Genomic DNA, 57,671 nt, shown 5'->3' with positions numbered 1-57,671 from the left:
CGATAGTCTCGGCCCAGGCGAGGTGATCGGCCTCCACAGGCTCGTCCGCGTCATCCGAGACACCCGCCGAGGCCGTCTCCAGGCCGAGCCATCGCGAGAAAATCTGCTCCGCGGTCGGGCTGCGGGCGCGCGCCCGACCGCAGACGAACAGGACCCTCACGCGCTCTCCGCCAGCGCCGATTGCCGCTCGAACAGGGCGCGGTAGGCCCCGTTCGGGCGCCGCATCAGCGCGGCGTGCGGACCGTCCTCGACGACGCGGCCCCGGTCGAACACGAGGATGCGGTCGAGGGCGCGCACCGTCGAGAGACGGTGGGCGATGACGATCGCCGTTCGCCCGCGCATCAGCCGCTCCATCGCCTCCTGCACCAGCGCCTCCGATTCGGAATCGAGGCTGGACGTCGCCTCGTCCAAGATCAGAATCGGCGCATCCGCGAGGAAGGCGCGGGCCAGCGCCACCCGCTGCCGCTCGCCCCCGGAGAGCTTGACGCCGCGCTCGCCCACCAGCGTGGCGTAGCCTTTCGGCAGCCGCGCGATGAAGTCGTGGGCGTTGGCAAGCCGCGCTGCCCGCTCGATCTCTTCGGGCGAGGCGCCGGGCCGGGCGTAGGCGATGTTCTCGGCGAGCGAGCGGTGGAACAGCACCGGCTCCTGCGGGACGATGGCGACCTGCGCCCGCAGGCTCGCCTGCGTCGCGCCCGCCACGTCCTGCCCGTCGATGAGCACCTGCCCGCCGCTCACGTCGTAGAGCCGCTGGACCAGCTTGACGAAGGTCGTCTTGCCCGACCCCGAGCGCCCGACGAGACCGACGCGCTGCCCGGCCGGAATCGTCACCGACAGCCCGTCATAGAGCGGCGTGCCGTGGGTGCCGTAGTGGAAGCGCACCGCGTCGAAGCGGATCGCGCCGCCGTTCACGGTGAGCGGCACCGCGCCGGGGCGGTCGGCGACGCCCACCGGCTCGGCTTCGAGGGCGACCAGTTCCTCCATCTCGTTGACCGAGCGTTGCAGGTGGTTGATGTGCCCGCCGATGTCGCGGAGATAGCCGTGCACCACGAAGTAGGTGGTGAGCACGTAGGCGACCTCGCCGGGGCTGGCTTGGCCCTGCCACCACAGCCACAGCGCCGTTGCGACAATGGCGCTGCGGAAGGCCAGAAGCAGCCCGAGCTGAATCGTGCCGCTCCAAGTCACGATCATCCAGGTGCGCCGGGTGCGCCGCCGCCACTTCGACAGGACGCGGGCGAGCCGCGCGTCCTCCCGCGCCTCGGCGCCGAACGCCTTCACCACCGCGTTGTTGCCGATCGTATCGCTGAGGGCGCCGCCGAGCCGCGTGTCGAGGGCGTTCGAGAGCGTCGCCGCAGGTGCGATCACCCGCGTCGCCAGGAACACGGCGGTACCGACATAGGCGAGCGCGCCGATCCCGATCACCGCGCCCATCGCCGGCCAGTGCAGGCCGAGCACCACCGTCGTCCCCGCGAGCACGACGACGGAGGGCAGGATCGAGAGCAGCAGAACGTCGTTGAGCCCATCGAGCGCCCACATCCCGCGCGAGATCTTGCGAACGGTGGAGCCCGAGAAGGTGTTGGCGTGCCACTCGGTCGAGAAGCGCTGGACGCGGGCGAAGCTCTGGCTCGCGATGTCGGACATCGTGCCGAGCGTCAGCGGCACCACGAGGCTCCAGGCGACATGGCGCAACAGCACCGTCGCGAGGCTCAGAGCCGTCATGACGGCAAAGGCCGGCAGCGCGGCTTGGAGAGCAACGTGGCGCTCGGCACCGGCGAGCGCATCGACGAGGCGCCCGGCATAGAGCGGCAGCATCACGTCGGCCAGCGTGGCGAGCGTGATCGCGGCCACAAGGGCGGAAACGAGGCCGAGCCGTTGGCGCCAGCCGCGGACGACGAAGGCGAGGACGCGGCGGACAACGTCCGCGCGGCGGGGAGAAGACAGGGACATGGCAGTGCCCGACGACGAAGCGTCGGCTCCGAAAGACGCGGACGCCGCGAAATGAAGAGCGCGGGCCGGCGAGGTCAGATCGGGGAGGGTGCGTGAGCCGCGAGAGCCGTCAGGCCGGGCGGCGTGGGAATACGCCTAGGCGATTCCAGCAGGCGCTACAGCGATTCCTGCACGACGGAAGACGATGCGGATAACCATGCTGCGCCTCCCTGTTCGAACGCGACCAAATCGACGGGTAACGGACGAAGCTCTGATTCGCAACGTCCAGTACGGGTCGGCGCAACCCTTCGACTTTCTGGAGAGCGGCAGAGACGAAATCTGAAACCACGGGCACCCGTGGGCTGTTGCACCGACATCTTCTCGTTTGGCGGCGTGATCCGTCTCCCATCATTGCCTCTGTCCGGCATAGCGGAGAAAATATTGTCTCCGACCGAGGCGAAGACAGCGCGCGGCAAGCAGGCTACCAGCAGCGCCAAAGGCGATTCGTCATCGTCGAGGAAATCGCTCGACATGACGATTGGGAGTTATGATGACGCGAACCGCAGGTCCCCCGTCGAACCTGACCTGGCAGCCGCTGCAACCGCGCGAGAGACGTTGCGCGCAGATGGGGCAGCGGCCGGCCATCGCCTGGCTGACGGGTTTGTCCGGTGCCGGCAAATCGACCATTGCCGATGCGGTCGATCGCGCGCTGACGGAGGCCGGCCGTTGCACCATGGTACTCGATGGCGACAACCTGCGTCAGGGCCTCAATCGCGATCTCGGCTTCACTGCGGCCGACCGCATCGAGAACATTCGCCGTGCCGCCGAGGCCGCACGCCTCATGGCGGAGGCCGGGCTTGTGGTGATCGTCTCCCTGATCTCGCCGTTTCGAGCCGAGCGTGCCGAGGCCCGAGCGATCGCGGGCGACATCCCCTTCCTCGAAGTGTTCATCGACACGCCACTCTCGGTCTGTGAGGCCCGCGATCCGAAGGGCCTCTACGATCGGGCACGAGCGGGCCAGATTCCCAATTTCACCGGAATTTCAGCCCCCTACGAGGCACCGACCGAACCGGACCTCGCGCTCCAAACCCGCGACCACGCCGTCGCGGAATCCGCCGAGCCGCTCATCACCGCGCTGCTGTGTTTGAGCGCCCACGCACCGGGCGGGGCGGCGTAGCGCGGCTTACCGTTCAGAAGATGAGCGCGACCATCGGTTCCATCCCCTGGTCGCGCGCGACAGCCGGGCTAATTGAAACGCTTCCAGAGAGGATGCGGGCCTGGGAGCCGTCTTTCGCATGACGTTTCGTCTGACGCTGACCGTCAACGGTGAGCCGCGCGCAATCGAACTCGACGATCCGCGCGTCACCCTCCTCGACCTCTTGCGCGAGCGACTCGCCCTCACGGGCTCGAAGAAGGGCTGCGACCGGGGCCAGTGCGGCGCCTGCACCGTTCTGGTGAACGGGCGGCGGGTCAACTCTTGCCTCGCGCTCGCCGTGAGCCTCGACGGGGCGGAGGTTCTGACCATCGAAGGCTTGGCGGTGGGCGATCAGCTCCACCCGGTCCAGGCCGCCTTCATCGATCATGACGGCTTCCAGTGCGGCTTCTGCACGCCGGGGCAGATCATGAGCGCCGTCGGCCTGATCCGCGAGGGCCATGCGGGCGACGATCCCGAGCGGGTGCGCGAGGGGATGAGCGGCAATCTCTGCCGTTGCGGGGCCTATATCGGCATCACCGAGGCGGTCCTCGACGCCCAGGCCCGCAGCGCCGGTATCGGGCAGGGAGACGCCGCGTGAATCGTTTCGATTACATCCGCGCCGGCAGCATCGCCGAGGCCGTTGCCGCGGCTGCCGAGCCGGGCGCGGCCTATCTCGCCGCCGGCACTAACCTGCTCGACCTGATGAAGGGCGGCATCACCCGACCCGGCCGCCTCGTGGATGTCACGCATCTGCCCGGCCTCGACCGGATCGAGCAGGGGCCGAATGGCGGCGTCCGCATCGGCGCGCTCGTGCGCAACAGCGACCTCGCCTACGATCCGCACGTGTCGAAAGCGCACCCCGCCGTGGCGGAAGCCCTACTGTCGGGGGCCTCGGCGCAATTGCGCAACGCGGCGACGGTGGCCGGCAACCTGCTGCAGCGGACCCGCTGCCCCTACTTCTACGACCCGGCCAGCGCCTGCAACAAGCGCGAACCCGGTGTCGGCTGCGAGGCGCGCGGCGGCGAGACGCGGCTCCATGCCGTGCTCGGTTGGAGCGAGCACTGCATCGCCACCCACCCCTCCGATTTCTGCGTGCCGCTGGTCTCGCTCGACGCGACCGTCGAGATCGAGGGCAAGGCCGGCACCCGCGAAGTACCGCTCGAAGCACTCTACCGTCTGCCGGAAAACCGGCCGGACCGGGAGACCGTTCTGGAACCCGGCGACCTCATCGTCGCCCTGCGCCTGCCGGCGGATGCCGCGGGCTTTGCCGGGCATTCCCGCTACCTCAAGGTCCGCGACCGCACCTCCTACGCCTTCGCCGTGGTCTCGGCCTCGGCCTCGCTGCGGCTCGACGGCGGCCGGATCGACGAGGCGCGGATCGCGCTGGGCGGCGTCGCCCTCAAGCCCTGGCGCGCCCGCGCGGCCGAGGCGGTGTTGGCCGGCGCGGAACTGAGCGAGCGGAGCTTCCGGGAGGCGGCCGACGCGGCTCTGGCTGAGGCTCGGCCCTCCGGCGACAACGCCTACAAGATCGAGTTGGCCCGCCGCCTGATCGTGCGGGCCCTGACGCTGGCCGCCGCCGGCACCCCGGAGCGCATGCCGGCGCTTCCGGCCTCCGCCTTCTCGGGAGACGCGCTCCATGCCTGACATCGCCTACGAGCAGGCCCGGCACGGGTCGAGCATCGGCCAGCCGCTGACCCGCCGCGACGGCCTTCTGAAGGTCACCGGGCAGGCGACCTACGCCGCCGACAACCGGCCGGAAGGCTTGCTCCACGCGGTGGTGGCGGTGAGCCGCATCGCCCGCGGCCGGGTGGCCGGTCTCGACGTCGCGGCGGCCAAGGCCCATCCCGGCGTGGTCGAGGTGATGACGGGCGCCAACGCGCCGCGGCTCGCCCAGGACCCGGACGCGAAGGACAACCCCTTCATGTTCCGGCTCGATCTGCTGCAGAACGACCGCGTCCGCTACGCACACCAGCCGATCGCGGTGGTGATCGCGCAGACGCTGGAAGCCGCGACCGAGGGCGCCGAACTGCTGGCGCCACGCTACGAGGTAGATCCGCCGCGCATCGGGCTCGATGCGGAAGAGCCACAGGAGCCCGAGGGCGTCGGTGCGGGCGACAAGACGATCGTGTCGCGCGGCGATGTCGAGGCCGGGCTGGGACAGGCCGAGCGCCGGGTCGAGGCGACCTACGAGACGCCGGCGCAGTATCACAACGCCCTCGAACCCCACGCCGTCGTGGCGCAATGGGACGGAGACCGGCTCATCGTCGATACGCCGAGCCAGGGCCTCGCCATGGCCAAGATGCGGCTCGCTGGCCTGTTCGGGCTCAACCCGAAGAACATCCTGGTCCGCTCGCCCTTCCTCGGCGGCGGCTTCGGCTCGAAGGGGTTTCTCTCCGGGCCGCAGGTTCTCGGTGTGATGGCGGCCAAGCTCGTCGGCCGGCCGGTGAAGCTCGTGCTGCGTCGGGAGCAGATGTTCGGCCCCGTCGGCCACCGCGCCGAGACGCGCCAGACGCTGCGGCTCGGCACCGACGCGTCGGGCGCGCTCACCGCCCTCGACCACCACACGCTGACGGCCACGAGCCGCTTCGACGACTTCTACGAGCCGGCCAGCGCCATCTCCCGCTACCTCTACGCCGCCCCCGCACTCTCGACGCGCCATTCCGGCGTCCGGGTCGATACCGGCACGCCGCTCTTCATGCGCGCGCCCGGCGAGGCTTCGGGCAGCGTCGCTCTGGAGGGCGCCATCGACGAGATGGCGGAAGCCTGCGGCCTCGACCCGCTCGAATTCCGCCTGAAGAACTACGCCGAGGACGAGCCGATCTCAGGACGGCCATTCTCCTCGAAGGCCCTGCGCGAATGTTACGCGCAGGGTGCCGCCCGCTTCGGCTGGGACAAGCGCCCCCCGGCGCCCCGCTCGATGCGTGATTCCGCCGGGCGCCTCGTCGGCTACGGCATGGGCACCGCCCTGTTCCCGGCCCTGATGATGCAGGCGGAGGCGCGGGCCGAGATTCGCGCCGACGGCACCGGCACGGTGGCGCTCGGCGCCCACGACATGGGGCAGGGCGCCTGGACCGCGCTGGCCCAGATCGCCGCCGACGGCCTCGGGATCGACCTTGCGCAGCTCGATTTCCAGAGCGGCACGTCGGACCTGCCGAATGCCGGCATCGCCGGCGGCTCGGCCCACACCGCCACCGCCGGTACGGCGATCCATTCCGCCGCCGCCGCGGTGCTGGCCCAACTCGCGGATCTCGCCACCAACGACGAGCGCTCGGCCCTCTATGGCGCCGGCAATGCGGGCGTCTACGCCCGCGGCGGCCGGCTCGTGCGCCGGGACGACGAGGGCCGCAGCGAGTCGTTCTCGGAGATCCTGAACCGGGCCGGCCGCGCGTCGGTCTCGGCGCAGGGACAGGGCGCCGCCGATCCGGCCGCGCGCGAGGCCTACGCCATGCACGCCCACGGCGCGGTCTTTGCCGAGGTCAGCGTCGATCCCGATCTCGGCCAGATCCGCGTCACCCGCCTCGTCGGCGCGTTCGCAGCTGGACGAATCGTCAACCCGCGCCTCGTCACGAGCCAGTATTACGGCGGCATGATCTGGGGGGTGTCTTTCGCGCTCCACGAGAACGCCGTGGTCGATCCCCGCTCGGGACGCGTGATGAACGCCAATCTCGGCGAGTACCATGTGCCCGTGAACGCAGACGTGCCGTCGATCGAGGCGATCCTCGTGGACGAGCACGACCCGCACGTGAACCCGCTCGGCATCAAGGGGGTCGGCGAGATCGGCATCACCGGCACGGCGGGTGCCATCGCCAACGCAGTGTATCACGCGACGGGGATCCGGGTGCGCAAGACGCCGATCACGCTGGATCGGTTATTGGGGTGACGATGCTGAGGGTGGGTCGCCCACTCGCGCCCCCATCCTGAGGTGCCGCGAGGCGGCCACGAAGGATCTTCCAGTCCCCACGCGATCCCTGAAGGATCCTTCGTGGCCGCCTCGCTGCGCACCTCAGGATGAAAATCGGGGTTGGGGAGGCGCGCTCAGATATCTCTATCGGATGGCGTGTCAGGGCGGAGACCGAGGGCATCCTCCAGAAGCCTCAGCGCCTCCGCCACCGAAAGCCGCCGGATCTCGGCCCGTCCCGGATCGCCGAAACGCTGCTCGGCGTGGCGGGTGGCTCCGCCCTTCACGGCGAGCCCGAAATGCACCAGCCCGACCGGCTTGGCGTCGCTGCCGCCGCCCGGCCCGGCAATGCCGGTGACGGAGACTGCCACGTCCGCCCGTGACGCCTTCAGCGCGCCGTCTGCCATGGCGCGGGCCACCGGCTCGCTCACCGCGCCGTGCGTCGTGATGAGGTCCATCGGCACGCCGATCGCCTCGGCCTTCGCCTCGTTGGAATAGGTGACGAAGCCGCGCTCCATCACCGCCGAGGAACCGGGCACCGCCGTGAGCAGCCCGGCCACGAGACCGCCGGTGCAGGACTCGGCGGTCGCGATCTTTTTGCCCGCCGCCGCATAGGCCCGCACCAGCGCCTCGGCGCGGGCGAGCAAGGCGGCGTCTTCGATCACGAGCGGCGCTCGCTGGTCTCCGCCTCGGTCTCCAGCTCCGCGCAGGCCTCCGGTAGCCGCACCGTCGCGGCGGCCTGGGCGGCGAGGCCCTCGGCGCGGCCGACGAAGCCGAGCTTTTCCGTGGTCGTCGCCTTGATCGAGACGGAGGAGAGCGGCACGCCCGCGATCTCGGCGATGCGCGCGCGGATCGCCTCGCGGTGCGCCCCGATACGCGGGGCTTCCGCCAGCACCGTGATGTCGAGATGATCGATCTTGCCGCCGCGGGCGCGCACCAGCTCGCAGGCATGGGCCAGGAACTGGTCGGAGGCCGCGCCGCGCCACTTCTCGTCGGAGGGTGGGAAGTGGGTGCCGATGTCGCCGTCGGCGATGGCGCCGAGCAGCGCGTCGGTGAGTGCGTGCAGCGCCACGTCACCGTCGGAATGGGCGAGAACGCCCCGGTCGGCGGGGATCTTCACGCCGCCGAGCCAGACATGGTCGCCCTCCGTGAAAGCGTGGACGTCGAAGCCGGTGCCGAGGCGGGTCACGTAAGTGGTCATGGAGTCATCCGATATCGCGGGCGTGAGCTCAGAGAAAGCCCGTCCGGAGAAGGCCCGATCGGCCTCAATCAGGTCCGCCGCCTGGGTGATCTTGCGGTTGCGGGCATCGCCCTCGAACACCACGACCGGCAACCCGGCCCATTCGGCGAGCGCCCCGTCATCGGTGAAGCCGTCGCGGCCCTCGGCGACGGCGCGGCGATGCGCGTCGAGGAGCAGGCTGAAACGGAAGCTCTGCGGGGTTTGCACCGCGCGAAGATTTTCGCGAGCCGGGGTCTCGTGGACGCGGCCGATGCCGGGCGCGATCTCTTCCACAAGCTTGATCGTGTCGGAGACCGCGATGCCCGGCACCGATGCGCCGTGCTCGGAGCCGGCCGCGACCGCGCGGGCGATCAGCGCCTCGTCCACGAAGGGACGCGCTGCGTCGTGCACGAGCACGAGGTCGGGCGCACCGGAGCGGGCGAGCCCTTCGAGCCCGGCCGCCACCGATTGCTGTCGCGTCGCTCCGCCCGGCACCGGTTCGGCGAGTTTTTCGCGATGCGCTGGTTCGAGGTCAGCGAGGCATTCGCGGTAGAAGTCCCTCGCGTCCGGCGCGATCACCGGCTGGATGCGGGTGATGCGGGGCGATTGCGCCAGCGCCGCCAGCGTCCGCGTCAGGACGGCCCGGCCGCCGACGCGGCGATATTGCTTGGGCAGGTCTCCGCCGACACGCAGGCCCTTGCCGGCCGCCACCACGACCGCCGCCACCGATTTAGTCCCCGGCTCCTGCCCATACGGCCGTGCGGCGTGGTCGGACATGCTGGGCCTCGAATGGAAATCATCTGGGGATGGATGGGGATCGCCGCGTCCTTATGCGTCAAGATGCGCGAAGGCAAACGCAGCAGGCGCTTGCGTCCGCCCGCCATTTGGCTACTTATTGGGCACAATGACACGTGACCATTATTTGAGCGCGCTGCGCGGAGCCGACGATCGGGGGGTGATGAGCCCGCCGGTCCTGCTGGCGCCGCTCTCAGGCGTCACCGATCTGCATATGCGGCGCCTCGCTCAGCGACTCGGCGCCAGCGCCGTCGTCTCCGAGATGGTCGCGGCGGCCGAGCTGGCGAAGGGTGACGCCGAATCGCAGGTCCGGGCCGAGGGCGCCGGGGTGAACCCGCACGTGGTGCAGCTCGCCGGCTGTGCCCCCGAACCGATGGCCGAGGCTGCCCGCATCGCCGTGGCGAACGGCGCGGATGCCATCGACATCAATATGGGCTGCCCGGCCAAGACCGTCACCGGCGGCGAATCGGGTTCGGCGCTGATGCGCGACCTCGACCACGCCGTGCGCCTTCTCGCGGCGGTGCGCGGCGCGGTCGATGTACCGGTGACCGTGAAGATGCGGCTCGGCTGGGACCACGCGAGCCTCAACGCCGCCGAACTGGCACGGCGCGCCGAAGCAATCGGGCTCGACGGCGTGACGGTTCACGGCCGCACCCGGCAGCAATTCTACAAGGGCCGGGCCGATTGGTCGGCGATCCGTCCCGTGGTCGAGGCGGTGCGCATCCCCGTCATCGCCAACGGCGACATCACCGGCGTCGAGGAGGCCCGCGCCTGCCTCAGCCAATCCGGTGCGGCGGGGGTGATGGTCGGGCGCGCGGCGGTCGGGCGTCCCTGGCTCGTCGGCGAGATCGCCGCCGGGCTTGCCGGACGCGTGGCTCCGCTGCTCTCGGCCGAGCAGCGGGCGGCGGTCGCGGCCGAGCATTATCAGGGGCTGATCGCGCTCTACGGTGCGGCGATGGGCGTGCGCCACGCCCGCAAGCATCTGGCCGCCTATGCCGACATCGCAGGTGGTTTGCCCCCGGACGACCGGCGCCGTCTCGTCACCACCCACGATCCGGCGGAGGCGCTCCGCCTCCTGCGGCGCGCGTTCCTCGAACCGGCCGGGGCGGCGACCACGCCCCTCGGCGAGGCGGCCTGATGCCCTTTTCCGACGAGCCCGCTCCCGAATCCCTGCCGCCGGCCGAGGCGGTGCTCAATTCATTGCCGCTGCCGGTCCTCACCATCGGGCCGGACGAGCGCATCCTGCGCGTCAACCACGCCGCCGAACTGTTCTTCGACGCCTCTGCCCGGCTGATGCTGCGCGGGCGGCTTCGCGACATCATCCCGTTCTCTTCGCCGATCATCGCATTGGTGACCGAGGTGCGCCGCCGCCGCTCCTCGGTCTCGGAATACCGGGTGGAGTTGGTCCAGCCCCGCTCGGGGACCGAGCGCAGCGTCGATGTCTTCGCCACGCCCCTGCGCGACGAGGACGACTCGGTGGTGCTGATGCTGCAAGAGCGCACCATCGCCGACAAGATGAACCGGCAGCTCACCCATCGCGGTGCCGCCCGCTCGATGGTGGCGCTCGGCGCGATGCTCGCGCACGAGATCAAGAACCCGCTCGCCGGCATCCGCGGCGCGGCACAGCTCCTCGAACAGGAGAGCGACGAAGAGGACCGGCTGCTGACCCGCCTGATCTGCGACGAGTCGGACCGGATCGTGCGCATCGTCGAGCGGATGGAGCTGTTCGGCGACGAGCGGCCGGTGGAGCGAGGCCCCGTCAACGTCCACGGCGTGCTCGATCAGGTGAAGCGCTCGGCGCAGTCCGGCTTTGCCCGTCACATCCGCTTCATCGAGAACTACGACCCCTCGCTGCCGCCCGTCCTCGGCAATCGGGACCAGTTGATCCAAGTGATCCTGAACCTCGTAAAGAACGCGGCTGAGGCGATCGGCACGGACACGGTCGAGGGCGAGATCACACTCTCCACCGCCTTCCGCACCGGCCTGCGCCTCCAGATCCCCGGCTCGCGCGAGCGCGTCAGCCTGCCGATCGAGGTCGCGGTGCGCGACAACGGGCCAGGCATTCCGCCCGATATGCTGTCGGACCTGTTCGACCCCTTCGTCACCACCAAAGTGCAAGGCTCCGGCCTCGGACTTGCATTGGTGGCCAAGATCGTCGGCGACCATGGGGGCATCGTTGAATGCGATCCCGTCCCCCGCCGCACCGCCTTCCGGATCCTCCTTCCCATGTCGAGCGCCCGCGACGGGCGTGAATCGGCCGCGGAGCGCTGAGTCGAGAGCCATGCCCAACGGCCACATCATCGTCGCGGACGACGACGCCGCGATCCGCACCGTGCTCAACCAGGCCCTGTCTCGGGCCGGCTACGAGGTTCGCACCACCTCGAATTGCTCGACGCTCTGGCGCTGGGTCGCCCAGGGCGAGGGCGACCTCGTCATCACCGACGTGATGATGCCGGACGAGAACGTGTTCGACCTGCTGCCGCGCATCAAGCGCGTTCGGCCGGAACTGCCGATCATCGTGATGAGCGCGCAGAACACCTTCATGACCGCGATCCGCGCCTCCGAGCGCGGTGCCTACGAGTACCTGCCCAAGCCCTTCGACCTGAAGGAGCTGATCGCGATCGTCGGCCGCGCGCTCTCACGCCCCCGCGGGACGCCCGCCCCCGGCGCCGGGCCGGAGAACGAGGACATCCCGCTGGTGGGCCGCTCGCCGGCCATGCAGGAAATCTACCGGGCGCTGGCCCGCCTGATGCCGACCGACCTCACCGTGATGATCACGGGCGAGTCCGGCACCGGCAAGGAGCTGGTCGCCCGCGCCCTGCACGATTACGGCCGCCGCCGCACCGGGCCGTTCGTGCCCGTCAACATGGCGGCGATTCCCCGCGACCTGATCGAATCGGAGCTGTTCGGCCACGAGAAGGGCGCCTTCACCGGCGCGCTCTCGCGCTCGGCAGGCCGGTTCGAGCAGGCGGAGGGCGGCACGCTGTTCCTCGACGAGATCGGCGACATGCCGATGGAGGCGCAGACCCGGCTGCTGCGCGTGCTTCAGCAGGGCGAGTACACCACCGTCGGTGGGCGCGTACCGATCAAGACCAACGTCCGCATCATCGCCGCGACCAACAAGGATCTGCGCGTCTCGATCCAGCAGGGGATCTTCCGCGAGGACCTGTTCTTCCGCCTCAACGTCGTGCCCCTGCGCCTGCCGGCGCTGCGCGAGCGCTCGGAGGACGTGCCGGACCTGATCCGCCACTTCTTCGTGCTGGTGGAGCGCGAGGGCCTGACCCGCAAGACGCTCGACGCCGACGCGATGGAGCGGCTGAAGCGCTACCGCTGGCCCGGCAACGTGCGCGAGCTGGAGAACCTCGTTCGCCGTCTTGCCGCGCTCTACCCGCAGGAGACCATCACCGGTCCGGTCATCGAGGCGGAACTCGATACTCTCCCGCTCGCCCAGCCCGCCGCCAACGGCAACGGCGCGGCCCGCAAGAATGCGAACGGGGCCTCCGACAGCGAGACCTTGTCCGGCGCGGTCGAGCGGCACCTCGCCGACTACTTCTCGGGGTATCGCGACACGCTTCCCCCGCCCGGCCTCTATCACCGCATCCTGCGCGAGATCGAAGGCCCGCTGATCGGCGCGGCTTTGGCCGCCACCCGCGGCAACCAGATCCGCGCGGCCGAGCTCTTGGGCGTCAACCGCAACACCCTGCGCAAGAAGGTGCGGGACCTCGATCTGCAAGTGTTTCGCACGTCGCGGTGACCCGTTCCGCAATTCGCGACGACCTGTTTCGCACCGGGCGGTGATCCCCCTCTGTTCTCCACGGCCGCGCTTCGCTAAAGGCGCGCCATGCTGCGCCTTCGCGAGTACCAGCGCGCCGCCCTCGACGCGCTCGATCATCACTGGGACGGGGGCGGTGGGCCCGGCCTCGTCGTGCTGCCGACCGGCGCCGGCAAGGCGCTCGTCATTGCGGCCCTGATCCGCGAATGGCTGGATCGGGCGCCAGACGCGCGGATCTGCGTCGTCACCCATGTCCGCGAACTCGTGGTGCAGAACCACGGCGAATTGCTCGCCTACTGGCCCGGGGCGCCCGCCGGCATCTTCTCCGCCGGTGTCGGCCGGCGGGAGGCGCACGCGCAGGTCGTCTTCTGCTCGATCCAATCGGTCCGTGACCGGGCCGAACTGTTCGGCGCCATCGACCTCATCGTCATCGACGAGGCCCATCTCGTGCCGCGTGCGAGCGAGACGGGCTACGGCCGCTTCCTCGCCGCGGCGCGGGCGGGCAACCCGGATCTGAAGGTCGCCGGCTTCACCGCCACGCCCTACCGGCTCGATTCCGGCCGGCTCGACGAGGGCGAGGGGCGGGTGTTCGAGCGGATCGTCTACGAATCATTGGTCGGCGACCTGATCCATCAGGGCTATCTCGCGCCCCTCGTCTGCAAGGCGACCGCGCTCGCCCTCGACGTCACGGGGGTGCCGAAGCGCGGCGGCGACTACATCCCTTCGGCGCTGGAGGCGGCGGTCAACCGCGAGTGGATCACCCGCGCGGCGGTTGAGGAGATGGTGGGCTATGGCCGCGAGCGGCGGGCATGGCTCGCCTTCTGCGCCGGGCTCGCGCACGCCGCCTCCGTGTGCGACGCGATTCGCGCCGAAGGGATTTCCTGCGAGACCGTCACGGCCGAGACCGGCAAGCGCGAGCGGGACCGGATGGTCCGCGACTTCCGCGCCGGAAGGATTCGCTGCCTCGTCTCGGTCGGCGTGCTCTCGACGGGCTTCAACGTGCCGGAAGTCGACCTCATCGCTCTGCTGCGCCCGACCCAATCGGCCGGGCTCTACGTGCAGCAGGTCGGCCGGGCCATGCGCCGGGCGCCGGGCAAGTCGGATGCGATCGTGCTCGACTATGCCGGACTGGTGCGGATGCACGGCCCGGTGGATGCGGTGACCGCCCGCAGCGTTGCGCTCGGGCCGGCGCCTCTCGGCTTCGCGCGGGCCAAACCCTGCCCCGGCTGCGGCGCGCTGATCGCCCTCAACGCCAGCACCTGCGAGGCCTGCTGGGTGGAGCCCGAACCGGAGGACGAGGAGGCGCCCCACGCCGCGAGCGCGGAGGACGCCATGCCGATCCTGTCCGAATCGATCTCCCACTGGCGCGACGTGACCGGCTGGCGCCTCGACCGCGGCCCCGGTGGTTCGGGCCCAGACCGGCTCGAAGTGTCGTTTCGCTGGCGCGGCGGCGGATGCCGGGTCGAGGTCTGCCTCGAACATTCCGGCCATGCCCGCGAGAAGGCGGTGCAATGGTGGCGCGCCTTCGGCGGTGCCGATCCGGTGCCAATGTCGGTCGCCGCGGCCCTGGAACGGGCCGACGAGTTGGAGCGGCCGGAGACCCTGCGGGTCGAAGCCGCCGGCCGGCTCTCCGAGAGTGTGACGGTGCGGTTTTCCGACGGTCGGCGGTTCCGAGACCTGCGCCGCTGGGGCACCCTTGCCGCCTGATCGGCGCCTCGATCGGGCTGATTCGTATTAATTTCGCCACACTGATGTGGCCCCGCATCAGTGATGCCGCTTCTGTCGCGACGTTCTCAAAAGGTGCCGTCCGATGCCCCGTCCGCCGAGGATGGAGCCGAGGCGGTCGCGCGCCGGTTCGACTCGCCCCCGCGCGGGCCGGGCTGGATCGGGGCGGCGGTGGTGCTCACGGCGCTGATCTCGGCGTCGGTCACCTTCCTCATCCTCGCCGGCATCATCCAGATCACGCGAACCCCGACCTCGGGCGTGGTGCTTCTCGCGGTCAACGCCGCACTGGTTCTCGCGCTCGTCGTCGTGATCGCCTGGGAGGCACGGGTCTTCCTGCATGCCCGGCGCACCCATGCCTCGGTGGCGCGGCTGCACACCCGCATCGTCGGGCTGTTCAGCCTGATCGCGATCCTGCCGACGATCCTGCTCGCCATCGTCGCCTCGGTCACGATCGATGTCGGCCTATCGTTGGGCTTCACCGACCGGGTCCGCGACGTGGTGCTGAAATCCGTGCAGGTCGCGGATGCGTACCAGGAGAATCACTGCCAGTCGCTCGCCCGCGAAATCCGCATCTTCGCCGACGACCTGACCCGCGCGCGGCCGAATTTCGACGTGAACCGCGAGTGGTTCGAGGGCTTCATGACCACCCGCGCCCAGGCGCTCGGCCTGCCGATCGTCAAGATCATGCGTGGGCCGAACGAGGTCGTGGCACGCGCCAATATCGACGTACTCAAGCAGACGCGCCTGCCCTCGGCCGCCGCCTTCGAGGATGCGGCCAAATCGAGCGACCCGATCTGTCTTCTGCCGAACGAGGGCCGGGTCTTCGCCGCCCTGATGCGGATGCCGGCCTACGACAACGCCGTGCTGCTGGTGCAGCGCGAGGTGAGTCAGCTCGCCATCGACTTTCCCGGCGTCGCCCGCGCCGCGGCGGCCGAGTACCTGACCTTCGACGAGCTGCGCCGCTACGTGCAGATCGCCTTCGCTTCGGTCTTCATCCTGATCGCGCTGATCACGCTGCTCTCGGCGGTGTGGTTCGGGCTGAACTTCGCCAACCGCTTCGTCGCGCCGATCCGCCGACTCATCAACGCCGCCGACGAGGTCGCCGCCGGCAATTTCTACGCCCGCGTGCCGGCCCGGAAATCGGATGGCGACCTCGCCCATCTCGGCGAGAGCTTCAACACGATGACGCTGGAGTTGCGCCGCCAGCACGACGGCCTGCGCGCAGCCAACGACTTGATCGACCGCCGCCGCCGCTTCACCGAAGCCGTGTTGTCGGGCGTCTCGCCCGGCGTGCTCGGTGTCGATGCCGACGGCGTCATCACCATCGCCAATCCCGGCGCGGAGCGGACTCTCGGTCTCACCGCCAAGGAACTGGTCGGGCAGCCGCTCACGAACGTCGTGCCGGAGATCGCGGCGCTGTTCCCGGAGGCGGAGGGACGCCACCGCGCCCTGCAGCAGCAGATCCAGCTCGTGCGCGGTGGCCGCGAGCGCACCATTGCCGTCCGCGTCACCAGCGAGCAGGCGCAGGGCGAGGCGCGCGGCTACGTCGTGACGCTCGACGACATCACCGATCTCGTCACGGCGCAGCGCACCTCGGCCTGGGCGGACGTGGCCCGCCGCATCGCCCACGAGATCAAGAACCCGCTGACCCCGATCCAGCTCTCGGCCGAGCGCATCCGGCGTAAGTACGGAAAAGTGATCACCACCGACAAGGACGTCTTCGAGCAGTGCACCGCCACGATCGTGCGGCAGGTGGATGAGATCAAGCGGATGGTGGACGAGTTCTCCTCCTTCGCCCGAATGCCGAAACCGGCGATCACGCAGCAGGATCTGGCCGAGATCGCCCGCCAGAACCTGTTCATGCTGCGCATGGCGCATCCCGACCTCGACTTCCCGTTCGAAACCGCCGGCGAGGACGAGAAGGGCCGCGTCGTCGCCGCCTTCGACGTTCGGCTGTTCTCCCAGGCGCTCACCAACATTCTCAAGAACGCCGTCGAGGCGGTTCAGGCGGTGCCGGAAGACGTGCTGACGGCCGATGGCGGCAAGGGTCAGGTACGCCTGCAACTCCTCGTCGAAGACGCGTTCGTGGTGATCGAAGTCACCGACAACGGAAAAGGCTTTCCGGCAGAGGGGCGCCAGCGCCTGCTCGAACCCTATATGACGACCCGCGAAGGCGGGACCGGCCTCGGGCTCGCGATCGTTTCCAAGGTGCTCGAGGAGCATGGCGGGGGGATCGAGTTGAACGACAACCCGGAAGGGCGCGGCGGACTGGTCCGCATGCGGCTGCCGCGGGAAGTCGGACGGCCGGACGAACGGAATTCCGGGACCGGTGCGGGACAGGAGCGGGATCGCTCCGCGGCACCGGACGCGCGTGACAGGACAACGATGGATAAGAACACGGAGGACGCCATGGAAGCGCGACGCGTCGCGGAGGTGCTGCCATGAGCGCCGATATCCTGATCGTCGACGACGAAGCCGACATCCGCGATCTGGTCGCGGGCATCTTGGACGACGAGGGGCACCGCACCCGAACCGCGGCCGGGTCCGACGAGGCACTGGCGGCGATCGAATCGCGCCGGCCCCACCTCGTCTTCCTCGACATCTGGCTCCAGGGCTCGCGCCTCGACGGGTTGCAGGTGCTCGACCTCATCAAGGCGGGCCATCCAGACCTGCCGGTGGTGATGATCTCGGGCCACGGCAACATCGAGACCGCGGTGGCGGCGATCAAATCCGGCGCCTACGACTTCATCGAGAAGCCGTTCAAGGCCGACCGCCTGATCCTCGTCGCCGAGCGGGCGCTCGAAGCTTCGCGCCTCAAGCGCGAGGTGCGCGACCTCAAGGTCCGCTCAGGACAGGCCAGCCGCATCGTCGGCGCCTCGGTCGCGGTCAACCAGCTCCGTCAGACCATCGAGCGCGTGGCCCCGACCAACGCCCGCGTGATGATCTCGGGCGCGCCGGGTGCGGGCAAGGAACTCTCGGCGCGCACCCTGCACGCCGCCTCCTCGCGGGCGAGCGGGCCCTTCGTCGTCATCAACGCGGCGACGATCACGCCGGAGACGATGGAAGCCGAGCTGTTCGGCGTCGAAGGCGGAGAGGGCCGGGTACGGCGCGTCGGCGCCCTGGAAGAGGCCCATGGAGGCTCCCTCTACATCGACGAAGTCGCCGACATGCCCAAGGAGACGCAGAGCCGGATCCTGCGCGTCCTCGTCGATCAGAACTTCCAGCGTGTCGGCGGCACCGCCCGCGTCCACGTCGATGTCCGCATCGTCTCGTCCTCCTCCCGCGACCTGACCGAGGAGATCGCCGCCGGGCGCTTCCGCGAGGATCTGTTCCACCGCCTCTCGGTGGTGCCGATCCGCATTCCCTCGCTCGCCGAGCGGCGCGAGGACGTGCCGGAACTCATCACCTTCTTCATGGAGCAGATCTCGGCGGCCACCGGACTGCCGCGGCGCCGCATCGCCGAGGACGCGATGGCGGTGCTCCAGTCGCACGACTGGCCCGGCAACGTCCGTCAGTTGCGCAACAACGTCGAGCGGCTGATGATCCTGACCCAGAGCGATCCGGAGCAGGAGGTGACGTCCGAGATGCTGCCGACCGAGATCGGCGCGCTCGTGCCGACGACACCGACCGGTGCGGGCGGCGAGAAGCTGATGAGCCTGGCCCTGCGCGAGGCGCGCGAGATCTTCGAGCGGGAATACCTCATCGCGCAGATCGCCCGCTTCTCCGGCAACATCTCCCGCACGGCCGAATTCATCGGCATGGAGCGCTCGGCCCTCCACCGGAAACTGAAGTCGCTCGGCATCGGGCCATAATGGCCGGCCGCCGCCCGCCTCTCGGGAGGACGGGCGGCGGGAGCAGTTGCAAGGGGTGGATATTGACGCTTTGCGCTGCGGGGGACCTCTTGCATCGCGGCAAGCTTCGCCCTGTAATGGAAATGGCCCGGCAGAGCGGTCCCAACACGTGAGAGCGCCGCCCCGCGCTTCAGCCACGGGACCCTGCTGATCCGTGGCGCGGGTCTCAAAACTAAGGATAAAAAGAAATGGCGGGCGAGCGCGCTCAGAACCTCCAGGATACGTTCCTGAATCATGTCCGCAAGAACAAGATCCCGCTGACGATCTTCCTCGTCAACGGGGTCAAGCTTCAAGGTGTCGTGACGTGGTTCGACAACTTCTGCGTCCTGCTTCGTCGGGACGGGCACTCCCAGCTCGTCTACAAGCACGCGATCTCGACGATCATGCCGGGTCATCCGGTGCAACTGTTCGAGCCGGACGAAACGGCGCCTGAAAAAGCCTGACTGTGCGAAGCGAGCCGGTTTCCGCCATTTGCGGACGTCGACGGATGTAAAATGGTGTCATCGTTCCAACATAAGGGAGCGATGACACGGAGACGCCATGACTGAAATCCTTCCGCCCGGCGAAGCACGCTTGCAGGCGAAGGCCGCCCCCGAGGGCGAGATTGCCGCCGCGACCCGCACGCTGGTTCTCGGCCCCTATCTCACACGCGCCGCTCAACGGCTTGCCCCGGGACAGACGGAGACCGTGCGCTCCGACGAAGCGCGGCTCGACGAGGCCGTCGGCTTGGCCGCCGCCATCGAGCTCGACGTGTTCCGGGCGATCTCGGTGCACATCCAGCGCCCGCGTCCCTCGACCTATCTCGGCAAGGGCCGGGTCGAGGAGGTCGCCGGGCTCATCAAAGCCGAGGAAATCGGCCTCGTGGTGATGGATTGCGCCCTCTCGCCGGTGCAGCAGCGCAACCTCGAAAAGGCTTGGGGCGCGAAGGTCATCGACCGGACCGGCCTGATCCTCGAGATCTTCGGCCGGCGCGCCTCGACCCGCGAGGGCACGCTTCAGGTCGAGCACGCCCATCTCGCCTATCAGAAGTCGCGTCTGGTGCGGTCGTGGACCCACCTGGAGCGGCAGCGCGGCGGCTTCGGCTTCCTCGGCGGACCCGGTGAGACCCAGATCGAGGCCGATCGGCGGATGATCCAGGAGCGGATGACCCGGATCGAGCGCGACCTCGAAGCCGTTACCCGCACCCGCGGCCTCCACCGCAAGAGCCGCGCGCGGGTGCCTTATCCGATCGTGGCGCTGGTCGGGTACACCAACGCAGGCAAATCGACGCTGTTCAACGCCCTGACCAAGGCCGAGGTGCGGGCGCAGGACATGCTGTTTGCCACCCTCGACCCGACCGCGCGGGCGACCAAGCTGCCGCACGGCGAAACGGTCATCCTGTCCGATACGGTCGGCTTCATCTCCGACCTTCCAACCTCGCTGATCGCCGCCTTCCGCGCCACGCTGGAGGATGTGATCGAGGCGGATATCCTGCTCCACGTGCGCGACGTCTCGCATGGCGACACCCAGGCCCAGGCCGAGGATGTCGAGGGCGTGCTGCGCGAACTCGGAATCGAGGCGGATGCGGAGCGGATCATCGAAGTGTGGAACAAGGCCGACCTGCTCGATGACGGCGAGCGCACCCGGCTACTCAATCTCAGCGCCGCGCATCGCGGGGCCGGGCCGGCACCGATACTCGTCTCGGCTCTGACGGGGGAAGGTCTTCCGGAACTCACCGAGCGGATCGAGGGGCAGGTGGCGCGGGCGCGATCGACCTTCGCCGTGACGCTTCCGCCCGAGGACGGCGCCGCCCTCAACTGGCTCTACGAGAACGCCGAGGTGCTCGACCGCCAATCCGAGACCGGCGGTGCGATCGCGCTTAAGATCCGCATCGCCCCAGAGAAGGAGCCCCGCTTCCTCAACCGGTTCGAGGCGGCGCAGCGCGTCGGTGGTCCGCAGAGTTCACCGGCCGCATAGAGCCTCGCCCGCTTGCGGGTCAGAATTCTTCGAAGAGAAGATTCCAGTAAACAAAAAGGCCGGAGCCGCTCATCGCGGCTCTGGCCTTTTCTTGTTTCAGAGTATCGTCCCGAAAGCCAATGGCCGCTTCCGGAACGATGCTTTTGCGTTTGCGTCAATCCTTCGGCGCAGCGTGGGCCACCATCGCGAGGCTGTGGTGCAGACCGCTCGCGCCGCCGCCCACGACTTCGACCCTCGACCCGGTCTTGGCTCGCCGCGTCGCCCATTCCCGGATCATCTCCAGGCAGGTGTGATCGACATGGCGCAGATCCTGCGCCTCGAGCCGGACCGGCGAGCCTTCCGGCGTCCGCTCCAGCGCCGCCGTGAGGTGCGGCAGTTGCAGGAAGGTCGCCGAGCCCGAGAGCCGCAGTTCCGGCACCGCCTGAAGCGCTCCACCCTGCACCGCCTGCGCCGCGCCGCCCTCGATCTTGAGCGGGCCGCGGATGTAGTGCGGGATCACCTGCAGCAGGCTGAGCGCGAGGCCGGTGAGCACGCCGGTGAGCAGATCGGTGGCGACGACCATCACCATGGTGGCGAGCCAGATCGCGGCGGTGGGCAGGCCGTAACGCTCGTGCAGGTGGAAGGCGTGGGCGGGGCTGACGAGGCGCCAGCCGGTCACGACGAGAATGCCGGCGAGGGAGGCGGTCGGCACGACCTTCAGAACCATCGGCAGGACCAGCAGGAAGGCGAGAATCCAGGTGCCGTGCAGGATGGTGGAGGCCCGCGAAGCCGCACCGGCCTGGACGTTGGCCGAGGAGCGGACGATCACGCCGGTCATCGGCAGGCCACCCGCGAGGCCGCAGAGGATGTTGCCGATACCCTGAGCACCGAGTTCGCGGTTGTACTGCGTGCGCGGGCCGTCATGCATCCGGTCCACCGCCGCCGCCGAGAGCAGGCTCTCGGCGCTGGCGATGACCGCGAGGGTCACCGCCATCAGGATCATCGCTGGCTCGGCCAGGCGGCTCCAGTCGCCCATACCCGGCATGGTGACGGCGGAGAAGATGTTCTCCGGGACCTCGACGCGCTTGACGTCCATGCTGCCGACGACCGCGACGATCGTGCCAGCCAGGACGCCCATCAGGGCGCCGGGGATCAGCTTGAGCTTGGCCGGACGGATCTTCTCCCAACCGATCATCGCGACGATGGTGGCGAGGCCGACGATGACGGCTCCGGGGCGGTTGCCTTCCGGACCGGAGACGAAGTTGAAGAAGGCGGCGGGGATGGCGATGAGGTTGTCGAGGCCGCTGGCCTTGGGCAGGGCGTCGGTCAACACGTGGATCTGGGCGAGCACGATCAGGATGCCGATGCCGGCCAGCATGCCGTGAACGACCGCCGGGGAGATCGCCCGGAACCAGCCGCCGACCCGGAGCGCCCCGGCGAGGAGTTGGATCGCGCCGGCCGCGACGAGGACCGGCCCGAGGGCGTCGATGCCGTGCTCACGCACGAACTCGAAGACGATGACGGCGAGGCCCGCGGCCGGGCCGCTGACCTGAAGCGGCGAGCCGGCAAGGAAGCCGACAACGATGCCGCCGATGATGCCGGTGATGAGGCCGCGCTCGGCCGGTACACCGGAGGCCATGGCGATGCCCATGCAGAGGGGCATCGCCACAAGAAAGACGACAAAGGAGGACGGGAGATCCCGACCGATAGTGGACGGCATCAGCCGGGCGAGGGAGGCGCGCATAGCAAATTCTACTCCGCTGCGATGGCGTGAGGGCCGGCGAATTCCGGCGTGGCGATCCGGGATGCCGAAGCCTGGGCGACGGGGACGCCTGTGGCTTCATCGATGGGGACGAAGCGGCTGCGCTCGCCGCAATAGGCGAGCACCTGGCCACTCTCGATTTCGAAGAACCAGCCGTGCAGGCGCAGCTTGCCGCGGGCCAACGCCGTCGCCACGCTCGGATGCGTGCGCAGATTGCTGAGCTGCACCACAACATTCTCGAGGGCGATCGCGCGGTGGCGCTCCTTCGGGCCCATTCCCTCGGGATAGGCTTCGCAGACGATCTGTTTCGCCGCATGGCTGTGGCGCAACCAAGCCGCCACGTTGGGCATGTTGCCGAGCGCCTCAGGATCCATGAGGCCCTTCATCGCGCCGCAATCGGAATGCCCGCAGATCACGATGTCGAGCACGCCGAGGGCGACGACCGCGTACTCGATCGCGGAGGACACGCCGCCGTTCTGCTGCGAGAAGGGTGGCACGATATTGCCGGCGTTCCGGCACACGAAGAGGTCGCCGGGACCGGACTGCGTGATGTGCTCGGGCGAGACGCGGGAATCGGCGCAGGCGATAATCAGCGCCTGCGGCTGCTGGCCGTCGCGCACCAGCCGCTGATACATCCGCTGCTGGCCTGGGAAGACCAATCCTCGGAAGTTCGAGAGGCCTTGGATGATGCCGTCCACGTCAAACCCCGCTGTCCGTCACCACGCGTGAGCCGACACGCCGGGACGCATGAGATGCTGGCTGGATGACGGGCGCGTTCCGCCCGCCGATCCGCGAAGTCCAATCAGGCAAGACGCGGTGATGCCGGCGCCTCCGTCAGGCACGGGGCAGCCAGCGCCGTCGCATGGCCTGCGACGACGTGTGAGCCGGCTCGATGTCGTCCGGGAATCCGGTCGGCCCGAGGCGGCGCGGCCGGAGATCGGATAGCAGGGACGTGGCCGGCGGCGCGGGTTGAGCGCCGCCGCCGGACAAGCCTTCGTTAGCGGGCCCGGCGCGGAGCGGTGCCGGCGGACCAGCGCGGCTGCACCGTACCCTGACGCAGAGCGGCGGTGGGGACGCCGCCCTTGGCGCCAGCGTTCTCACTCAGCATCGGCGCGCCGAGGATCTGGCCCGAGCCGGCACGCTGCGAGTGGAGCGAGCGGGGGTCGTGGTAGGGATCGTCCACGTAGCTGCTCATGAAACCGCCGCCAGCCTGCTGGCGGCTGCCGTTTCCACCGTCCTGCGCCTGCGCCGTGAGCGGCAGGGCAACGGCCGCAGCCGCCAGGAAACCGAGTGTCACAATGCGCTTCATGTCGAACATCCTCTCGTAATCCCTGAGTGGCGAACTTTTTTTCGTCTTCTTCAGGTGTCGCAATAAGACAGTAATTCCCGGAATTATATTTGGAAAGTGCGTTTTATCACCGGAATATACTTTCAGTTTAATCCTGGCAGATTGCTTGCTTCGTGCGCTACGGCACATTTCGGCGATAAACTAGCCGTGATCGACGGATGAAAATTTATTGTGATTTTCCAGGATTAAATCCAACTGCACTTTGAACAGTTTCTCTGATCGTTCATCGATGCCGCGAATAGCGATCGATCCTCAATTTCAGTGGACCGGCAACACGTCGTAGCGTTTGAACGAGGGTAGGGACCACCACCGCGATTGGACCAAGCAGTCGTCGGACAGCCGGATCGGATCGGCAGACTTGACGCGATCAGCCTCACATTGGAGCAAAGCGATGAGTTGCAAAAAGGAGACGCGAAGAGGATAAAAACTTTAAGAATATTTATGAGTATAGCAGCATACGCTGCGGATCGACCGTTTCCCGATAAAAGTTATAGAAATACAGACATATTTCGATCTCACTCGTCTGCACCGAATCGACGTTTATCTGCCTCAAGCAATCTCGAAGTAAATTTGTTGCGATATAATATACTCGCCTGGAGCATGGGTTCCGCCCCAAGTCTTGTAGGCCTTCGCTTTCCAACGCTCTCGTTGACCCCTCACATTGAGATCTGGCGCGAGATCCCAGCTTCGAAGCGTCTCGGACGGTCGATCCCGTGGCATCGATCGAGCGGAATGCTTCGAAGCCGAGCAGTTTCAAGAACCGCCATGTTCTTGGAAGCGATCTGGCGACAGCCTCTCAGCGGTGCCCGGCGGCCTGCTTGCGCTTGAGGAAGGCTTCCATCTGCGCGATTTCCGTGTCCTGCGCCTTCACGATGTCTTCGGCGAGCTTGCGGATCTCGGGATCCTTCGAGTGTTCGAGAGCGATCTTCGCCATATCGATCGCGCCGCGATGGTGCGGGATCATCCCGCGCACGAAATCGACATCGATGTCGTTGGTGTAGCGGATGTCCATCTCGCGATGCATGCGCGCGTCGGCCGCGCGAAAGGCTTTGGTCGCCGCGCTGTCATTCGCCGCGGCCTTCGCGTCCGGTCGACCATGGCCGTAATGGTGGTGCGGGTCCTGGGCGAAGGCTGCACCGGCCAACATGCAGACGAAGAGACCGGCGGGGATTGTTTTCGGCATCGAGAATGCTCCTGGATCGGGGACGGAAATCAATCGAAGCGGGCGCTGGCGGTGACGCCGCCGGGCCCGGTGATGCGCACGGCGCCGCTGGGACGGTCTCCCAGGCTCGCCTCGGCCGTGCCGGCGAGCCGGTTGCCCGCAGGACTGAGGAGGACGCGGGCGGCCTTAGTGCCGGATTTGAGGATGGCGACCGCCTTGAACCCCTCGACCGGCAGGGGCTTCCCGTCTCCGTCGCTGAGATAGACCGAGACGGCCTCGGCCCGCGTCACGAGTTCGGCGTGCCATGCGCCCGCATCCTCGATACGACCGCCATTGGGGCCGCGCGGATGGTCGTGAGCTTGGGCGTGCTGGGCGCTCGCGGGTGCGGCCAGCAGAAGCAAAGCCAGCACGGCGCAGGACATAGCGCGATTCATCGATCGTCTCCTTGAATGCGATGGATCAGAAGGCTTCACCCACGGGTGCGTGAAGCGCGTCGGCTCCGGCCGGGGCATGAAGCCGAGCGAAGGCGCCCCGCCCGAACGTCAGGACGAGGACGGGGGTGAGCACGGCATCGAGCAGGGTCGCGCTCATCAGGCCGCCGAAGATCGTCACGGCGACGGGGTGGAGGATCTCCTTACCCGGCGCGGTGCCGTCGATGAGGAGCGGCACCAGGGCGATGCCGGCTGACAGCGCCGTCATCAGCACCGGCGTCATCCGCTCCAGGCTCGCCCGAGTGACGAGAGGGGGGCCGAGGGCCAGCCCTTCGTCGCGGGCGAGGTTCAGCATGTGGCTGATCTTGAGGATGCCGTTGCGGGCGACGATGCCGGTGAGCGTGACGAAACCGATCATCGAGGCGACCGAGAGCGGCAGGTCGGCGATCCAGAGGGCCAGAACGCTGCCGATCAAGGCCAGCGGCACGTTGCCCATCACGATCAGGGCCAACGGCACCGAGCGGTAGCGTCCGTGCAGCAGGGCGAAGACGAGGGCCAGCGACACGAGGCTGAGCCCGCCGATGGTGCGCGCGGCCTCCCCTTGCGCCTCGTAGCTGCCCTCCAGCCGGGCGCTCACGCCCTCGGGCAAGCGGGTCTCGTCGAGCACGCGGCGGATGCCGGTGATGATGGCTGCCATATCGGTGCGGCCGTCGGAGTTGGCCTGCACCACGATCCGGCGCCGCCCGTTCTCGCGCAGGATCTGGTTCGGCCCGTCGGTCTCGCGGATGTCGGCGATTTCGCGGGCCGGCACCCAGCCCGAGGGCGTCTCGATCAGCAGGTCGCCGAGCGCCTGCGGGCTGCGCCGCGCCTCAGGCAGACGCAGGGTGACATCGAAGCGGCGCGGCCCGTCGGCGATGGTCGAGAGGGTGCGCCCGTTGGCGAGCCGGGCGATGGTCTCGACCACGGTCGAGGGCGAGACGCCGTAGAGGGCGGCGCGGCCGTAATCGACCCGGATGTCGAGTTGCGGGATGCGCACCTGCCGCTCGACCTGAAGGTCGGTGACGCCGGGCACCGCTGCCGCAATTGCCTCGCGAAGGCCCTCGGCCGCGGCGCGCAAGGCGTCGAGGTCGTCTCCGAACAGCTTCAGGGCGATCTCGGCGCGCACGCCCGAGAGCATGTGGTCGAGCCGGTGCGAGATCGGCTGGCCGACATTGACCGTCACCGGCAGAACCGCGAGCCGTTCGCGGATCTCCGCGATCACCGTCTCGCGGGGGCGGCCCGCCTTCAGCCGCACCTCGAGATCGGAGGAGTGGACGCCTTCCGCGTGCTCGTCGAGTTCGGCGCGGCCGGTGCGGCGCCCGACGGTGGCGACTTCCGGCACATCGATGAGAAGCCGCTCGGCGATGGCGCCGACGCGGCTGCTCTCAGCGAGCGAGATGCCGGGGCGGAAGGTGGCGTTGATGGTGAGCGAGCCCTCGTTGAAGGCCGGCAGGAAGGCGCGCGGCAGATGTGCCGCGGCAATTCCCGCCGCGACGACGCAGAGGGCGATGCCGGCCATCAGCACCCGCGGATGGGCCAGCGCCACCTCGAGCAGCGCCGCGTTGCCGGCCTTAAGCCGCCGCACCAGCAGCGGTTCGCGCTCGGCCAGGCTCTTCATACCCGGCAACAGCCAGGAGGCGAGAACCGGCGTCAGGGTGATGGAAACGAGCAGGCTCGCGAGGATCGCGACGATATAGGCTTGGCCGAGCGGGGCGAAGAGACGGCCCTCGATGCCGGAAAGCGCGAACAGCGGCACGAAGACGAGCACGATGATCGCGGTGGCGTAGACGATGCCGGAGCGCACCTCGCTGGAGGCAGCCACCACCACATCGAACACGCTGCGGGGCGAGCCCTCGGCCCGATTTTCGCGAAGCCGGCGGAAGATGTTCTCGACATCGACCACCGCGTCATCGACCAGTTCGCCGATGGCAATGGCGAGCCCGCCGAGCGTCATGGTGTTGATCGAGAAACCCAACAGCCAGAACACCAGGGCCGTGGCCAGGATCGAGACCGGGATCGCGGTGAGCGAGATCAGGGTCGTGCGTGCGTTCATCAGGAAGGCGAACAGCACCACGGCCACCACCGCGACCGCCTCCAGCAGCACCCGCTCGACATTGGCGAGCGAGGTCTCGATGAAGTCCGCCTGCCGGAACAGGATCTTCTGGGCGTCCATGCCCTTCGGCAGGGTGGGCGCAATCTCCTTCAACGCCGCCTCGACGGCCTGCGTCAGGCGCACGGTATCGACGCCGGGCTGCTTCTCGACCGAGAGGATCACCGCCGGCTCACCGCGATAACCGCCATCGCCGCGCTTGGGCCGCGCCGCGAACGCCACCTCGGCGATCTGGCGCAGGTAGACCCGGCCCTCGATTCCCGGGTTGCCCGTGCCGGATAGGTCGGCTGCCGCGTTCGCGTCCTGCGGGGCGGCCGGGATCACGAGGTTGCGCAGATCTTCCAGGCTCAGGGTGCGGCCGATGTTGCGGATCAGGATCTCGCGGGCATTGGCATCGGCAAACCCGCCGCCGGCATTGGTGCCGAAGCCGGACAAGGCAGTGGCGAGCGCCTCGTTGCTGACGCCGAGCGCCCGCATCGCCGCCGGGTTCGGGCTGACGCGGAACTGGCGCACCTCGCCGCCGATGGGGATCACCTGCGCGACGCCGGGGATCGAGAGCAGGCGCGGGCGGAGGGTGAAGTCCGCGGTCTCGCGGACCTGCATCGGGTTCGATGTCTCGCTCGTCACGGCGACGAGCAGGATGCCGCCCATGATCGAGGCGACCGGACCCATCTGCGGGACGATGCCGGCCGGCAGCTCGGAGCGCACCAGGGCGAGGCGTTCGGCCACGAACTGGCGGTCGCGGTAGAGGTCGGTCTCCCAGCCGAATTCGACGGTGACGATGGAGAGCCCCGCACTCGACACCGAGCGGACACGGGTGACGCCGGGCAAGCCGTTCATCCGGGTCTCGATCGGATAGGTGACGAGTTGCTCCACCTCCGGTGGGGCGTAGCCCTCGGCTTCCGTCATCACCGTGACGGTGGGACGGTTGAGATCGGGCAGCACATCGACGGGCAGGCGCGTGAGCGCAAGGCCGCCGGCCAGCACCAGGCCGAGACAGAGGGCGAGAACCAGCACCCGGTTGAGCAGGGCGGCGCGGACGAGGAGGGCGAACATGGCGCGTCTCTCCTCACCGGACCTGATCGAGCAGTTCGGCGCCCTGCACCACGACGCGCCGGCCGGCATTGAGGCCGCCGGCCACGATCACCTGCTCGGCGTCCAGCGGCTCGACCCGCACGGGCCGCGGCTCGAACCGCTCGGCAGAGACGTGCTCGTAGACGACCGCACCGCTCTCGGTGCGGACGATTCCCGCTCGGGGCACGGCCAATCCCCCGATGGTCTCGCCGGTCGGCGCCAGCACGGTCACGAACTGACCGAGCCGGACGCCTTCGGCGCTTCCGGTGATCGCGAACTGCACCGGCACCGCTTGGTTGCGGTCGGCGAGGCCGGCGCCGCGGGAGGCCAGCGCCAGCGTGCGCCCATCGGGCAGCCGTGCGGTGGCGGCGGCGCCGGGCTCCAGGCCGACGAAGCTCAGCGCCTCGACATAGAGCTTGTCCGGATCGACGATGCGGAACACCATCGTGCCCGCCGCCGCCATCTGGCCGGCCACCGCCGCCCGCTCGGCGACCACGCCGTCCACCGGAGCGATCAGTTCTTCCGGCGCGCGGCGGATCGTGTCGAGGGCGGCGCGGCGGTCCTTCAGGCCGGCGAGTTCGGCGCGGGCATCCTCCAAGGCGGTCTGCGCCACCGCGCCGGTCGCGGCGAGGCGCTCGTAGCGGGCGACCTTGCGGCCGGTGATGGCGATCTGCTGGTCAAGGTCGCCTTGAGTCTGGCGCATGTCGGAGAGGTCGACCGCCTGGACCGGCGGCGTGACGGTGGCCAGCACCTCACCCTTGCGAACCCGTGTGCCGAGATTCGGGAAGCCACCGGGCGGGGGGGCGAGGCGGCCGCCGACCGACGATTGCACCACGCCGCTGGCATTCGGATCGGCGACGACGCGCCCCGGCAGTTCGACGGTACGGCGATGGTCGGCGATGCCGGTCAGGCCGGTGCGCAAAGCGAGCAGGCGCTGCATCGATTTGGGGACGAACACCGCACCGCCCGGCAGGCGCCGGGCGCGCTCGACGGGTGCAGCCGTGGGCGCGGTGAGCGCCGCCCCCTGGACCGGTGCGGCCTCCTCTTCGCCGGACCCATTTTTCTCGTGATCATGCCCCTCATGGGCGAGGGCGGCCGTACCAAGGAGTAGCGTCAGGGTCAGGGCGAGGACCGCGAACGCGGGGAGCGCCCGGCGCGAGCGCACGAGCATGATGACGGCGAGCCCGAGCAGGAATCCACCCGCGGCCGCACCGATCGGACCCTGATGAGTGAGATGGCGCCGGAGATTGGCAAGCCACGCCGACGCCTCGGCCTGGACCGGCCTCGCTGCCGCCTCCGGTTCGGGCAGGTGCAGGTCGAGGGCCAGCACATCCGTCGTTCTGTCAGCGGTCACGGTGGCAAGCAGGTCGTATCGCTGACCCCGAGCGAGCCAGGGTGCGGCGATCTCGTAGACGCCGTCGCCGACGGCCCGCGTTTCGGCCGGGCCGTCCGGCGTCTCGATCTCGATCTGGGCGCCGTTCACGGGCTCATTGCTGGTGAAGCGATCGAGATAGAATCGTATCCGGTCGCTCGACGCCACCGCCACGAGTTCGAAGGTGGCCGAGGCCGCTTCGGCCCGAGGGGTGGTCCGGACGGGGAGGGCCGGCGCCTCGACGCCGTGGCTGTGCCCCTCATGGGCCAGGGCGACACTGCCTGCGGTCGATGCAGCGGCCAGCACGAGCGAGACGGCAAGCGCCCGAAGCGCCGCCGCGATACGGATGGACATGGAGAACCAAACCTTCGCCGGATTAGCAACGACATCACCCGGTACGAAGCGTACCGGATGGGGATCGGGCGTCAGGCGAAGGTTCGGGGCGGCTCGATCTGCGCCTCGGGCACGATGCCCGACAGACGCGGCCCGTCGCGCGCAGGAGCACAGGCCTGCGCGGCGGCCGGCGGAAGGGCCGGAACCGGTGACGGGGCAAGTCCGGTCGCGCAGCAGGACGACGGCGCATGGCCGCATGTGCCTCCGGCTGCGCAATCCGGGCAGGCACAGTCCATCCGGGATGGCTCGATCACCGGTATCGCGTCCGCTCGAACGATCGGCATCGAGCGGCGAGCCGGACGTCCGATCCCGCGATCACGAGGTCACGCGTCGCGGCAACGACCGGCTGCGTCCGAGCCACATGCTCGTGCACGCCGTGCGCTTGGGCGCCGGACGGCAACAGCACGGCGGCGACCATCACGATCACCGCCGCCAGCCAGAGCGCTATGGGACCAGCGGACTTCATTGTCCTTGACCCGTAGCACGGACGGCCCGCCATCAACAGAGGCCGGCGGGCAATGCGTGCGGCAGTCCCGGCGTTCACAAGAATGACATTTGCTGCCCGAAATCGCTCTCTTCATTGGACTTGGAGACACAAATCGAGGCTTGATGACGGCGCGACGGATCGTCTCGCACCGGTTGTATAGCGAAGAATATGGGTGCTTAAGACGTCAAAGCGTCACCCGTTTCCCGCTTTCTCCCTGCGGGGTTGACGGGAGTGCGGACACGGTGCGGCAGCGTCCTTCCGCTCCACTGTGCCAATTGCGGAAGCCGAACTGAAACTCTCGGTCCGTCCGTCGCTTATAGGACGTTCCGGTTGCGGCAACGCTCCGGGTCAGCGCCGGAAAGGTTGAGCTATGACACACCACTGGATCGTGTGAGCACGGCTTCCATTTAACGTTCTACGCTTCAACGACGACGCTGGACTTGAGTGTGCCATCCTCAATACCCACAAGCTTGACATAGTTTTTCGAATTCTTCTCTTGCATCGGTGCGCATCACGTATGATTTTGGCGCCCGGGGGCCTACGGAACGGACAGGCAGAATGACAGAAGAAAACCAGAAATCGTTCAACGATTTCGTCGAACTGGCGAGCGATATCGTCTCGTCCTATGTGTCGAACAACTCAGTCCCCGCTTCCGAGCTTCCGGGCCTGATCATCAGCGTGCATACGGCGCTGACGACCCTCAGCAGTCCCGAGGCCGTGGCCGCTCCCGCCGAGGAAGCGATCGAGAAGCCGTCCTCCGGGCAGGTCCGCAAATCGGTGACGCCGGATGCGATCATCAGCTTCATCGACGGCAAGGCTTACAAGACGCTCAAGCGCCATCTCGGCACGCACGGCCTCGATCCCTACTCGTATCGCCAGCGCTACGGCCTCCCGAACGACTATCCGATGGTCGCGCCGAACTACGCCGCGCAGCGTTCCGCCCTCGCGAAGTCGATCGGCCTCGGCCGGCCGGGTGGCCGTATCGAGGAAGAGGCCCCCGCGCCCGAGCCCGCGACGAAGTCGCGTTCGCGCCAGAAGGTCGCCTGAGCCGGCGCTCGCCGCAGGAACGGACGGCCGGACCGGTCGTTCGTGAAACCTTTGCGTTCGGCGAGCGTCAACCGCATGATCGAGGTGACGAGCGGTCCCGTCGTCCGCTCCCGCGGCGAACCGCCCCAAGGACATGCGATGGCGCGTCTGCCGACCCTGCTTCTCGACATCGCCGGGACGACCTGCGCCTTGCCGCGGGCCGAGATCCGCGAGATCCTCCCTCTGCCGCGCCTGCATGCACCGCCGGCCGCGGGCGGGCCTCTCGTGGGCTTTCTCAATCTAGCCGGCGAGCCGGTGCCCGTCATCGATCTCGCCGCCCTGTTCGCACTTCGCGACGCCGGTAGCGGTCGCGATCCCTACCGGCACGTCGTGCTGGCCCGCGGGGGCGACATCGCCTTTCTCGTCGACCGGGCGCTCGACCTCGTCCAAGTCGAGGAGGAGTCGCTGCGGCCGGTCGAATCCGCCCGTAGTCTCAATGGCTGCGTCATCGGCGAATTCGCGCGGGGCGACAGCCTCGTGCATCTCCTCTCGCTCGACCGCATCCTGACGCTCGAAGAGCGGACCCGTCTCGACGCGCTGACCCGGCAGGCGACGACCCGACTTGCCCGGTTCGAGCCAGAGGGGGCGCGAGCCGTCTGAGGACAACGGTCGTGACGGCTCCCGTCGAGCGGCCCCGACGCGGCGCGAGCGCGGCGGTGGATCCCGGTTTTCCGGCTCTCAAGGATCGGGTGATCGCCCGGACCGGGCACAATTATTACGAAGACAAGGACGACCTCCTCTACGATCGCCTGCGCAAGCGGATACGAACGTGTGGGGTCGCCGACTGCGCTGCCTACTCACTCCTGCTCGACGGCGCGGCCGGCCGGGAGGAATGGGCCGCACTCGAGGCCGAGATCACCATCGGCGAGACCTTCTTCTTTCGCTACGCGGAGCAATTCGCGGCCCTGCGCCGAACGATCCTTCCGGAATTGATCGAGGCACGCCGCGAGATCCGCCGTCTGCGGATCTGGAGTGCCGGCTGCTCCACCGGGGCCGAGCCGTATTCCCTCGCCATCCTCGTGCACGACCTTCTCGGCGACGCCCTTGTCGACTGGTCCGTGACGATCCTCGGCACCGATCTCAGCGCCGCCGCGCTCGCGGTCGCGCGCGAGGGGGAGTTCGGCCCCTGGGCCCTGCGCACCCTCGACACGGAGGAGCGCGCACGCTGGTTCCGCCGCACTCCCGCCCGGCCGGGATTGCCGCATGGCGGCTACGCCTTGCGGCCGGCGTTTCGCCGCATGGTGCGCTTCGAGCGGCAGAACCTCCTGACCCTGATCGACGGCAGCGACCGGATGCCGGGAGGCTTCGACCTGATCCTGTGCCGCAACGTCCTGATCTATTTTAGCGCCGACCATGTCACCCGCATCGTGCGGGCGCTCGGCGAGCGGCTCAACCCGCAGGGCTGGCTCCTGATCGGGCATGCCGAGCCCAATCCCACCTTCGGGCAATGGCTGCAGCCTGTGGCCCTGCCGGGAACGGTTGCCTACCGCCCGATCGACACGCCGGCGTCTCAGCCGCCGCCTGTTCTTGTGCCCGCGCTGCCGGACATGGCGCCGATCCTGTTCGCCCCGCCGCCGGAACCCGTCGCTGCCGCCGCGCCGGCCCGGCCGGTGCCGGCCCCGAGACCGGTGGCGCCGGCGATCGAGCATCCCCTGTCGCCGGGCGATCTCCTGGCCGAGATCCGCGTGCTGGCCGATGCGGGCGAAACCGCGCGGGCATGGCGCCGATTGCACGAAGAGATCGACGGCTACGCCACCGATCCTCCCTTGCGCTACTACGAGGGTCTCCTCGCCCTCGATCTCGGGCGGGAGCGGGAAGCCGAACGAGCCCTGCGGGGGGCGCTGTTCCTCGACCGCGCCTTCGTCATGGCCCATTTTCAGCTCGGTTTGCTGCTCGCCCGCGTCGGACGCCGGGGCGAAGCCGCCCGCGCCCTCGACAACGCCCTGCGCCTCGCGCAAGGACTGCCGCCCGAAACGATCCTGCCGGAGGGAGACGGAGTGAGCGCCGCACGCTTGGCCGAGAGTGCACGCCGTGCCCTGGCCGGAATCACGGGCCGAGACGCATGAAGATCGGCGTGACCGCCGGATCCGATGCCGAAGCGCGCACGGCCGTGTTGCTCGATGCCCGCGCCGCCGCGCTTGCGGCCCGAACGGTGGGGCAGGAGCGGGCGATCGAGACCGCCGCCTATCTCGTCTGCGCCTGCGGAGCGGAGCGCTACGGCCTGCCGCTCTCTACGGTCGCGAGCGTCGCACCCGAGCGGCCCTGCACGGCGCTGCCGGGTTCACCGCCGATGCTGCGGGGCATCACGGCGGTGTCGGGGGTGATCGTCAGTGTCCTCGACCTCGCCGCCTGCCTCGGGCTGGACCCCGCGAAGGCCGACGAAGGCGGGCACGTGGTGCGTCTCCGCGCGCAGGAGCCGCCGGTCGCCCTCGCCGTCGACCGCGTGCTCGGCATCGCGCAGATCGAAACGACGCTGACGCGGCTGGCACCGGAGTCGGAAAGTCTGGGCCGCGGGCCGCTTTCGGGCTATGCACCGCCCGGCTCGGACAGGACGGGCGGGATTCCCGAGGACTTTTCCCTCGTCGATATCCGGGCCCTACTTGCCCGCTTCATGACCTGATCGTCGCGAGCGCTGTTACGCCGAACCGGACACCGGTTCGGTTCGGCGCGCATCAAGACAGACGTTTGGAGCCGCCCGCGATGGGGGCGGCCCCGAGACCCGAACCCTCCCCCGCACCGCCTGCCGGAGCCATGTCGCCCGTGTCGATCTCGATCGGAAAACGCATCCTCCTCGGCTTCGTGGCGGCGAGCCTGATCGTGGCGGCTCTGGGCGCTTACGCATTGCGCCAGATCGGCAGCGTGCGCGACATGACCGACCTGATCGTGACCCGCGATATCGGCGTGCTGCGTCAGCTCGACGATCTCGGCAACATCGCGCGCAACATGGGGCTCGTGCGGCGCAACGCAGTGATCGCTGTTCTGACGCAGGCGCAGAATCAGGCGCAGGCGAATTCGGCCTCGACGCCGGCCCGCTCCGATGATTTCTTGGGCAGTTGGCGCCAGAACGTGGCGGAACTGGAACGGCTCCTCAGCACCATTTCCGGTGAGGTGAAGGAATATCAGGCCGCCGCGATCTCGTCCGAGCGCCTGGAAGCCTGGAAACGCCTCGGTGCCGTCTTCAGCGAGACGGGCGAGGCCTTCCGCCTGGTGCGCAACGCGAGCGAGCAACAGCTTCGCGCGGTGGATGCCCGCGACATCGTGCAGGTCGAAGCCCGGAACGAGGAGGTCAACCGCCTGCACGATGGCTTGCTGCGCAGCATCGCCAACGCCCGCACGGCCCTCGACGGGGTCATCGCCGCAGGGCAGCGCAGCGTGAACGACATCTACCGCAACAGCCTCCTCTCCGTCGCGATCACGGTCGCCGCCTCGATCCTGCTCTCCATCCTGGTGACGGTGCTGATCAGCCGCGCGGTGGTGCGCCCGCTGGAGGACGTGATGCGTTTCGTGGCGCAGATCGGGGCCGGCGACCTGACGGGGCGCCTGAACCGCTCCGGCAACGACGAGATCGGGCGGCTCGGCGACACGCTCAACGGAATGGTCGCCGGCCTGTCCGACCTCGCCCGCACCAACCGCGCAGCCACGGCCGACCTCAACGCCGCAGCGGCCGAGATTCGCGCCTCCGCCCAGGAACAGGCCGCAAGCGTCGAGGAGCAATTCGCCGCCGTCCAAGAGACCGCGGCGACCGTGGACGAGATCACCCATTCGGGCGCGCAGATCTCGAAGCGCGCCACCGAAGTCATCGCCACCGCCCAGGCCGCGGCGCAGACCGCGCGTTCGGGCCTGCGCGCTGCCACCGACACCGCCAAGGCGATGGATTCGATCCGTGAACAGGGCGAGGCGGTGGCGGGGAACATCGTCTCCCTCAGTGAGAAGACGCAGGCGATCGGCGAGATCATCGTCACGGTGAACGACATCTCGGAGCGCACCCACCTGCTCGCCCTCAACGCCGCCATCGAGGCGGCGGCGGCGGGCGAGAGCGGGCGCAGCTTCGCCATCGTCGCCTCCGAGATGAAGCTGCTTGCCGACCAGGCGAAGGGCGCGACCGCGCAGGTGCGCGGCATCCTCGGGGAGATCCAGCGCGGCATCAACGCCTCGGTCATGCTCACCGAGGAGGCGGTCAAGCGCGCCGCCGCCGGCAAGACCCGCACCGATTCGACGGTCCGCACCATCGAGGAGATGGCCGCGCGCGTGGAGGAGGGCGTGCAGACCTTCCAGCAGATCGTGGCCTCGACCAACCAGCAGCAGCTCGGCATCGAGCAGGTGATGGGAGCGTTGCAGAACATTCGGCAGGCGAGCCAGCAGACGGCGGCCGGCACCCGCGAGGTCGAGACCGCCTCGGCCAACCTGACCGAGCTGGCACAGGGGCTGATGGCTCTGGCCGAGCGCTACCGGCTTTAGCGGTCCGGCCGAGCGTCCCGCCGCATGGACATCCGCCAGCAGCTTCTCGCCGCCTTCGAGATCGAGCATCGCGAGCATCTCGACGCGATCCGCGCCGCTCTCGCGGCGGAGGGACCGGTCGATTGGCACGACGTGTTCCGTCGCGCCCACAGCCTGAAGGGGGCGGCGCGTGCCGTCGATCTGCCTCCCGTGGAGGCGGTCTCGCATCAGCTCGAGACCCTGTTCGAGCGCATCAGCGCCGGACAGCGCCCGCTCGACAGGGCGGCGCGGGCCGCGACTCATCTGGCTCTCGACCGGATCGAGGCTTACGTCGCCGCGACCGCGACGGGGCAGGCGAGCATGCCCGAGGACGCGCTGGCCGCGCTGAACGCCTGCCTCGACCCCGAGGCCGTCGCTTCGGAGCCCGCTCGACCCGAACCGGATTCGCAGCCCGCCACCTCGCCCGCCGCGCCGGCTGCCGCGACCGAGCCGACCGCCGAACCGACGCAGGCGGTGCTGCGCGTTCCCGCCGCCGCGGTCGAGTCGCTGACGCGGGCGAGCTACGGGCTCTGGACCGCGCTGCCGGGGCATGGGGCCGTCGCCGAGCGCATCGCGCGGCTCTCGGCGAACGCGGGCGCCCTTCGCCGCCGCACGGAGGCCGCCCGCCGCGTTCCGGATACCGTCCCCGGCGGGGCCGAGGAGACGGAGGTTGCGGCTTTGCGGCGGGCGCTCGCCGAGATCGAGAGCGGGCTGGCCGCCTTGTCACGCGAAGCCTCCGACCTCGCACAAGGGCACAAGGCCGTCATCCTGTCCGTCGAGACCGCTGCGCGCCGCCTGCGCGAGGAAACCGAGCGCCTCGCGCTGGTGCCGGCCGAGACGGTGTTCGGCGGCCTCGCCCGCGCGGTGCGCGACATGGCCCGCTCCGACGGTCAGGACGTCGAGGTCACGACGCGCGGCCTCGACCTGCCGGTCGACCGGGCGATGCTCCAGGCGCTCAAGGATCCGGTGCTGCACGCCCTGCGCAACGCGCTGAGCCACGGGGCGGAGAGTCCGGAGAGCCGGCAGCGCCAGGGTAAGCCCGCCTCCCTCTCGATCGGGTTGACCGTCGAGGCGAAGGGTGGGCGACTCGTCCTCGGCATTCACGACGATGGTCGCGGGCCCGACCTCGCGGCGATCGAGACGACGGGTCGCGCCCGCGGTTTGATCGCGCCGGGCGAGAGCCTCGATGCGGACGCGCTGCTCGCGCTGCCGTTCGAGCCGGGCTTCTCCACCGCCGGCGCGGTCGATGCCCTGTCGGGTCGCGGCATGGGCCTGTCGGTGGTGGCCGAGGTCGCCCGCGCGCTGCACGGAGGGGTGCAACTCGCCCGCCGTCATCCGTACGGCACCTCGCTGATCCTCACCCTGCCGCTCTCGGCTGCGCGCCGGCCGGTGCTGATCGTCTCGGCCGGCGGCACGCGCTTCGCCCTGCCGAGCGGTGCCGCGGAAGCGCTCTCGCGGCTCGATGCCTCGGCCCTGTCCACGGTGGCGGGCCGGCCGGTGGCGCAGGTGGCGGGGGAGGGCGGAGAGAGCGTCACGCTACCGCTCGCCGAACTCGGCGACCTGCTCGGCCTCGGCATCGACCGCCCGGAGGGCGCGACGATCCCGGTGGTGCGTCTGCGCGGCACGCGGGGGCGGTGCCTGCTCGCGGTCGATCGCCTGGAAGAGGTGCGCACGCTGCTGGTCCTGCCCGCACCGCCGATCGGCAGCGATCCCGCCCTCGTCACCGGCACGGTCATCCTCGGCACCGATACGCCCGCCCTCGTTCTCGATCCGGACGGACTGATCGACCGGCTCGGTCGCGCCGGTCCGCGGGCCGTCCGGCCCCCGTCGAAGGGACTTGGGGACGGCAGCGGAACGATCCCGGAAACGCGACGTTCGACGATTCTTGTCGTGGACGACTCGATCACCACCCGCACCTTGGAGAAGAGCATCTTGGAAGCGGCGGGCTACCGCGTGATCGTCTGCGTCGACGGGCAAGAGGCGCTCGACCGTCTGCGCGCGCGCATCGAGCCGGTCGATCTCGTGGTCGCCGACGTCGAGATGCCGCGCCTCACCGGCTTCGGCCTCGTCGAGGCTTTGCGCGCCGAAGAGGATTTCGCACGCCTCCCCATCGTCCTGATGACGTCGCGCGGTGACGAGGAGGATGTGGCGCGCGGGTTGGAACTCGGGGCCGACGCCTATCTCACCAAGCAGAAATTCGATCAGCGCGAACTCTTGGATACCATCGGTCAGTTGCTGTGAACGGAGGGGCTGAGAATCCGCGCGTGCGCGTGCTGGTTGTCGAGGATTCGCTCGTGGTGCGCATCCTCCTCACCCACATCATCGCCCGCGACCCGCGGCTGGAACTGGCCGGAGCGGTTGAATCCGGCGAGGCGGCGCTCGCGGCGATCGAGACCGTGCGGCCGGACGTGATCTCGATGGACATCCGCCTACCCGGCATCGACGGGCTTGAGACGACCCGCCGGATCATGGCGAGCCGGCCGACGCCGATCGTGGTGATCGCCGATTCGATTGAGGATTCCTCGCTCAAGATCTCGATGAACGCGCTCCGGGCTGGCGCGCTTTCGGTGGTCGAGAAGCCCGTGGCGACGACCAATGACGGCTACGAGGCGGTCGCTGGGCAGATCTGCACACAGTTGCGCATCATGGCCGCGGTCCCGGTCATCCGCCGCCGGCCGATCGGAGCGGAATGGAATGCGCGCAGGACGGCTCCCACCCCCGACCTGCCGATCCTCTCCGAGTCAGAGGCCGCGCCGAGCGTGCTGGCGGTCGCCGCATCGACCGGCGGCCCGCCGGCACTCGCCAAGGTGATCGGCGGCCTGTCGGCGGATTTCCCGCTTCCGATCCTTCTGGTTCAGCATATGGGCGCCGCCTTCATGGACGGCTTTGCCAGCTGGCTCGACGGCGTGGTGCCGCTCGCCGTCGGGGTGGCGCGGGACGGGCAGACGATGCAGCCCGGCCATGTCTACGTCGCCCCCGGCGACCGTCATCTCGAACTCGGGGCGAACGGGCTGCTTCGGGTCAGCGACTTGGCTCCGGTCGGAGGCCAGCGCCCGGCGGCGACCGTGCTGTTCCGCTCCGTCGCCCGTCAGGCCGGGCCGCAGGGCATCGGCGTGCTGCTCACGGGCATGGGCGAGGACGGTGCACAGGGCTTGCTTGACATGCGCAAGGCCGGCGCCGCCACGGTGGCCGAGCACGAGAGCAGCGCCGTCGTCTACGGTATGCCCGCCGCGGCGGTGCGCCTCAACGCGGCGGCCCGGGTGCTGCCCCTCGACCATGTAGCGCACCATCTCGTGCGGCTCGCGCAGAGGAAGCCGGCATGACCGCGAGTGCATCGCCCTCCGGCGCATCATCCGCCCCGCCCGGCCACCGGCTGCTGCTGGTCGAGGATTCGGAGACCCAGGCGCTCGAATTGAGGCTTCAGCTCGAAGGGCATGGCTTTTCCGTGCAGCGCTGCGCGACCGCCGAGGCCGCGCTCGACCTACTCAACACCGACCTCCCCGATCTCGTCGTCGCCGACCACCACCTGCCCGGCATGAACGGCGACGAATTCACCCGGCAGATGCGCCTGTCGCTGCGAACGCGGGCGCTGCCCGTCGTGATGCTCACTAGCGCCCGCAACGGCGAGCGCCACGGCTTCGAGAGCGGCGCCGACGCCTACGTCGAAAAGTCGGCCGACCGCGATCTCCTCGTGCTGCGCATCCGCGCCCTGCTGCGCGAACGCAAGAGTTCCGCCACGGAGGGGCCGTCCGGCGCCGCCTTCCGCCGCGGCCGGGTGCTGATCGTCGACGGCAGCGCCACCTACCGCGCCTTCTTCACCGGCCTGCTGACCCAGGAGGGCCACACCGTGGTCGCCGTGGCGGACCGCACGGGGGCGCTCGCAGCCCTCGACGAGCCCGGTGCGGGCTTCGACTGCGTGACCCTCGACCTCGTCGGCAGCGCCTATGACGGCATCGCGCTCTGCACCGAGATCGCCGAGCGCCGCATGAAGGCGCCGGAGGGCGGCGGCAACGCCTTTCCCCTCGTCGGCATGGCCGGCGACAAGCCGGACAAGAGCCTCCTGGTCGCGGCCTTCGCCGCCGGCGCCGACGACGTGGTGTCGAAGGCCGACGGCGAAGTTCTGGCGATGCGGGTGCGCGGCCTCGTCCGCCGCCGTCTGCTGGAGGAAGATAATCGCCGCATCTCCGGCGAGTTCGGCGACCGCGAGCGTGCGGTGGAGCGCGCCCGCGCCGAGGCCGAGACGGCCGCCGCCCGCGCGGCGCTGGCCGACGCACTCGGACAGGCCAACCGCGACCTGGAAGACGCCAACCGCAAGCTGACGGAGGCGCAGGCCAAGCTGGTCCAGGCCGCCAAGATGGCTTCGCTCGGCGAACTGGTCGCGGGCATCGCCCACGAGATCAACAATCCGCTCGCCTTCATCCTGGCGCATCAGGGCACGGTGGAGCGCCTGCTCGGCGAGTTGCCGCCACCCGATGCGCCCGAGGGCCAGCGGGCGCTGACCAAGGCGCGCGACCGGGTCGGCTCGATGCGCCTCGGGCTTACCCGGATTCAGGATCTCGTTCTCAACCTGCGGAAGTTCTCGCGGCTCGACGAGGGCGAGCGCGGCCTCGTCAACGTGCCGGAGGCGATCGAGACGGTGCTGGCTCTGATCCAGCACAAGCTCGGTACCCGGATCACGGTGACGCGCGACTTCTCGGGACGCGCGGAGATCTCCTGTACGCCGGCCCTGTTGAATCAGGTCGTCATGAACATCCTCGGCAATGCAGCGGATGCGATCCATGGTGACGGGACCATCACGGTGGCGACCTATTCGGATGCCGAATTCGACATGATCCGCATCAGCGATACCGGACCCGGTATTCCCGAGGAGTTACGCGAAAAGATCTTCGAGCCGTTCTTCACGACGAAGCCGGTCGGATCGGGCACCGGGCTTGGCTTGGCGATTGCCTACAGCGTCGTTCAGGCGCATAGCGGCTCGCTGATCGTCGAGACGGCGCCGGGCGGCGGCGCGAGCTTCGTCATCGGAATTCCGAGGCAACCGGCACCGGTATGAGCAAAGGCACGATTCTGGCCGTCGATGACGAGCCGGACATCCTGATCGCTCTGGAGGACTTGTTCGAGGACGAGTACCGGGTGCTCACCTCGGCCAAGCCCGAAGAGGCGCTCGATATCCTTCGCGACGACCCGGACATCGCGGTCGTCGTCTCCGATCAGCGCATGCCCGGCATGACCGGCGACGCGCTGCTGGCCGAGGCGCGCGGCTTCCACGAGGCGCAGGCCATCCTGCTCACCGGCTATGCCGACATCTCGGCGGTGATCGCGGCGCTCAATCGCGGCGGCATCATCGGCTACGTCGCCAAGCCCTGGGACCCGACTTTGCTGCGCGCCACGGTGCGCAACGCCTACGAGCGTCACCGCCTCGGCCGCGATCTCGCCACCGAGCGGGCCCTGCTGCGCGGCCTCCTGGACCACGCCGAGGAGGCGATCTCCTTCAAGGACGCGGCAGGCCGCTTCGTGCGCCTCAATACGCGCAAGGCGGGTCTTGTCGGCGGCACGGTCGAGACCTGCCTCGGCCGCACCGAGACAGAGATCGCCGGAACCCCTCAGGCCCAAGAGGCGGAGGCCGCCGACCGCCGCGCGGTCGCAGCCGGTGAAGCCGGCTCGACGGTGATCGCCCGCGGCGCGCTCGGTGCCGAGCGCTGGTCGCACGTCATCCGCGTGCCGATCCGCGGCGGGGCCGGCGAGGTCACGCATCTCGCCACGATCGAGCGGGACGTGACCGAGCAGAAGAGCCTGGAGGCGCGGCTGCGCCAATCCGACAAGATGCAGGCGCTCGGCACGCTGGCCGGCGGCATCGCACACGACTTCAACAACCTGCTCACCGCGATCCTCGGCAGCCTCGAACTCGTCGGCCCCAAGATCGCTGACCAGCCCCGGGTCAAGCGCCTCGTGGACAACGCCACCGGCGCGGCGCAACGCGGCTCGGCGCTGACCAAGCGGCTCCTGAGCTTCAGCCGCTCCAACGACGCCCATGCCCGGCCCGTCGACCCGAACGCGCTGATCGAGGGGATGAGCGCGCTGTTCGGCTCCAGCCTCGGCAGCCATGTGCGCGTCGTGCGGGATCTCGAACCCGACATGCCCTTCGCTCTGGTCGATCCCGACCAGCTCGAACTCGCCGTGCTCAACCTCTGCATCAACGCCCGCGACGCGATGCCGGACGGCGGCACCGTCACCATCTCGACCCGTCGCGCCGAGATCGCCGACGATCCCGATCTCAAACCCGGCACCTACGCGGTCGTCACGGTCGCAGACGAGGGCACCGGCATCCCGCCGGAGATTCTGGAACGGGTCTGCGAGCCGTTCTTCACCACCAAGGCGGTCGGGCAAGGCACCGGCCTCGGCCTCGCCATGGTGTTCGGCCTCGCTCAGCAGGCGGGCGGGCGGCTTCGCATCACCAGCGAAGTCGGCCAGGGAACCCGGATCGAACTCGCCCTCCCGCGCGCCCAGAGCGCCGCCCAAGACACCGAAGAGACGACCGCCCCGGCGGTGGTGACCGCGGCAATCCCGGCCCGCATCCTCGTGGTCGACGACGACGAGGAGGTGAGACACGTCACCGCCTCTTTCCTCAGCGATTTCGGCTACAACGAAACCGAGGCCTCGGACGGGCGCACGGCGCTGAGCCTGATGGAGCAGGGCGAGCATTTCGACCTCGTCGTGGCCGACCTCGCCATGCCCGGCATGACAGGCGTCGAGCTTGCCGCCGCGATCCGCGAGCGTTTCTCCAGCGTGCCGATCCTGTTGCTGACGGGCCATGCGGAGGCCGTGCAGATCCCTGAGGATCTGCCGGTGATGACGAAGCCCTTCGCCTCCGCCGAACTCGCGGCGCGGGTCTCGCAGCTTCTCGACTCCCCAGCCTGATCGGGCATCATTCCCGCTTCACTAGCCTCGCGAGGAGTGCTCCGCCCCTCTCGGGAGCGCAGCGCACCTGATACGTTTTCCGCTCGATCCAAGCGGGGACCAGATCAGCAAGCCCGCGCGGCGCTTGAGCGAAGCCCAAATCCGCCATCCCGAAGGGATCAACCGGATTTGCTATGACACATTCGCGCCACGCCCGGCGATCGCGTGCGCGCAAGGATTGCGCTCCGCATCGGCCCGCAGGAAGATGGATGTGCGCCGCGCTACTTCGGGGCGCGAAAAGATTCGTCTCGAAAAGGATGACCCCGATGGCGAGCGTCGATGTCGATATGGTGAAGTGCGCCTGCCCGGACTGCGTGTGCGTGGTCTCGGTCACCAAGGCGGTGAAGCGCGACGAGAAGGCCTTCTGCTGCGACGAGTGTGCCGAAGGCCACCCCGACCATGCCGGCTGCGACCACGCCGGCTGTAGCTGCCACGGCTGATCCGTCGAAGGCGCGACCGGGCGCGCCTCAGTTCGCCCCGGTCGGCGGCGTCGCCGTTGCCTTGGCCAGGAAGCGCATCAGCGCGTCGCGGTCCTCGGCACTGTTGATCGTCTGCTCCGGCATCCGCGTGCCGGGGGTGAAGCGCGCCGGGCCGAGTTCGAACAGGCGGGCGACCGTCTCCGGCGTCCAGACGATGTCCATGCCCTTGAGCGCTTCCGAGTAGCGGTAGCCCGCGACCGTCGCGATGCGCCGGCCGAAGAGGCCGGCGAGCGTCGGCCCGGCGCGGGGTGCGTCGCCGGGCGTGAGGGTGTGACAGGCGACACAGGCGCGGAACACCTCCGCGCCCCGCTCGCCGTGGAACGTAGCGAGCGCGTCCGCGGGCCGGGGCATGGCGAGGGGGCCGATCGGCTCGCCGGTCGCGGCGTTCCAGCGCCGCACGAGGCGGTCGCCCCCACCGGTGACGAGTTCGCTCCCATCCGGCCGCCACACCACGGACCAGACCGGAAGGCCCGGCCCGACCAGCGTGAACAGGATCTTTCCGCTCGCCCGCTCGATCATCGCGACGGTTCCGCCCGCGCTTGCGGCGGCGATCCGGGTGCCGTTGGGCGCCGGCGCCAGCGCGATCACCGGGGCAGGGCCGAGTTCGACCTCTGCCCGCACCTGCCCGTCGGGCGCGAGGAACCGCACCGTGGCATCCGCCCCCGCCGCGGCGATCTCGCCATCCCCGGTCACCGCCAGCGCGCTGAGGGCGCTCGGAAGCGTCACGGTCAGAGACGTCTCCCCCTGCGACGTCCAGATCCGCACGCTCGCGTCCGCTCCGGCCGTGACGAGGCGCCCATCGGGCAGGAAGGCGACCGCGTTGACGTTGCCCCTGTGTCCTTCGAGAACCCGCGCCGGCCCGCCCGCCAGGGGCCAGATCCGCGCAGTGCCGTCCCAGGCGGCGGAGGCCAGCATGGTGCCGTCGGGCGAGACGGCGAGCCCGGCGACGGGGCCGGCATGTCCTTCGAGCACGCGCTCCGGCTCGGCCTGTCCCAGCCGCCACAGGGCGATGCGCCCGTCCTCCGAGGCGCTGGCGAAGCGCCCGTCGGCGAGGGCCGCCACGGCGTTCACCGCGCCGTCGTGGAAGCGCAGGACGCTCAGCGCCGCGCCGGCCTCGAGACCCCAGACGATCGCCGCCTGATCGAACCCGCCCGAGACCGCCAGGCGACCGTCGCCGGTCACGGCCAGCGCCCGAACCGGCCCGCCGTGGCCGCGCATCTGCGCCGCCGCGGGCACCGCGAGCAGAAGGGCCGCGATCAGACCGAGACTCCGCGTCGCCCACATTGGTATCTGCATCCCACTCCGTTTCCCCGGCGGACCATACGCGACCGGTCGGGACGCCGTCCGCCCGCCGGAGGTGAGGGTTTGTGTCTCAGGCGCCGGAGGGGCGGAATGCAAAACCTTGATCCGCGCCCGGCGATGGCGCATCGCTCGCGGCGATGACACAGGACGGAGCCTCACGCATCCTCGCCGTTCGGCCCGCCGCATTGCCGGCGCGCGCGGACGCCTGAGTGATGCGCGCCCCCTCTGCCGCCCTGACACCGCTCGCCGATGCGCTCGCCCTGCTGCTGCGCCTTGCCAAGCCGGTCGTGCCGCGATCGGTGCCGCTGGATCGGGCGGCTGGGCACGTTGCCGCGACATCGCTCACGATCGCCCACGACATCCCGGCCGGGCTCACCGCCCTGCGCGACGGCTTCGCGGTGGACGCCGCGCAGGTCGGCGGCGCCTCACCCTACGCACCGGTGTTGCTGCCACGCGCACCTGTTTGGGTCGAAGCGGGCGAGCGCCTGCCGCCCGGCACCGACGCGGTGCTGCCCGCCGAGGGGGTGGAGCACCGCAGCGCCGTGGCGGAAGTCGGTCCGGGCGAGGGCACCCGCGCTAAGGGCGAGGATTTTTCCGAAGGCGACACCCTCCTGAGGGCAGGCGAGCGGATCGCACCGCGCCACCTTCTCGGCCTTGCTGCCGCGGGGTTTTTCGAGGTCGCCATTCGGCAAGCCCGGATTCGCCTCGTGGTCACGGGGGCGCCGGACTTCCTGTCGCCGCTTCTCGGCGCCGTGATCGCGCGGGCGGGCGGCCTCACCGAGACCGTGGCGGTGCCGGATGACCCCGAACAGATCGCCCGCACCATCGCGGCCGAGGGAGCGGATGCGGTGTTCGTCCTCGGCGGCAGCGGTTTCGGGCGCACCGACCGCAGCGCCGAAGGTTTGGCGCAAGCCGGCCGCGTGATCGCGCATGGCCTCGCCCTGCGGCCCGGCGAGACGGCGGGGATCGGCGAGGCCGGGGATCGCCCGGTCCTGCTCCTGCCCGGCGGGCCCGATGCGGCACTCGCGGTTCTCCTGGCGCTCGGTCGGCCGCTGATCGCGGCCCTGACCGGCGCTGTCGAACCGGCCCCGCGGACAGGGCCGACCGCGCGCAAGATCACCTCGACCGTCGGACTTGCGGAGATCGTCTTCGTACGCGTCCAGGGGTCGGAGGTCGAACCCCTCGGCGGGGCCGATCTTGCCCTGCGCCGATTGATCGAGGCAGACGGAATCGTGCTGGTTCCGCCGGAGCGGGAGGGTTACCCGGCCGGCAGCGTGGTCGAGGTGGTGCCGCTGTGAGCGCGGATCGCGAGACGGACTTCGCCCGGCGCCTCGCCGCGGCCGCCCGGCAGGAGCAGTTCCTGACGGTGATGAGCCGCGAGGACGCGCATGCGGCTTTCCGCGCGGCGGTCCCGCACGTGGCACTGCCGCCGGAGACCGTGCCGCTGGCCCAGGCGCTCGGGCGGGTGCTCGCCGACGACATCGCCTCGCCGATCGACGTGCCGCCGTTCGACCGCGCTCTGGTCGATGGCTTCGCGCTTCGCGCCGCCGACACCGAGGGCGCCAACGCGGCGCGGCCCCGCCGGCTCGCCCTCAACCGCGAAATCCTGGCCTGCGGCGTCGCCCCGACGCTTCCCGTCGCCGCCGGCACCGCGACGCCGATCGCCACCGGCGGCATGATCCCGCGCGGGGCCGACGCGGTAGTGATGGTCGAGCAGACCGAGTTCTTCGAAGCCGACTTGGCCATCGACGTGACAGGTCCGGTCCGGCCGGGGCAGTTCGTCGGCTATGCCGGCGCCGACATGGCCTCCGGCGAAACTGTCCTGCGAAAAGGTGTGGTGGTGACCGCCCGCGAGATCGGCATGCTCGCCGCCTGCGGACTCGCCGAGATCGCGGTGGTGCGCCGCCCCCGCGTCGCCGTGCTCTCGACGGGCGACGAACTCGTCGCCCCGGGGGCGGAACTGCGACCGGGCGCGATCTACGATTCGAACGGCGCCATCGTCGCGGCCTCGGTCGCTGAGAATGGCGGCGTGCCGGTGCCGCTCGGCATCGTCCCTGACGACGAGGCGGCGCTCGGGGTCGCCCTGCGCGATGCGCTGGCGCGGAGCGATCTCGTCGTACTCTCCGGGGGCACCTCGAAGGGCGCGGGCGATGTCTCGCACCGCATCCTGTCTCGGCTCGGCCCGCCCGGCATCCTCGTTCACGGCGTCGCGCTGAAACCCGGCAAGCCGCTCTGCCTTGCCGTCGCCGAAGGCAAGGCGGTGGTGGTGCTGCCGGGCTTCCCGACCTCGGCGATGTTCACCTTCCACGAATTCGTGGTGCCGCTGGTGCGCGCCCTCGCCGGCCTGCCGCCGCGGGAGGAGGAAGCGGTATCGGCCCGCCTGCCGCAGCGGTTGACCTCCGAACTCGGCCGCACCGAATTCGTGATGGCCTCGCTTGCGCAAGCGCGTGACGGCCTGGTCGCCCTGCCGCTGCCGAAAGGCTCCGGCTCCGTCACCGCCTTCTCCCAGGCCGACGGCTTCTTCGCCGTGCCCGCCGCGCGCTCGGGCGTCGAAGCGGGTGAAACGGTCTCGGTGGTGCGTCTCGGGGCCGGCGTGCGGCCGCCGGACCTCACGGTCATCGGAAGTCACTGCATCGGGCTCGACCGGGTGGTCGGTCTGCTCGCCGCGCGTGGTTTTCGCGCCCGCACCGTGTGGGTCGGTTCGGCCGGGGGACTGGCGGCCCTGCGCCGCGGCGAGTGCGATCTGGCCGCCATGCACCTGTTCGACCCGGAGACCGGCCGCTACAACGCGCCCTTCCTCGAACCCGGCATGACACTCGCCCTCGGTTGGCGCAGGCTCCAGGGCGTGGTGTTCCGCACGGGTGACGCCCGCTTCAAGGGCCGAGGCGCCGCCGACGCGGTGAGCGCGGCGCTGGCCGATCCGGAGGCGGTGATGGTCAACCGCAATGCCGGCTCCGGCACCCGGCTCCTCGTGGACGGCCTGATCGGCGCGGCCCGGCCGGCCGGATTCTGGAACCAACCGCGTTCGCACAACGCCGTCGCGACGGCGGTGGCGCAGGGTCGGGCCGATTGGGGGGTCGCGATCGCGAGCGTCGCCACGGCCTACGGCCTCGGCTTCCTGCCGCTGGCGCAGGAGCACTACGATTTCGCCTACCGCGAGGCGGATTGCGAGAAGCCCGCGCTCGCAGCCTTCCTGGCGCTGCTCGGGACCGCCGAGGCGGATGCGGCCCTCAACGAACTCGGGTTCGAACCCGGCGGAGGCGAATCGTGAGCGACCTGCGCATCATCGGCCTTGCCGGCTGGAGCGGGGCGGGCAAGACCACGCTTCTCGCCCGCCTCATCCCCGTGCTCGTCGCCCGCGGGGTACGGGTCGCGACCCTCAAGCATGCCCACCACGCCTTCGACATCGATCATCCGGGCAAGGATTCCTTCGTCCACCGGCAGGCCGGTGCGAGCGAAGTGATCGTATCCTCCGCCCGGCGCTGGGCGCAGATCCGCGAGGTCGAGGAGGGTGCGGAAGCGACCTTGCCCGAATTGCTGCGGCGGCTGACACCGAGCGGTCTCGCCCTGGTCGAAGGCTTCAAATGCGAGGCGCATCCGAAGCTTGAGGTGTTCCGCGCGGCCAACGGCCGTGCGCCACTGCACGGAGACGATCCGCGCGTCGTCGGCATCGCCAGCGACGTGCCCTTCCCGCAGGCGACAGTGCCGGTGGTCGGGCTCGACGACGTCGAGGCCATCGCCGATCTCGTGATCGCGCGCGCCGAGGCCCTCGAGTCCGTGCTCGCCCGGCTGGAAAGACCCTAGAGTATCGTCCTGGATATCGGATCCAGGGCAATACCCTAGGTTATTGTTTTGGCATCGTCTTTTCCGAAAGCCGGTGGCCACCTTTCGGGACGAAGCTTTAGCCATGGCACAGCTCACCGATGATTGCTTCGCCTTCGGGGGCAAGCCGATGCGGATCGAGGAGGCGGTGGCGCTGATCGCCGAGCGCTTCCCCGTGGTCGCCGGCACGGAGACGGTGCCGCTCGGCCTCGCCGACGGGCGGATCGCCGCCGAGGACGTCTTTGCGGGTCACGACCTGCCGCCCTTCGCCAACGCGGCGGTCGATGGTTACGCCGTGCGCTTTGCCGACCTCGCCGCAGGGGCCGAGACCGTCCTGCCGGTCAGCGGCCGGCTCGCGGCCGGCGCGGCGGCCGGCGAGCTGCCCGCAGGGACGGCGATCCGCATCTTCACCGGTGCGCCGATGCCGCCCGGCGCCGAGACCGTCTTCATGCAGGAGGACGTGCGCCGCGAGGGCGAGCGGGTCGTCCTGCCGCCGGGGCTGAAGCCCGGCGCCAATGCCCGGCCCGCGGGCGAGGATCTGGCGGCGGACGGCCTCGCGATCCCCGCCGGGCAGCGCCTACGCCCGCAGGATCTGGCGCTGGCCGCCGCGACCGGCCACGCGCAGATTGCCGTGCGCCGCCGGCTGCGGGTTGCCGTCTTCTCGACCGGCGACGAGCTGACCGAGCCCGGCGCCCCCCTTCGCCCCGGCGCGATCCACGATTCGAACCGCGTGCTGCTCGTGACCCTGCTGACCCGGCTCGGCGTCGCGGTGGACGACCTCGGCATCCTGCGCGACGACCCCGCGACCCTGCCGGCCCACCTCGCCGAGGCGGCGCGGGACCACGACCTGATCCTGACCTCCGGCGGCGTCTCGACCGGGGAGGAGGATCACGTGAAGACAGCCGTCGAGGCGCAGGGCCGGCTGATGCTCTGGCGGCTCGCGATCAAGCCGGGCCGTCCGGTGGCGGTGGGGCTGGTCGCCGGTACGCCCTTCGTGGGACTGCCGGGCAATCCGGTGGCAGTTTACGTCACGCTGCTCTTCGTCGTGCGGCCTTTGCTCGCCCGGCTCGGCGGCGCAGGCTACGAGCCGCCCTTGTCCTGGCCGGTGCGGGCGGGCTTCAGCTACCGCAAGAAGGCGGGCCGCCGCGAATTCGTCCGCGTCACTCTCGTCCGTGACGGCGAGGGCGGCCTGGAGGCACGAAAGTTTCCGCGCGACGGAGCGGGCGTGCTGACCTCGCTCACCGAGAGCGACGGCCTCGTGGAGTTGCCCGACGACGCGACCGTTGTGAGCCCCGGCGATCCGCTGGCCTATTATCCGCACGGACTTCTGTGGTGAGGGGTCGCGCCTCCACCTGAGACATCAGAGGGGCGGCGCGTAGCCGGGTGTCCGTCCGGCACGGCTGCGCAATTCCTCGCGAAAGGCCGCGAGCCGCTCCGCGTCGATCCTCGCGTGGATCGCGAGGAAATACGTCTCCCAACCCACGGGCCGGAACTCCAAAGCGAAGCGCTCGGCGACGCCGCGGGTGCCCATGCCGACATCGGCCGCGCCGGTGGCGATCAGGGCCGCCACCGCCTGATGCGTGAACTCCTCGGTCTGGTGGCCGACGATGCCCGCGACGTCGATGCCGGCCTCCGCACAGAGCCGCTCGAACCAGATCCGGGTGCCGGCGCCCCGCTGGCGGTTGACGAAGCGCGCCCGCCGCGCGGCGATGTCGGCGACACCTCCCAATTCGAGCGGGTTGCCGGCGGCCAGCATCAGGCCCTGTTCCCGGCGGAACAGCGGGACGACGACGAGATCGCGGCGGTCGAACACGGCCCCGAAGGATGCGGGCGGCGGGCCGTCCGAGCCATAGTGGAAGCCCGCGGCATCCACCGCCCCCTCGCGCAGCCGCGCCAGGGCGTCGAGGCTGCCGGCGACCATGAGGTCGATCTCCCGCCGCGCCTCGACCGCCTCCAGCAGCAGCGGGTCGTGGCTTGCAGCCACGCGGATGCGTGCATCGGCCGGCTCCAGAAGCCGCCGCAGGCCCTCCGTCAGCGCCATCTCCTCTGCGGCAAGCGCAGGGGCGAGGCGGGTCTGCGACGCCTGTAGCAACGTCAGCAGTGCGACCCCAAGCGGCGTGAGGCTGCTGCCATGCCCCTTGGTCTTCACCACGACCGGCTGGCCGAGTGCTTGTTCCAGCGCGTCGAGCTGCCCCCAGGCCGAGCGATAGGAGATCGAGAGCGCCTCGGCCGCCCCCTGGAGCGAACCGGTCCGGCCGAGCGCGTCGAGGAGCAGGTGCGCGCCGCGGAGCGCGAAGTCGGACGCGCCCTCGCAGTGGCCCTCGACGTGAAGGCGGACGCCGAGCCCATCCCACCCGGAGACGACCCGCGACAGGGCCGGCTCATCCTCGACATCCATATGCAAGGCCTTTCCTATTGATCTTGCGTGCGCTGGCGTATCATCCCGACTTGCCCCGCGCAGCCCCGGACGCGCCTCAGGCGCACCCCCGGTTACGGATGAGCGGATCCCTTCGAGCCGAGCCCCTTGAGCCAAACCTTTCAGGAGACGTTCTCACGCCTGTGGACGCTCGACCGGGATGTCCTGGCGATCGCGTGGCTGTCCCTGCGCGTCAGCCTCACCGCGGTCGGCATCGGGCTCGTGCTCGGCGTTCCGCTCGGGAGCCTGATCGCGGTGGCGCGGTTTCCGGGGCGCGGCGCCGTGGTCGGGCTTCTCAACACGTTCATGGGCCTGCCGCCGGTGATCGTCGGACTGATCCTGTATCTCGCCCTCTCCCGGTCGGGGCCCTTCGGGGCGTTCGGCCTGCTCTTCACCCCCGCCGCGATGGTGGCGGCGCAGGCGGTGCTGGCGACCCCTCTCGTCGCGGCGCTGACGCGGCAGGTCATCGCCGACGCCGAAGCGCATCTGGGCGAGCAGCTGCGCTCGCTGCGCCTCTCCGCACCGCGGCGAGCGGGGGTGCTGATCTATGACGCGCGCTTCTCGCTGGTCACGGCGGCGCTGGCCGCTTTCGGCCGGGCGATCTCGGAGATCGGCGCGGTGCTCGTCGTCGGCGGCAACATCGACGGGCATACCCGCACCATGACGACGGCAATCTCTTTGGAGACGCAGAAGGGCGACCTCAGCCTCGCCCTGGCGCTCGGCCTCGTGCTGATGAGCCTCGTGCTGGCCGTAAACGCTGGCGCCGCGCTCCTGCGCAACCAAGTCGCGAAGGCCTACGGATGAGCGCGGCCCCCGCCATCCATCTCGACGGCGTCAGCCTGACGCTCGGCGGGCGGCCGATCCTCGACCGTCTCGACCTCGACATCGCCGCGCCCGGCATCACGGCCCTGATCGGCCCCAACGGAGCCGGCAAGAGCGTCACCCTGCGGGTGATCGACGGCCTTTTGCAGCCGGATGCCGGCACGGTTCGCCTCACGCCCGGCCGCCGCGCCTTCGTGTTCCAGCGCCCCGCTCTGGTGCGGGCGAGTGCGGCCGCCAACGTCGCCCTCGGGCTGGTTGCGCTGAAGCTGCCCCGCCGGGAGCGCACCGAGCGGATCGAGGCGGCGCTGGCCCGCGTCGGCCTGGCGGCGCGGGCGCATGATGCGGCGACGCGATTCTCGGGCGGCGAGCAGCAGCGCCTTGCGCTCGCCCGTGCCTGGGCGATGCGGCCCGACCTCCTGCTCCTCGACGAGCCCACAGCGAGCCTCGACCCGGCGGCCACCGAGACCATCGAGAGACTAATCACCGAGATGGCGCAGGCCGGTACCACCGTGCTCCTCGTCTCGCACAATCTCGGGCAGGTCGCCCGGCTCGCCGACGACACCGTGGTGCTCGCCGCCGGCCGCGCCGTGGAGCGGGGCCCGACCCGATCCGTCCTCTTCTCACCCCGCACCGACGAGGCGCGGGCCTATCTCACCGGAGAACTGCCTTGGACTTCCTTCGCCGCAGCTTCCTGACCGTCTCGCTCCTTGCCGCCCTCGGCGCCGTCTCGCCGGTCCGCGCCGAGCCGACCTCGATCGTCGTCGCCTCCACGACCTCGACCGAGCAATCGGGCCTGTTCAAGCACATCCTGCCGCTGTTCAAACAGAAGAGTGGGATCGAGGTGAAGGTGGTGGCGCTCGGCACCGGCCAGGCCCTCGACGCGGCGCGAAGGGGCGACGCCGACGTCGTGCTCGTTCACGACCGCCCAGCCGAGGACAAGTTCGTCGCCGAGGGCTTCGCCAAGGGGCGGCAGGACGTGATGTACAACGACTTCGTGCTGATCGGCCCGAAGGCCGACCCGGCGGGCATCCGCGGCAAGGGCGTGGACGACGCCTTCAAGGCCATCGCGGCGGGACAAGCGCCCTTCGTCTCACGCGGCGACCGCTCCGGCACCCACAGCGCCGAGCTGCGGAGCTGGAAGGAGGCCGGCATCGATCTCCCGGCTGTGCGCGGCGATTGGTATCGCGATGTCGGACAGGGCATGGGCCCGGCGCTCAACACCGCCTCGTCGCTCGGCGCCTACATCCTGGCCGACCGTGGCACGTGGCTCTCGTTCAAGAACCGGGGCGACCTGACCATCCTCGTCGAGGGCGACAAGCGTCTGTTCAATCCCTACGGCGTGATGCTGGTGAATCCGGAGAAGCACCCGACCGTGAAGGTGAAGGAGGGCCAGGCCTTCATCGACTGGCTGGTCTCGCCCGATGGACAGCGGGCCATCGCCGATTACAAGATCAACGGCGAGCCGCTGTTCTTCCCGAGCGCGAAGAAGGGCTGATTCATCCCCCTCCGATACACCGCCTCGTCCTGAGGTGCCGCGCAGCGGCCTCGAAGGATCGTCCAGGGAGTTGCGCGGCTGCCGGAGGATCCTTCGAGGGCGACACTGCGCGCCGCCACCTCAGGGTGAGGGAGAAGGGGTGGAGAAATGCGCGTGGCCGATCGTCTTTACCGCGGCGGCCCGGATTGCCGCCTGCGGGCGAACATCCACAGGGCCAGCACCGCCAGCGCGATCACGACGCTGACCCAGACCCAGTTGAAATCGGTGGCTGCGGCCGTCGCCGCGCCCGAACTGGAGCCGGACGGCCCCGATTCCGGAATCGGCGGGGCAGGGTTGGTCGCCTGGGCGAGGGCCGCCTGAAGTCCGGTGAGCCAGACCGTCAGGGCGAAGGCGGCGTGTCTCATGATACGCAAACTCCAAGGGTTGAGACCGTCTGGGCAGGGCGATTACTGTTTCGCCTTCTCGAACTGGAAGGCCGGTGCCTCATTGAGCTGTGCCTTGGTCAGGCGCACCTCGGCGTGGATCAGATCCTGGCCCACGAGCACCGTCGCGGGCGTCGCACTGGGCCGCTGCGGCTCGACCGAACCGGTCGCATCGGTGACGCGGCCGCTCTGCTGGTTCTGCATGGCGCCAAGCACCTCGGGGGACACCTTCGCGCCCGGCATCGTCTCGGCGGTGGCCCTGTCGGCCGCCTTCTCGCTCGGCGCGTTGTCGGTCGTCACCACGGAGGAGGCGCCGCTGGTCAACGAGACGTCACCGAAGTTCCAGGCAAGCTGATCGAAGGGCACCGCGACGTATTTCTCGCCGACGCCGAGGAAGCCGCCGACGCCGATCACCACCGCCTGGATGCGGCCGGTACCGTCCACGAGCACGTCTTCGATCTTCCCGACCCGGACGTGGTCCGCGCCGACCACGCCGACGCCGATCACCTTCGAGCCGCGCATCGTGCCCGCCTCGGGCTGTTCGATGAAGCGGGCGGCCGCCGACCCGGAGGGCGGCGCCTCAGCGCGAGCCGGGAGCGGGGCAGCCGCGAGTAAGAGGGCGAGGGCAGCGAGCGCGGATCGCGGGACGCTGGACAAGGTGGGACGCATCCGTGACTCCGGGTTCGGACGTGCTGGTGCCCCGTTAACGGCCGGCGACCCTGCCAGTTCATCCGCGTCAGGCGATGGCGTCCCAGGTCTCGGTGATGACGCGTCCGGCATGCGAGAGGCGGGCGCGCAGGACGACGTCGCCTGAGGGCCACGGATTGGGCGGCCGGAACTCGACGTAGAGGCGCCATCCACCGGTCTGCGGCACCCGCTCGGCATAGGGCTCGACCAGCGTGCCCGCGCTCGCCGAGAGTACCACGTCGATGTCCGCCTTCGGGTCGTCGGGCAGGCCCGGCCCCTCGAAGTCGATGGCGTAGAGGCGCCGCCGCGGCGAGGGCGGATCGGTCGGGCGCAGCCGCTCGGCCGAACCGACGCGGGTCGAGACCACGCGGGCGAGTGGCGGCGCGAGGGCCGGCGCCGGCTCGGCGCCAACCGTGACGAGAGAATAGGCGAGCCGTAGCGGCTTACCCGCCTCCACGGACGCCTCCGGCACGAAGGCGGCGACGATGTTGTCGGTCGCCTCCGTGCGCGAGGGGATCTCGAACAGCCGCACCGCGCCTGCGCCGAAGCCGCCCTGCGGCGTCACCCACAGGCCCGGCCGGTCCTCGTGCTGCGCCTGCACGTCGAGATAGGCGGCGAAGTGGCGTTCCCGCTGAAGCAGCCCGAACCCGTCGAGCGGGGCGGCGCGGAAGGCTGAGATCTGCGGCGCCGGCCGGCCGTTGACGAGGGGCCGCCACAGCCGGTCGCCGGGCGTCTGCACCAAGAGCCCGTCCGAATCGTGCACCTGCGGGCGGAAATCGTCGAACGGTTCGGCGCCGTGCACGCCCGGCCCGTTCTCACCGAACAAGAACATGCTGGTGAGCGGCGCCAGACCCAGCGCCGCGATCGGCCGGCGCGGGAACAGCGCGGCTTCGACCGCGACGGCGGACGGATCGCCCGGCGTGACGACAAAGCGATAGGCGCCGGTCAGGCTCGGACCGTCGAGCAGGGCGAAGATCGTGATCGACGCTGCGTCGCCCTGCGGCTCCTCGATCCAGAAGCCCGTGAAATCGGGAAACTCCTCGCCCTGCCGCAATCCCGTGTTCACGGCGATGCCGCGGGCCGAGAGGCCGTAGATCTGCCCCCGGCCGCGGATGCGGAAATAGGAGGCGCCGAGGAAGACGAGAAACTCCTCGTGGGCCTGCGGCCGGCTCGCGTCGAAGCCGTGAGCGATGCGAAAGCCCGCATAGCCCAGCGAGGCCGGATAGCGTCGGCCCTGCAAGGCCGGCCCGAGATCGAACAGGTCCGGATCGTAGCCGAAGGGGCGCACGCCCTGGGGTGATTGCAGGACGATTTCCACCCGCTTGGCGTGTAGGTTGCCGCGGTGGAACGGCTGCATCGAGAAGCGGGGCCCGAGCGCGACCGTCGCCTGGGGCCGGACGCGGATCGCCTGGAAGGCGTCGTAGTCGAGCGCGGCCAGCTCCGGCGGCAACGGGCTGCTCTGCGGAGCATAAACCTGCGCCGCCAGCCGCTCGGCCCGTTCCGCCACGGCCTCGAAGGTGACCGGATGCGTGTCAGTTGGTGCGTTTTTCAACGGCTGAGCCATCGTTCGGGCGGCATTCAGGTCGAAAAGGCCAAAAATCCCCAAGCCGGCCGAACCGGCAAGAGCACTGTGACAAGCGCCACGGACGATGGCGCGCCGCGAAACGTCGATTTCTTCGGGCGCCGCGTTGTCCGCGTCCGATGGTCCTGCCATCCGTTCATCCCTCCCGCGAGTGTCGACGCCGATCATGTCCAGCCCAGACTTGCCGCAGGCTGAACGCTCCGTCGAGACGGGGGCCGGGGGTGAAGCCCGCCCGAGGGGTGCGGGCCCCGTGCCGCCGCCGGCCTCGTTCCGCCTGCGCCGCCTCGCGCTGGCCGGGCCGACGCTGGCCATCGCCGCCAGCATCGCCGCCCTGGCGCTCGCAGCCTACGGCGTGCCGGAAACGTGGCTCGGGCGCGCCGTGCTTGGGCTCTTCGTCGTGCTGATGGCGTGGCAGTCCTTCACCGCGTGGCAGTATCTCTACGGCCTCATCGCCGCGCTGATGGGCGAGCGCGCCTTGTCCGCGCTGGAGCGCCGGGCCGCGACGATCTCGACCCGTCCCACCGGCCTCAGCCGAACGGCGGCGGTGGTGGCGATCCATGCCGAGGATCCGCTCGCGGTGTTCTCGGCGATCCGGGTCATGGCCCGCTCGCTCCAGCGCGAGGGCGGGGATGGTTCGGACATCGACATCTTCGTCCTCTCCGATACCCGCGAGGGCGCGATCAGCGCGGTCGAGGAGCATGAATTCACCCGCATCCAGGCCTGGAGCCGGCGCGAGGGCCGCGGCATGCCGCGCATCCGCTACCGCCGCCGCGCCGACAATTCCGGCCGCAAGGCGGGAAACATCGCCGAGTTCTGCGCCACCTACGGGCACGAATACGATTTCATGATCGTGCTCGATGCCGATAGCCTGATGACCGGCGCCGCCATGCGCCGCCTCGCCCGGCTGATGGAGGAGAACCCGCGCACCGGCCTGATCCAGACCGTCTCCTACGCCGCCGGCCGCGACACGCTGTTTGCGCGCATCCAGCAATTCGCCGTGCGCCTCTACGCGCCGCTCTCGCTGCGCTGCCTCGAGACGTGGCAGGGGCCGGACGGCTCCTACTGGGGCCACAACGCGATCCTGCGCATCGAGGCGTTCGCCAACAACGCCGAACTCCCGGTCCTCTCCGGCAAGCCGCCGCTGGGCGGCGAGATCCTCTGCCACGACATCGTCGAAGGGGCGCTGCTGCGCCGCGCCGGCTGGGAGGTGCGCCTGCTGCCGGAGATGGGCGGCACCTGGGAGGAGATGCCAACCAACCTCATCGACCTGCTCGGGCGCGAGCGGCGCTGGTGCCAGGGCAACCTGCAGCACATCCGCGTGCTGCCGATGAAGGGACTGCTCGGCGCGAGCCGCTGGCATCTGGGCGTCGGCATCCTCGGCTACTGCGTCTACCCGCTCTGGATTGCCTTCCTGGCGCTCGGCACGTGGCAGGCGGTGCGCTCGGGTGAACTCGGGCTGATCGGCTACGGCCTCGACGGCGGCCATGCGGCGGCCTTCGCGCTCGCCGCCCTTATCATCGCCGTGATGGCGATGCCGAAGCTGCTGAGTCTTGGCTACGTCCTCGCCTCGGCCCGGCGCCGGGCGGATTTCGGCGGCACCCGCTCGCTGCTCTTGAGCGCCGCGCTCGAACAAG

At 69.8% G+C, this 57,671-nt stretch carries 46 protein-coding genes (2 of these 46 cut by a window edge); 30 read left to right on the top strand and 16 right to left on the bottom strand.

Translation table 11 applies throughout. From position 1 onward, the window contains the following. Positions 1-160: the 5' end (the start) of a low molecular weight protein tyrosine phosphatase family protein gene (locus J2W78_RS14925; protein ID WP_253371719.1), read on the bottom strand. Its footprint begins 164 nt before the window's first position; only the first 160 of its 324 coding nucleotides appear in the window; the start codon lies at positions 158-160; its stop codon lies off the left edge, out of view. Continuing rightward, positions 157-1,944 carry an ABC transporter ATP-binding protein gene (locus tag J2W78_RS14920; protein ID WP_253371717.1) on the bottom strand — a complete coding sequence of 596 codons (1,788 nt, stop codon included), beginning with the start codon at positions 1,942-1,944 and terminating at the stop codon, positions 157-159. Before J2W78_RS14920 ends, J2W78_RS14925 begins: the two co-directional genes overlap by 4 nt. A gap of 529 nt (positions 1,945-2,473) precedes the next feature. Here J2W78_RS14920 and cysC point away from each other — a divergent pair. The 4 genes from cysC (at position 2,474) to J2W78_RS14900 (ending at position 6,998) form a co-directional block, all read left to right on the top strand. Next, positions 2,474-3,100 (top strand): adenylyl-sulfate kinase, encoded by a 627-nt coding sequence (gene cysC, locus J2W78_RS14915; protein WP_253371715.1) that lies wholly within the window; start codon positions 2,474-2,476, stop codon positions 3,098-3,100. A 118-nt stretch (positions 3,101-3,218) separates the two neighbouring features. Continuing rightward, a complete protein-coding gene (locus J2W78_RS14910) occupies positions 3,219-3,716 on the top strand; it encodes a (2Fe-2S)-binding protein (RefSeq protein WP_253371713.1) in 498 nt (165 codons plus the stop codon). Next, a complete protein-coding gene (locus J2W78_RS14905) occupies positions 3,713-4,762 on the top strand; it encodes an FAD binding domain-containing protein (protein ID WP_253371711.1) in 1,050 nt (349 codons plus the stop codon). Before J2W78_RS14910 ends, J2W78_RS14905 begins: the two co-directional genes overlap by 4 nt. Continuing rightward, on the top strand, positions 4,755-6,998 hold the full coding sequence (locus J2W78_RS14900; protein WP_253371709.1) for a xanthine dehydrogenase family protein molybdopterin-binding subunit: 2,244 nt from the start codon (positions 4,755-4,757) through the stop codon (positions 6,996-6,998). Before J2W78_RS14905 ends, J2W78_RS14900 begins: the two co-directional genes overlap by 8 nt. 155 nt (positions 6,999-7,153) lie before the next feature. Here the strand turns inward: J2W78_RS14900 and J2W78_RS14895 are convergent, their stop codons facing one another. Beyond that, positions 7,154-7,681: a CinA family protein gene (locus tag J2W78_RS14895; protein ID WP_253371707.1), complete on the bottom strand. Its 528-nt coding sequence runs from the start codon at positions 7,679-7,681 to the stop codon at positions 7,154-7,156. Then, positions 7,678-9,012, bottom strand: coding sequence for a bifunctional 2-C-methyl-D-erythritol 4-phosphate cytidylyltransferase/2-C-methyl-D-erythritol 2,4-cyclodiphosphate synthase (locus tag J2W78_RS14890; protein WP_253371705.1), 1,335 nt, complete (start codon positions 9,010-9,012; stop codon positions 7,678-7,680). The genes J2W78_RS14895 and J2W78_RS14890 overlap by 4 nt, the downstream gene beginning before the upstream one ends. Before the next feature lie 127 nt (positions 9,013-9,139). On the opposite strand from J2W78_RS14890, the gene dusB reads away from it, so the two are divergent. The 8 genes from dusB (at position 9,140) to hflX (ending at position 20,334) form a co-directional block, all read left to right on the top strand. Beyond that, positions 9,140-10,168, top strand: a complete 1,029-nt coding sequence (gene dusB, locus J2W78_RS14885) for a tRNA dihydrouridine synthase DusB (RefSeq protein ID WP_253371703.1) — start codon at positions 9,140-9,142, stop codon at positions 10,166-10,168. Continuing rightward, a complete protein-coding gene (locus tag J2W78_RS14880; RefSeq protein ID WP_253371702.1) occupies positions 10,168-11,301 on the top strand; it encodes a two-component system sensor histidine kinase NtrB in 1,134 nt (377 codons plus the stop codon). Before dusB ends, J2W78_RS14880 begins: the two co-directional genes overlap by 1 nt. Before the next feature lie 10 nt (positions 11,302-11,311). Then, entirely contained in the window at positions 11,312-12,784 is a 1,473-nt protein-coding gene (gene ntrC / locus J2W78_RS14875; RefSeq protein WP_003600273.1) for a nitrogen regulation protein NR(I), read from the top strand. 87 nt (positions 12,785-12,871) lie between these two features. Beyond that, positions 12,872-14,509 (top strand): DEAD/DEAH box helicase, encoded by a 1,638-nt coding sequence (locus J2W78_RS14870; protein WP_253371700.1) that lies wholly within the window; start codon positions 12,872-12,874, stop codon positions 14,507-14,509. A 63-nt stretch (positions 14,510-14,572) separates the two neighbouring features. Further along, complete coding sequence (locus J2W78_RS14865) at positions 14,573-16,972, top strand: sensor histidine kinase NtrY-like (protein ID WP_253371698.1); 2,400 nt, start codon at positions 14,573-14,575, stop codon at positions 16,970-16,972. After that, positions 16,969-18,339, top strand: coding sequence for a nitrogen assimilation response regulator NtrX (gene ntrX / locus J2W78_RS14860; protein ID WP_253371697.1), 1,371 nt, complete (start codon positions 16,969-16,971; stop codon positions 18,337-18,339). The genes J2W78_RS14865 and ntrX overlap by 4 nt, the downstream gene beginning before the upstream one ends. A 227-nt stretch (positions 18,340-18,566) precedes the next feature. Further along, a complete protein-coding gene (gene hfq, locus J2W78_RS14855) occupies positions 18,567-18,821 on the top strand; it encodes an RNA chaperone Hfq (protein ID WP_003600267.1) in 255 nt (84 codons plus the stop codon). Positions 18,822-18,918: 97 nt separating this feature from the next. After that, on the top strand, positions 18,919-20,334 hold the full coding sequence (gene hflX, locus J2W78_RS14850; RefSeq protein ID WP_253371695.1) for a GTPase HflX: 1,416 nt from the start codon (positions 18,919-18,921) through the stop codon (positions 20,332-20,334). A gap of 154 nt (positions 20,335-20,488) precedes the next feature. Here the strand turns inward: hflX and J2W78_RS14845 are convergent, their stop codons facing one another. The 7 genes from J2W78_RS14845 to J2W78_RS14815 form a co-directional block, all read right to left on the bottom strand. Further along, the gene (locus J2W78_RS14845) at positions 20,489-22,057 is read right to left on the bottom strand and encodes a SulP family inorganic anion transporter (protein WP_253371693.1); all 1,569 of its coding nucleotides are present in this window, start codon (positions 22,055-22,057) and stop codon (positions 20,489-20,491) included. An 8-nt stretch (positions 22,058-22,065) separates the two neighbouring features. After that, the gene (locus J2W78_RS14840) at positions 22,066-22,773 is read right to left on the bottom strand and encodes a carbonic anhydrase (protein ID WP_253371691.1); all 708 of its coding nucleotides are present in this window, start codon (positions 22,771-22,773) and stop codon (positions 22,066-22,068) included. A 299-nt stretch (positions 22,774-23,072) separates the two neighbouring features. After that, complete coding sequence (locus tag J2W78_RS14835; RefSeq protein WP_253371689.1) at positions 23,073-23,384, bottom strand: hypothetical protein; 312 nt, start codon at positions 23,382-23,384, stop codon at positions 23,073-23,075. Positions 23,385-24,219: 835 nt separating this feature from the next. Next, positions 24,220-24,606, bottom strand: coding sequence for a CopM family metallochaperone (gene copM, locus J2W78_RS14830; RefSeq protein WP_253374049.1), 387 nt, complete (start codon positions 24,604-24,606; stop codon positions 24,220-24,222). Between the two features lie 29 nt (positions 24,607-24,635). Beyond that, entirely contained in the window at positions 24,636-25,019 is a 384-nt protein-coding gene (locus J2W78_RS14825) for a hypothetical protein (RefSeq protein WP_253371687.1), read from the bottom strand. A 25-nt stretch (positions 25,020-25,044) separates the two neighbouring features. Further along, positions 25,045-28,221, bottom strand: coding sequence for an efflux RND transporter permease subunit (locus J2W78_RS14820; RefSeq protein ID WP_253371685.1), 3,177 nt, complete (start codon positions 28,219-28,221; stop codon positions 25,045-25,047). Between the two features lie 13 nt (positions 28,222-28,234). Beyond that, positions 28,235-29,965, bottom strand: coding sequence for an efflux RND transporter periplasmic adaptor subunit (locus tag J2W78_RS14815; protein WP_253371683.1), 1,731 nt, complete (start codon positions 29,963-29,965; stop codon positions 28,235-28,237). A gap of 1,084 nt (positions 29,966-31,049) precedes the next feature. Between J2W78_RS14815 and J2W78_RS14810 the strand changes: the two genes are divergently transcribed. The 10 genes from J2W78_RS14810 to J2W78_RS14765 all read left to right on the top strand — a co-directional run bounded on the left by J2W78_RS14810 (position 31,050) and on the right by J2W78_RS14765 (position 43,450). Then, on the top strand, positions 31,050-31,538 hold the full coding sequence (locus J2W78_RS14810; RefSeq protein WP_253374048.1) for a MucR family transcriptional regulator: 489 nt from the start codon (positions 31,050-31,052) through the stop codon (positions 31,536-31,538). Between the two features lie 138 nt (positions 31,539-31,676). Then, positions 31,677-32,177, top strand: coding sequence for a chemotaxis protein CheW (locus tag J2W78_RS14805; RefSeq protein ID WP_253371681.1), 501 nt, complete (start codon positions 31,677-31,679; stop codon positions 32,175-32,177). Between the two features lie 11 nt (positions 32,178-32,188). Continuing rightward, on the top strand, positions 32,189-33,643 hold the full coding sequence (locus J2W78_RS14800) for a CheR family methyltransferase (protein ID WP_253371679.1): 1,455 nt from the start codon (positions 32,189-32,191) through the stop codon (positions 33,641-33,643). An 8-nt stretch (positions 33,644-33,651) separates the two neighbouring features. After that, positions 33,652-34,197, top strand: coding sequence for a chemotaxis protein CheW (locus tag J2W78_RS14795; protein WP_253371676.1), 546 nt, complete (start codon positions 33,652-33,654; stop codon positions 34,195-34,197). A 131-nt stretch (positions 34,198-34,328) separates the two neighbouring features. Beyond that, complete coding sequence (locus J2W78_RS14790) at positions 34,329-36,035, top strand: methyl-accepting chemotaxis protein (protein ID WP_253371674.1); 1,707 nt, start codon at positions 34,329-34,331, stop codon at positions 36,033-36,035. A 24-nt stretch (positions 36,036-36,059) separates the two neighbouring features. Beyond that, entirely contained in the window at positions 36,060-38,294 is a 2,235-nt protein-coding gene (locus J2W78_RS14785; protein ID WP_253371672.1) for a hybrid sensor histidine kinase/response regulator, read from the top strand. After that, positions 38,291-39,376: a chemotaxis-specific protein-glutamate methyltransferase CheB gene (gene cheB, locus J2W78_RS14780; RefSeq protein ID WP_253371670.1), complete on the top strand. Its 1,086-nt coding sequence runs from the start codon at positions 38,291-38,293 to the stop codon at positions 39,374-39,376. The genes J2W78_RS14785 and cheB overlap by 4 nt, the downstream gene beginning before the upstream one ends. Next, positions 39,373-41,106, top strand: a complete 1,734-nt coding sequence (locus J2W78_RS14775; protein WP_253371668.1) for a response regulator — start codon at positions 39,373-39,375, stop codon at positions 41,104-41,106. Before cheB ends, J2W78_RS14775 begins: the two co-directional genes overlap by 4 nt. Then, positions 41,103-42,971 (top strand): response regulator, encoded by a 1,869-nt coding sequence (locus J2W78_RS14770; RefSeq protein ID WP_253371666.1) that lies wholly within the window; start codon positions 41,103-41,105, stop codon positions 42,969-42,971. Before J2W78_RS14775 ends, J2W78_RS14770 begins: the two co-directional genes overlap by 4 nt. Before the next feature lie 305 nt (positions 42,972-43,276). Further along, positions 43,277-43,450 (top strand): metallothionein, encoded by a 174-nt coding sequence (locus J2W78_RS14765; protein ID WP_003606929.1) that lies wholly within the window; start codon positions 43,277-43,279, stop codon positions 43,448-43,450. Positions 43,451-43,477: 27 nt separating this feature from the next. Here the strand turns inward: J2W78_RS14765 and J2W78_RS14760 are convergent, their stop codons facing one another. After that, on the bottom strand, positions 43,478-44,773 hold the full coding sequence (locus J2W78_RS14760) for a c-type cytochrome (protein ID WP_253371664.1): 1,296 nt from the start codon (positions 44,771-44,773) through the stop codon (positions 43,478-43,480). A gap of 230 nt (positions 44,774-45,003) precedes the next feature. Between J2W78_RS14760 and J2W78_RS14755 the strand changes: the two genes are divergently transcribed. The 4 genes from J2W78_RS14755 (at position 45,004) to J2W78_RS14740 (ending at position 49,949) form a co-directional block, all read left to right on the top strand. Continuing rightward, complete coding sequence (locus J2W78_RS14755) at positions 45,004-46,089, top strand: molybdopterin-binding protein (protein WP_253371662.1); 1,086 nt, start codon at positions 45,004-45,006, stop codon at positions 46,087-46,089. Continuing rightward, entirely contained in the window at positions 46,086-48,062 is a 1,977-nt protein-coding gene (locus J2W78_RS14750) for a molybdopterin biosynthesis protein (RefSeq protein ID WP_253371660.1), read from the top strand. The genes J2W78_RS14755 and J2W78_RS14750 overlap by 4 nt, the downstream gene beginning before the upstream one ends. Then, positions 48,059-48,595 carry a molybdopterin-guanine dinucleotide biosynthesis protein B gene (gene mobB / locus J2W78_RS14745; protein ID WP_253371658.1) on the top strand — a complete coding sequence of 179 codons (537 nt, stop codon included), beginning with the start codon at positions 48,059-48,061 and terminating at the stop codon, positions 48,593-48,595. The genes J2W78_RS14750 and mobB overlap by 4 nt, the downstream gene beginning before the upstream one ends. 103 nt (positions 48,596-48,698) lie before the next feature. Beyond that, positions 48,699-49,949: a molybdopterin molybdotransferase MoeA gene (locus tag J2W78_RS14740; protein ID WP_253371656.1), complete on the top strand. Its 1,251-nt coding sequence runs from the start codon at positions 48,699-48,701 to the stop codon at positions 49,947-49,949. A 24-nt stretch (positions 49,950-49,973) separates the two neighbouring features. Here J2W78_RS14740 and J2W78_RS14735 read toward each other — a convergent pair whose 3' ends face one another. Then, positions 49,974-51,011: a substrate-binding domain-containing protein gene (locus J2W78_RS14735; protein ID WP_253371654.1), complete on the bottom strand. Its 1,038-nt coding sequence runs from the start codon at positions 51,009-51,011 to the stop codon at positions 49,974-49,976. 126 nt (positions 51,012-51,137) lie between these two features. Between J2W78_RS14735 and J2W78_RS14730 the strand changes: the two genes are divergently transcribed. Genes J2W78_RS14730 through J2W78_RS14720 form a run of 3 tightly spaced genes read left to right on the top strand, consistent with a single transcriptional unit; the run spans position 51,138 to position 53,346 of the window. Further along, complete coding sequence (locus tag J2W78_RS14730; protein WP_253371652.1) at positions 51,138-51,833, top strand: ABC transporter permease; 696 nt, start codon at positions 51,138-51,140, stop codon at positions 51,831-51,833. Next, the gene (locus J2W78_RS14725) at positions 51,830-52,546 is read left to right on the top strand and encodes an ABC transporter ATP-binding protein (RefSeq protein WP_253371650.1); all 717 of its coding nucleotides are present in this window, start codon (positions 51,830-51,832) and stop codon (positions 52,544-52,546) included. Before J2W78_RS14730 ends, J2W78_RS14725 begins: the two co-directional genes overlap by 4 nt. After that, on the top strand, positions 52,519-53,346 hold the full coding sequence (locus tag J2W78_RS14720) for a substrate-binding domain-containing protein (protein ID WP_253371648.1): 828 nt from the start codon (positions 52,519-52,521) through the stop codon (positions 53,344-53,346). Before J2W78_RS14725 ends, J2W78_RS14720 begins: the two co-directional genes overlap by 28 nt. Before the next feature lie 167 nt (positions 53,347-53,513). Here the strand turns inward: J2W78_RS14720 and J2W78_RS14715 are convergent, their stop codons facing one another. The 3 genes from J2W78_RS14715 to J2W78_RS14705 form a co-directional block, all read right to left on the bottom strand. Next, positions 53,514-53,750, bottom strand: a complete 237-nt coding sequence (locus tag J2W78_RS14715; RefSeq protein ID WP_253371646.1) for a hypothetical protein — start codon at positions 53,748-53,750, stop codon at positions 53,514-53,516. Positions 53,751-53,792: 42 nt separating this feature from the next. Beyond that, positions 53,793-54,437, bottom strand: coding sequence for a PRC-barrel domain-containing protein (locus tag J2W78_RS14710; protein ID WP_253371644.1), 645 nt, complete (start codon positions 54,435-54,437; stop codon positions 53,793-53,795). 67 nt (positions 54,438-54,504) lie between these two features. Beyond that, complete coding sequence (locus tag J2W78_RS14705; RefSeq protein ID WP_253371642.1) at positions 54,505-56,169, bottom strand: glucan biosynthesis protein G; 1,665 nt, start codon at positions 56,167-56,169, stop codon at positions 54,505-54,507. 34 nt (positions 56,170-56,203) lie between these two features. Here J2W78_RS14705 and mdoH point away from each other — a divergent pair, with 34 nt between their 5' ends. Beyond that, on the top strand, positions 56,204-57,671 hold the 5' portion of the coding sequence (gene mdoH / locus J2W78_RS14700; protein WP_253371640.1) for a glucans biosynthesis glucosyltransferase MdoH. Its footprint extends 464 nt past the window's final position; only the first 1,468 of its 1,932 coding nucleotides appear in the window; the start codon lies at positions 56,204-56,206; the stop codon falls past the right edge of the window.

Source organism: Methylorubrum extorquens, from assembly GCF_024169925.1.
Classification (GTDB): domain Bacteria; phylum Pseudomonadota; class Alphaproteobacteria; order Rhizobiales; family Beijerinckiaceae; genus Methylobacterium; species Methylobacterium extorquens_A.
Note: the sequence above shows the minus strand (reverse complement) of the source record. Positions and strands in the feature narration are given on the sequence as shown.

Excerpts from the sequence above, each read along its gene's own strand:
- J2W78_RS14820 (WP_253371685.1), bottom strand. The coding sequence starts at position 28,221 with ATGTTCGCCCTCCTCGTCCGCGCCGCCCTGCTCAACCGGGTGCTGGTT.
- J2W78_RS14910 (WP_253371713.1), top strand. The coding sequence starts at position 3,219 with ATGACGTTTCGTCTGACGCTGACCGTCAACGGTGAGCCGCGCGCAATC.
- J2W78_RS14740 (WP_253371656.1), top strand. The coding sequence starts at position 48,699 with ATGGCACAGCTCACCGATGATTGCTTCGCCTTCGGGGGCAAGCCGATG.
- J2W78_RS14705 (WP_253371642.1), bottom strand. The coding sequence starts at position 56,169 with ATGGCAGGACCATCGGACGCGGACAACGCGGCGCCCGAAGAAATCGAC.
- J2W78_RS14760 (WP_253371664.1), bottom strand. The coding sequence starts at position 44,773 with ATGTGGGCGACGCGGAGTCTCGGTCTGATCGCGGCCCTTCTGCTCGCG.
- J2W78_RS14765 (WP_003606929.1), top strand. The coding sequence starts at position 43,277 with ATGGCGAGCGTCGATGTCGATATGGTGAAGTGCGCCTGCCCGGACTGC.
- hflX (WP_253371695.1), top strand. The coding sequence starts at position 18,919 with ATGACTGAAATCCTTCCGCCCGGCGAAGCACGCTTGCAGGCGAAGGCC.
- J2W78_RS14880 (WP_253371702.1), top strand. The coding sequence starts at position 10,168 with ATGCCCTTTTCCGACGAGCCCGCTCCCGAATCCCTGCCGCCGGCCGAG.
- J2W78_RS14790 (WP_253371674.1), top strand. The coding sequence starts at position 34,329 with ATGTCGCCCGTGTCGATCTCGATCGGAAAACGCATCCTCCTCGGCTTC.
- cysC (WP_253371715.1), top strand. The coding sequence starts at position 2,474 with ATGACGCGAACCGCAGGTCCCCCGTCGAACCTGACCTGGCAGCCGCTG.
- J2W78_RS14835 (WP_253371689.1), bottom strand. The coding sequence starts at position 23,384 with ATGAAGCGCATTGTGACACTCGGTTTCCTGGCGGCTGCGGCCGTTGCC.
- J2W78_RS14775 (WP_253371668.1), top strand. The coding sequence starts at position 39,373 with ATGACCGCGAGTGCATCGCCCTCCGGCGCATCATCCGCCCCGCCCGGC.
- J2W78_RS14810 (WP_253374048.1), top strand. The coding sequence starts at position 31,050 with ATGACAGAAGAAAACCAGAAATCGTTCAACGATTTCGTCGAACTGGCG.
- J2W78_RS14785 (WP_253371672.1), top strand. The coding sequence starts at position 36,060 with ATGGACATCCGCCAGCAGCTTCTCGCCGCCTTCGAGATCGAGCATCGC.
- dusB (WP_253371703.1), top strand. The coding sequence starts at position 9,140 with ATGACACGTGACCATTATTTGAGCGCGCTGCGCGGAGCCGACGATCGG.
- ntrC (WP_003600273.1), top strand. The coding sequence starts at position 11,312 with ATGCCCAACGGCCACATCATCGTCGCGGACGACGACGCCGCGATCCGC.
- J2W78_RS14825 (WP_253371687.1), bottom strand. The coding sequence starts at position 25,019 with ATGAATCGCGCTATGTCCTGCGCCGTGCTGGCTTTGCTTCTGCTGGCC.
- hfq (WP_003600267.1), top strand. The coding sequence starts at position 18,567 with ATGGCGGGCGAGCGCGCTCAGAACCTCCAGGATACGTTCCTGAATCAT.
- J2W78_RS14805 (WP_253371681.1), top strand. The coding sequence starts at position 31,677 with ATGGCGCGTCTGCCGACCCTGCTTCTCGACATCGCCGGGACGACCTGC.
- ntrX (WP_253371697.1), top strand. The coding sequence starts at position 16,969 with ATGAGCGCCGATATCCTGATCGTCGACGACGAAGCCGACATCCGCGAT.
- J2W78_RS14710 (WP_253371644.1), bottom strand. The coding sequence starts at position 54,437 with ATGCGTCCCACCTTGTCCAGCGTCCCGCGATCCGCGCTCGCTGCCCTC.
- J2W78_RS14770 (WP_253371666.1), top strand. The coding sequence starts at position 41,103 with ATGAGCAAAGGCACGATTCTGGCCGTCGATGACGAGCCGGACATCCTG.
- J2W78_RS14870 (WP_253371700.1), top strand. The coding sequence starts at position 12,872 with ATGCTGCGCCTTCGCGAGTACCAGCGCGCCGCCCTCGACGCGCTCGAT.
- copM (WP_253374049.1), bottom strand. The coding sequence starts at position 24,606 with ATGCCGAAAACAATCCCCGCCGGTCTCTTCGTCTGCATGTTGGCCGGT.
- J2W78_RS14815 (WP_253371683.1), bottom strand. The coding sequence starts at position 29,965 with ATGTCCATCCGTATCGCGGCGGCGCTTCGGGCGCTTGCCGTCTCGCTC.
- J2W78_RS14735 (WP_253371654.1), bottom strand. The coding sequence starts at position 51,011 with ATGGATGTCGAGGATGAGCCGGCCCTGTCGCGGGTCGTCTCCGGGTGG.
- J2W78_RS14755 (WP_253371662.1), top strand. The coding sequence starts at position 45,004 with ATGCGCGCCCCCTCTGCCGCCCTGACACCGCTCGCCGATGCGCTCGCC.
- J2W78_RS14900 (WP_253371709.1), top strand. The coding sequence starts at position 4,755 with ATGCCTGACATCGCCTACGAGCAGGCCCGGCACGGGTCGAGCATCGGC.
- J2W78_RS14725 (WP_253371650.1), top strand. The coding sequence starts at position 51,830 with ATGAGCGCGGCCCCCGCCATCCATCTCGACGGCGTCAGCCTGACGCTC.
- J2W78_RS14920 (WP_253371717.1), bottom strand. The coding sequence starts at position 1,944 with ATGTCCCTGTCTTCTCCCCGCCGCGCGGACGTTGTCCGCCGCGTCCTC.
- J2W78_RS14715 (WP_253371646.1), bottom strand. The coding sequence starts at position 53,750 with ATGAGACACGCCGCCTTCGCCCTGACGGTCTGGCTCACCGGACTTCAG.
- J2W78_RS14865 (WP_253371698.1), top strand. The coding sequence starts at position 14,573 with ATGCCGCTTCTGTCGCGACGTTCTCAAAAGGTGCCGTCCGATGCCCCG.
- J2W78_RS14845 (WP_253371693.1), bottom strand. The coding sequence starts at position 22,057 with ATGCGCGCCTCCCTCGCCCGGCTGATGCCGTCCACTATCGGTCGGGAT.
- J2W78_RS14890 (WP_253371705.1), bottom strand. The coding sequence starts at position 9,012 with ATGTCCGACCACGCCGCACGGCCGTATGGGCAGGAGCCGGGGACTAAA.